At 57.6% G+C, this 47827-nt stretch carries 32 protein-coding genes, 1 tRNA gene, 1 rRNA gene and 1 pseudogene; 27 read left to right on the forward strand and 8 right to left on the reverse strand.

Features of this window, described 5'->3' with window-relative positions; translation table 11 throughout:
- The coding region (locus BISA_RS07735; protein WP_033891239.1) for an NAD(P)/FAD-dependent oxidoreductase at nucleotides 1-1120 on the reverse strand (1120 nt) is incomplete at its 3' end.
- A 396-nt stretch (nucleotides 1121-1516) separates the two neighbouring features.
- Between BISA_RS07735 and murA the strand changes: the two genes are divergently transcribed.
- Nucleotides 1517-2842, forward strand: coding sequence for a UDP-N-acetylglucosamine 1-carboxyvinyltransferase (gene murA / locus BISA_RS07740; RefSeq protein WP_033891240.1), 1326 nt, complete (start codon nucleotides 1517-1519; stop codon nucleotides 2840-2842).
- A 50-nt stretch (nucleotides 2843-2892) separates the two neighbouring features.
- Here murA and BISA_RS07745 read toward each other — a convergent pair whose 3' ends face one another.
- Both BISA_RS07745 and BISA_RS07750 read right to left on the reverse strand, forming a co-directional pair.
- Nucleotides 2893-4161 carry an MFS transporter gene (locus BISA_RS07745; protein WP_051917415.1) on the reverse strand — a complete coding sequence of 423 codons (1269 nt, stop codon included), beginning with the start codon at nucleotides 4159-4161 and terminating at the stop codon, nucleotides 2893-2895.
- 234 nt (nucleotides 4162-4395) lie between these two features.
- Nucleotides 4396-5067 (reverse strand): TetR/AcrR family transcriptional regulator, encoded by a 672-nt coding sequence (locus tag BISA_RS07750; protein ID WP_033891242.1) that lies wholly within the window; start codon nucleotides 5065-5067, stop codon nucleotides 4396-4398.
- Nucleotides 5068-5374: 307 nt separating this feature from the next.
- On the opposite strand from BISA_RS07750, the gene argS reads away from it, so the two are divergent.
- The 5 genes from argS (at nucleotide 5375) to BISA_RS07775 (ending at nucleotide 13433) form a co-directional block, all read left to right on the forward strand.
- Complete coding sequence (argS, locus tag BISA_RS07755; protein WP_033891243.1) at nucleotides 5375-7219, forward strand: arginine--tRNA ligase; 1845 nt, start codon at nucleotides 5375-5377, stop codon at nucleotides 7217-7219.
- A 161-nt stretch (nucleotides 7220-7380) separates the two neighbouring features.
- On the forward strand, nucleotides 7381-8979 hold the full coding sequence (locus tag BISA_RS07760; protein WP_033891245.1) for a diaminopimelate decarboxylase family protein: 1599 nt from the start codon (nucleotides 7381-7383) through the stop codon (nucleotides 8977-8979).
- An 80-nt stretch (nucleotides 8980-9059) separates the two neighbouring features.
- Nucleotides 9060-10376, forward strand: coding sequence for a homoserine dehydrogenase (locus BISA_RS07765; RefSeq protein WP_033891247.1), 1317 nt, complete (start codon nucleotides 9060-9062; stop codon nucleotides 10374-10376).
- A gap of 207 nt (nucleotides 10377-10583) precedes the next feature.
- A complete protein-coding gene (locus tag BISA_RS07770) occupies nucleotides 10584-11666 on the forward strand; it encodes a homoserine kinase (RefSeq protein ID WP_033891248.1) in 1083 nt (360 codons plus the stop codon).
- Between the two features lie 327 nt (nucleotides 11667-11993).
- Nucleotides 11994-13433 carry a Maf family nucleotide pyrophosphatase gene (locus tag BISA_RS07775; RefSeq protein WP_033891249.1) on the forward strand — a complete coding sequence of 480 codons (1440 nt, stop codon included), beginning with the start codon at nucleotides 11994-11996 and terminating at the stop codon, nucleotides 13431-13433.
- 31 nt (nucleotides 13434-13464) lie between these two features.
- Here BISA_RS07775 and BISA_RS07780 read toward each other — a convergent pair whose 3' ends face one another.
- Nucleotides 13465-14382: an AraC family transcriptional regulator gene (locus BISA_RS07780; protein ID WP_033891250.1), complete on the reverse strand. Its 918-nt coding sequence runs from the start codon at nucleotides 14380-14382 to the stop codon at nucleotides 13465-13467.
- A gap of 207 nt (nucleotides 14383-14589) precedes the next feature.
- Here BISA_RS07780 and BISA_RS07785 point away from each other — a divergent pair, with 207 nt between their 5' ends.
- Nucleotides 14590-17934 (forward strand): tetratricopeptide repeat protein, encoded by a 3345-nt coding sequence (locus tag BISA_RS07785; RefSeq protein WP_033891251.1) that lies wholly within the window; start codon nucleotides 14590-14592, stop codon nucleotides 17932-17934.
- A gap of 70 nt (nucleotides 17935-18004) precedes the next feature.
- Here BISA_RS07785 and BISA_RS07790 read toward each other — a convergent pair whose 3' ends face one another.
- A complete protein-coding gene (locus BISA_RS07790; RefSeq protein WP_033891252.1) occupies nucleotides 18005-19207 on the reverse strand; it encodes a CdaR family transcriptional regulator in 1203 nt (400 codons plus the stop codon).
- A 178-nt stretch (nucleotides 19208-19385) separates the two neighbouring features.
- Between BISA_RS07790 and BISA_RS07795 the strand changes: the two genes are divergently transcribed.
- From BISA_RS07795 to BISA_RS07820, 6 genes and pseudogenes are all read left to right on the forward strand, one after another.
- On the forward strand, nucleotides 19386-20561 hold the full coding sequence (locus BISA_RS07795) for a glycerate kinase (RefSeq protein WP_033891273.1): 1176 nt from the start codon (nucleotides 19386-19388) through the stop codon (nucleotides 20559-20561).
- A 238-nt stretch (nucleotides 20562-20799) separates the two neighbouring features.
- Nucleotides 20800-22053, forward strand: coding sequence for an ABC transporter substrate-binding protein (locus tag BISA_RS07800; RefSeq protein ID WP_033891253.1), 1254 nt, complete (start codon nucleotides 20800-20802; stop codon nucleotides 22051-22053).
- Nucleotides 22054-22065: 12 nt separating this feature from the next.
- A complete protein-coding gene (locus tag BISA_RS07805) occupies nucleotides 22066-23070 on the forward strand; it encodes a carbohydrate ABC transporter permease (protein ID WP_237746117.1) in 1005 nt (334 codons plus the stop codon).
- 62 nt (nucleotides 23071-23132) lie between these two features.
- A pseudogene (locus tag BISA_RS12005) lies at nucleotides 23133-23965 on the forward strand (carbohydrate ABC transporter permease).
- A gap of 106 nt (nucleotides 23966-24071) precedes the next feature.
- Nucleotides 24072-26363: a beta-galactosidase gene (locus BISA_RS07815; RefSeq protein WP_033891255.1), complete on the forward strand. Its 2292-nt coding sequence runs from the start codon at nucleotides 24072-24074 to the stop codon at nucleotides 26361-26363.
- Nucleotides 26364-26503: 140 nt separating this feature from the next.
- On the forward strand, nucleotides 26504-27160 hold the full coding sequence (locus tag BISA_RS07820) for an HAD family hydrolase (RefSeq protein WP_033891256.1): 657 nt from the start codon (nucleotides 26504-26506) through the stop codon (nucleotides 27158-27160).
- Here the strand turns inward: BISA_RS07820 and BISA_RS07825 are convergent.
- The gene (locus tag BISA_RS07825) at nucleotides 27157-28101 is read right to left on the reverse strand and encodes an AEC family transporter (protein WP_033891257.1); all 945 of its coding nucleotides are present in this window, start codon (nucleotides 28099-28101) and stop codon (nucleotides 27157-27159) included. The two genes, BISA_RS07820 and BISA_RS07825, sit on opposite strands and share 4 nt — an antisense overlap.
- A gap of 390 nt (nucleotides 28102-28491) precedes the next feature.
- Between BISA_RS07825 and dapE the strand changes: the two genes are divergently transcribed.
- From dapE to rplA, 12 genes are all read left to right on the forward strand, one after another.
- Nucleotides 28492-29697: a succinyl-diaminopimelate desuccinylase gene (gene dapE, locus BISA_RS07830; RefSeq protein WP_033891258.1), complete on the forward strand. Its 1206-nt coding sequence runs from the start codon at nucleotides 28492-28494 to the stop codon at nucleotides 29695-29697.
- A 315-nt stretch (nucleotides 29698-30012) separates the two neighbouring features.
- Nucleotides 30013-32859 carry an Rne/Rng family ribonuclease gene (locus BISA_RS07835; protein ID WP_420308649.1) on the forward strand — a complete coding sequence of 949 codons (2847 nt, stop codon included), beginning with the start codon at nucleotides 30013-30015 and terminating at the stop codon, nucleotides 32857-32859.
- A 216-nt stretch (nucleotides 32860-33075) separates the two neighbouring features.
- Nucleotides 33076-33384, forward strand: coding sequence for a 50S ribosomal protein L21 (gene rplU / locus BISA_RS07840; RefSeq protein ID WP_033891261.1), 309 nt, complete (start codon nucleotides 33076-33078; stop codon nucleotides 33382-33384).
- A 22-nt stretch (nucleotides 33385-33406) separates the two neighbouring features.
- Nucleotides 33407-33658, forward strand: a complete 252-nt coding sequence (gene rpmA, locus BISA_RS07845) for a 50S ribosomal protein L27 (RefSeq protein WP_033891262.1) — start codon at nucleotides 33407-33409, stop codon at nucleotides 33656-33658.
- 189 nt (nucleotides 33659-33847) lie between these two features.
- Nucleotides 33848-35530, forward strand: a complete 1683-nt coding sequence (obgE, locus tag BISA_RS07850) for a GTPase ObgE (protein ID WP_033891263.1) — start codon at nucleotides 33848-33850, stop codon at nucleotides 35528-35530.
- A gap of 2 nt (nucleotides 35531-35532) precedes the next feature.
- Nucleotides 35533-36666, forward strand: coding sequence for a glutamate 5-kinase (gene proB, locus BISA_RS07855; protein ID WP_033891264.1), 1134 nt, complete (start codon nucleotides 35533-35535; stop codon nucleotides 36664-36666).
- 185 nt (nucleotides 36667-36851) lie between these two features.
- A complete protein-coding gene (locus BISA_RS07860) occupies nucleotides 36852-38057 on the forward strand; it encodes a pyridoxal phosphate-dependent aminotransferase (protein WP_033891275.1) in 1206 nt (401 codons plus the stop codon).
- A 111-nt stretch (nucleotides 38058-38168) separates the two neighbouring features.
- Nucleotides 38169-38244 (forward strand) — tRNA-Trp (locus tag BISA_RS07865).
- 38 nt (nucleotides 38245-38282) lie between these two features.
- Nucleotides 38283-38510, forward strand: coding sequence for a preprotein translocase subunit SecE (gene secE, locus BISA_RS07870; protein ID WP_033891266.1), 228 nt, complete (start codon nucleotides 38283-38285; stop codon nucleotides 38508-38510).
- Between the two features lie 28 nt (nucleotides 38511-38538).
- Nucleotides 38539-39375 carry a transcription termination/antitermination protein NusG gene (gene nusG / locus BISA_RS07875; protein WP_033891267.1) on the forward strand — a complete coding sequence of 279 codons (837 nt, stop codon included), beginning with the start codon at nucleotides 38539-38541 and terminating at the stop codon, nucleotides 39373-39375.
- Nucleotides 39376-39837: 462 nt separating this feature from the next.
- Nucleotides 39838-40269 carry a 50S ribosomal protein L11 gene (gene rplK, locus BISA_RS07880; RefSeq protein WP_025222166.1) on the forward strand — a complete coding sequence of 144 codons (432 nt, stop codon included), beginning with the start codon at nucleotides 39838-39840 and terminating at the stop codon, nucleotides 40267-40269.
- Nucleotides 40270-40284: 15 nt separating this feature from the next.
- Nucleotides 40285-40977, forward strand: coding sequence for a 50S ribosomal protein L1 (rplA, locus tag BISA_RS07885; protein WP_033891269.1), 693 nt, complete (start codon nucleotides 40285-40287; stop codon nucleotides 40975-40977).
- Nucleotides 40978-41060: 83 nt separating this feature from the next.
- Here rplA and BISA_RS07890 read toward each other — a convergent pair whose 3' ends face one another.
- The gene (locus BISA_RS07890; RefSeq protein WP_033891271.1) at nucleotides 41061-42371 is read right to left on the reverse strand and encodes a sensor histidine kinase; all 1311 of its coding nucleotides are present in this window, start codon (nucleotides 42369-42371) and stop codon (nucleotides 41061-41063) included.
- Nucleotides 42371-43177, reverse strand: a complete 807-nt coding sequence (locus BISA_RS07895; protein WP_081890065.1) for a LytR/AlgR family response regulator transcription factor — start codon at nucleotides 43175-43177, stop codon at nucleotides 42371-42373. Before BISA_RS07895 ends, BISA_RS07890 begins: the two co-directional genes overlap by 1 nt.
- A gap of 166 nt (nucleotides 43178-43343) precedes the next feature.
- Between BISA_RS07895 and BISA_RS07900 the strand changes: the two genes are divergently transcribed.
- Nucleotides 43344-46364 (forward strand): glycoside hydrolase family 3 N-terminal domain-containing protein, encoded by a 3021-nt coding sequence (locus BISA_RS07900; RefSeq protein WP_051917416.1) that lies wholly within the window; start codon nucleotides 43344-43346, stop codon nucleotides 46362-46364.
- Between the two features lie 713 nt (nucleotides 46365-47077).
- Nucleotides 47078-47827 (forward strand): 16S ribosomal RNA (locus BISA_RS07905); the annotation flags it as partial.

Here is a 47827-nt window from a genome sequence, read left to right on the forward strand (position 1 = left end):
TGGTGGTGAGCATGAAGTCCGGGCGGTAGTCCTCGGTGAGCTCGGTTTCGTGCACGGTAAGGCCGCGGCGTTCGGCGCCGGCCTTGGTGAGCCCCGAGGCGGCTAACGACAGATCGTAGAGCTGCACGGCGGAAGTAGCCTGCGTGCCCATGTACTTCACGGTCGGCTTCTCGATATTGCGGCCCACGAGAAGACCCTGACGAACCGCGTTGGTGGCCAGTGGAATGTAGTCGTGCTTGCCAGTCGGGTTGTAGAACACGGTGGTCGAATCGCCAGCGGCATACACGTCCGGCACAGAGGCCTGCATGTAATCATCAACGATGATGGCACCGTTCGGCAGCATATCCACCTTGCCCTTAAGCAGGTCGGTATTCGGCAGGAAGCCCACGGCGAGGATCGCCATCTCTGCCGTGTACTCGCCCTTTTCGGTGACCACGGTCACAGTGTTGTCCGGATTATTGCGGAATTCCACGACCTTCTGGCCAAGAGCCAGCGTCACGCCGTGCTCTTCGAACGCGGCGGCAACCTGATCGGTGATGGACTTATCGAAATTGTTGGCCAGCGGGCGGTCAAGGCCGTCCACCAGCGTGGTCTTGACACCGGTCAGACTGAACTGCTCGGCGATCTCAGCGCCGATATAGCCGGAACCAATCACCACTGCGGACTTGGCGGTCTTCGCCTTCTCCTTGATGGCGATGGCATGATCCCAGTTCTTGCACAGCAACACGTGCGGGCTGTCAATACCAGGAATCGGCGGAATCACTGGGCGAGAGCCGGTGGTCACAACGAGCTTATCGAAGGTGAGCGTTTCCTCAGGCGCGTCGGCGCCACCTTCTAGCGAACGATATATAAGCGTCTTGCCCACGGGGTCCACAGAAGTCACGTCGGTACGCATGTGCATGGTCGCGCCGGCCTGCGCCAGAGCCTCAGGGGAGGAATAGAACATCTTCTTTGGATCGGAAACATGGTCGCCGACCCACAGTGCGATGCCGCAGGAGAGGAAGGAGAGCGTGCCATTGCGCTCAAAAACGTGGACGGTCCAATCCGGATGCTCAGCGAGAATGGAAGTGGCGGCGAACGTGCCGGCGTGCGTGCAGCCGATGACGGCGACGGTGGTCATAAATGCTCCTTTGCTTGTGGCCTAGGCGTCAATTGCCCTGCCTCGAATCGTAGCGTAGAGGGCTGGAGAACGTTGCGGCTGGCAGTGTGAGGTAGGTTACATTTGCGCTGGCTCTGTTAACCCCCAATTGACATGCCCCTTTTTGGCTCCCTTTGCCAGGGGAGCTGGCGGCGAATCCGACTGAGGGGTAGTTCGCTGGAATCATGTCAAGCTTGGTTTAATAGATTCTTTGCGTTATCTGATTGTGACTGCGGTGCTTTTGAATTCCAACGTTCATAAAAGCACTGCAAAGTTTGGCTTCAGGCGCATTTCACCGAGTGCGCACATGGGTTATGGCAAACTAGACACTAGCGTTTTTTGAACCGCATGACTGAAGCAAGTGCATAGGAGAGTGGCGTGGCTGAGAATACGAATGATGTGCTGCATGTTGAGGGCGGCAAGCCGCTGAACGGCACCATCAAGGTGCGTGGCGCGAAGAACTTCGTGAGTAAGGCTATGGTGGCCGCGTTGCTCGCGCCGGGCAAGTCCGTACTGAAAAATGTGCCAGAGATTCGCGACGTGCATGTGGTGTCTGACCTGCTGCGTCTGCATGGCGTGGATGTGGATGTGGACGGCGCCAAGGGCGTGGTGACCATCGACGCCTCCCATGTGCAGTTGGCCGACGTGGCCGACGTGGACACGCTGTCCGGCTCCTCTCGCATCCCGATCTTGTTCTCCGGCCCGCTCGTGCACCGCTTGGGTGAGGCGTTCATTCCGGCGCTTGGCGGTTGTGCTATCGGTGGCCGTCCGATCGACTTCCATCTGGAAACCCTGCGCAAGCTTGGTGCCACGGTGGACAAGGAGCACAAGGACGGCATCCACATCACCGCTCCGGACGGCCTGCACGGTGCGAAGATTCACCTGCCGTACCCGTCCGTGGGCGCTACCGAGCAGACGCTGCTGGCCGCAGTGCTCGCCGAAGGCAAGACTGAGCTCTCTGGTGCCGCAATCGAACCTGAAATCATGGATTTGGTGGCCGTACTGCAGAAGATGGGCGCAATCATTTCCGTGGATGTGGACCGCACGTTCCGCATCGAGGGTGTCAAGGAGCTCAAGGGTTTCACCCACACCTCGCTGACCGACCGCATCGAGGCCGCCTCCTGGGCGTCCGCCGCACTCGCCACCCACGGCGACATCTTCGTTAAGGGCGCAACCCAGCCGGAGATGATGACCTTCCTTAACGTGTTCCGCAAGGTTGGCGGCGAGTTTGACGTGACCGACAAGGGCATTCGTTTCTGGCATCCGGGTGGCGATCTGCACCCGGTGGCTATCGAAACCGACGTGCACCCTGGTTTCATGACCGACTGGCAGCAGCCGCTCGTGGTGGCCCTGACCCAGGCGAACGGCCTGTCGATCGTGCACGAGACCGTGTATGAGAACCGTTTCGGCTTCACCAAGCCGCTCGTGCAAATGGGGGCCACTATCCAGCTGTACCGCGAGTGCCTCGGCTCCCTGCCGTGCCGTTTCCAGCAGCGCAACTACAAGCACTCCGCTGTGATCTTCGGACCCACCCCGCTGACCGGCCGCGACATCGACGTGCCGGATTTGCGTGGCGGCTTCAGCCATCTGATTGCTGCACTGGCGGCCAAGGGCCCGTCCAATGTGCAGGGCATCAGCCTGATTGACCGTGGCTACGCCGACTTCCGTGGCAAGCTTGAAGCCCTTGGCGCCGACTTCGACTAATACGATGGACTGATTTGCAATGGCTCTCTTCGAAAGAAGAGAGCCATTTTTTAATCCGCGAATCGTTGCGCAAGACGCACAGAAACCAGTGCGCCGAGTCCCAGCAATCCAGCTGAAATCAGCAGCACTGCAGCTACTGGCATATGATCAAATGCCCAGCCGTAGGCCATTTGGCCCAATGGTTGCGCGCACATACTAATGGCGGCCACCATCGCCATCACTTTGCCGGTCATCGCATCCGGCGTATTGAGCTGAATGGTGGGCAGTGCAATCAGATTCGAGAAACAGCTGGCGATCATCGTGCCGAACGTGAAGCCGACCAGTACAATCAACTTCATCCAAGCGGACACCGGCAACAGGAACACTAAGCCTTGCGGCAGCAGTGATAGTGCCAGCGCGACCATAGACAGCGGAAACTTGCGCATCGTGAGTTTCGCGGCAAAGAAGCCGGCGACAAACGCGCCAATCACCCCGGAAACACCAACCAAACCATCGGCAACACCATACACCGTGGCATCAAAGCCGAGCACTGTGCGGATGATATACGGGAATCCAACTGCTGCATTGCCAATGATTACAAAGTTCAACCCAGCAGCGAACAATAGCAGCGCGAACACATTCGGGCGATCCTTGATGAGGAATCGGATGCCGGCCTTGAGGTCTTCGAGTGGGGTTGGCAGCTCCTCAGTACCTCGGTCTGGTGCAGCCAATCGGATGAAGCATTCGAGTGTGGCGGCACCAGCAAAACTCACGATGGCAATGGTCATCATTGGTTGAATGCCGGTCAAGGAATAAAGCACGCCGCCGAGGAAACTGGGCAGTAGCGAGCCGAGCTGCTGCACCTGATTGACGACGGCCATCGCTTTGCGCAATGTGCTTTGCCCGTGTTCGCGGAACATTTGGGGGAGTGCGGCTTGCACGGTCGGGGTTTCGAACGCGCCGAGTATGGCGAGTAGCACTTGCATGGTGCCGATAGCCACAAGGCTGAAACCGATGGTGGCGAAGACGAGCGCGCTTGCCAGTACGAGGGCGGCGGATATGGCATCGAGCGCCACCATGATGGTGCGGCGATTCATCCGGTCGGCGAGGACGCCGCCGAATGGGGAGAGGATGATGGTGGGGACGACGGATATGGCCAGGATGGAGGCGAACACGGTGGCGGAGCCGGTTTCATCCAAGACCCACATGGCCATTGCGAAACGCAGCATCAAGTTGCCGAACAGTGAGATGCCTTGACCGGCGACGAGGAGAATGAAGTCGCGGCTCAAGAGTGGGGAGGTGAGTCGTTGAGACTGGAGGTGGGGTGAATAGGGTGACATAGTGACTTCTTCAGTGGCTGTTGAGTGGTTGGATTGATTGACTTTGGCGGCCGTGGGGCTGGTGCCGACCTTTTAGCGCAAGAAATTCGGGAAAATAGCCGCATCGTCCCGAATTTCTTGCACTGAGTGGTTGTCAGTGCAAAGAATTTGGGGAATATGCCTTAACCTCCCGAATTTCTTGTACTGGGTGCCCCTCAGTGCAAGAAATTTGGGAAAGGGGATAAGGTATCGGGGTCAGTTATGGGGCTTCTGTTTGGGACTTTGATTATCGAATTGGGCGTAAAAGTCGGTGGTGAGGTTGATGAGGTCATCGTTGAAGACGGGGATGTTGATGGCATTGAGCATTGTGGCAAGGCACTGGATACGATGCTTGAGCTCGGCCCGTGTTGCTGGATAGAAGCGAGTGAGCAGCCAATAATTGGCGAGTAAGGAGATGAGCTCGGCGGCTTCTTGCGGATATTCGGTAGGGATGGAACCGTCGCGCATACCTTCCTCGATAATGGGCAGCCAGTGTTTGGGCAGTTCAGTGGCCCAGAAATTCAGGTTCGACGCAAGCGTGGTGGGATCGTCGAGGAAGGGGAGCCCTGCCTCATTGAGTTTCTGATGCTCCTCATTATTAATGGCGACAGTGAAAAGCGCGCGCAATTTTTGCAGACCGTTGAGATCATTGCGGGCCATAATGCGGTCGCGCTCGCCTTGGCTATAGTCCCAATCTGTGCTATTGAGTCGGTCGAGGATTGCCTCTTTGGACTTGAAATGATGATAGATTGCGCCTTTGGAAAGGTCGCCGAGACGGTCCACGATGTTTTGGATAGAGGTTTTCTCGTAGCCTTTTTCCATGAACAGGTCGCGCGCGGCCTCGAGAATGCGCCGCTCGGTGACTTCTGGATGTGCGTTGCGCGCCATGTGCGGTCTCCTTTCGCGAACTTCTTGTTCTGTACTGGCTCGCACTATACATACCGTCGGTCGGTATGTATAGGCGTGCGGCGAGCCTGACTGTGGGGCAATGGCTTAGGAACAGCGATAATGCAGCGGTATGTATAAGCAAAGGAATGATGCGGCGAACAAGAGATAGTTCAAAGGTGACTTCGTTACGCTGCCGACTTGCCCAGTTCGCGTATGAGCGCAGAGATGGGGCTGAGTTTCTTGACGATGATTTATTCACCAACTTGGGGTCGCGGACACTGTCTGTGTTCTCGGTATCCTTAGAAGAATGAGCCCTGAAGCGTTAAGTGAACTGATTTCCAAGATTGCCCACAACCTCGTCGCAGCCGGTCAAGCCGGCACGTTGACCGACGAGCTGATTCCGCCCGTAGAAAAGCTGACCGTGATGCGCCCGAAGGACCGCGCACACGGCGACTGGGCCTCCAATATCGCCATGCAGCTGGCCAAGAAAGCTGGCATGAAGCCGCGCGACCTGGCCGAGCCGTTCGCCGCCGCGCTCGCTGAAGCCGATGGCATCAAGTCTGTGGAAGTGGCCGGCCCCGGCTTCATCAACATCACCCTTGATTCCGCTTCCGCTGCAGCCGTGGTCGATCAGGTGCTGAACGCGCCTACCGATGAGCGTGGCATCTCCACCTATGGTCGCAACAATCACCTGTCCGGCAAGACTTTGAACCTTGAGTTTGTCTCCGCCAACCCCACCGGTCCGATTCATATCGGCGGCACCCGCTGGGCCGCCACCGGTGACTCGATGGCCCGCGTGCTCGAAGCCAACGGTGCCAAGGTGGTGCGTGAATACTACTTCAACGACCACGGTGAGCAGATTAACCGCTTCGCCAAGTCATTGGTCGCTGCTTGGGCGCACGACAACAACCTGGGCGAAGCCGGTTACCAGACCGAAACCCCGTTCGATGGCTACAAGGGTGCTTACATCGATGAAATCGCCCGCCGTGTGGAGGCTGAAGCCAAGGCCGACGGCGTGGATCTGACCGCTCTGCAGCATGAGGACCAGGGCTTGAACGCTGACGGCGAACCGATTGGCGAGTCCGATTCCGAAGTGCGCGAGGAGTTCCGCAAGCGCGCTGTACCGATGATGTTCGATGAGATTCGCAAGTCCATGAAGGACTTCCGCGTGCACTTCGACGTCTGGTTCCACGAGAACAGCCTGTATCAGGACGGCGAAGTCGATCGTGCCATCGAAGTGCTGCGCGAACGCGGCGACATCTACGAGAAGGATGGCGCCACCTGGTTCGAATCCACCAAGCACGGTGACGACAAGGATCGCGTGATCCTGAAGTCCAACGGCGAATTCGCCTACTTTGCCGCCGACATTGCCTACTACTGGAACAAACGTCACCGCTCCACCGATCCGGCCGACGTGGCCATCTACATGCTCGGCGCTGACCACCACGGCTACATCGGCCGCATGATGGCCATGTGCGCCGCCTTCGGTGACAAGCCGGGCGAGAACATGCAGATCTTGATCGGCCAGCTGGTCAACGTGCTGAAGGACGGCAAGGCCGTGCGCATGTCGAAGCGCGCCGGCAATGTCGTTACCATCGACGACCTGGTCGAAGCCATCGGCGTGGACGCATCCCGCTATTCGCTGGCTCGCACCGACTACAACTCCCCGGTGGATATCGACCTGAACCTGCTCGCCTCCCACTCCAACGACAACCCGGTGTACTACGTGCAGTACGCTCACGCTCGTTCCTGCAACGTGGATCGCAATGCTGAGGCCGCAGGCATTTCGTACGAGGGCGCTGACCTGAGCCTGCTTGATACCGAGGCTGATGGTGAGGTGCTCGCCGCGCTCGCCCAGTGGCCGGCACTGGTGACTCTGGCCGGCGACGCTCGTGCCCCGCACCGCGTGGCCCACTATCTCGAGGATCTGGCCGCCGCCTACCACAAGTGGTACAACGTCGAGCGCGTGGTTCCGATGGCCCTGACCGATCCGGAAACCCGTGGTGATGATGAGACTCGCAAGGCTCTCGAGATTGCCAAGAACCCGGAGCCGGCTCGTGCCGCTGCGCGTCTGAAGCTCAACGATGCTGTGCGCAACGTGATTGCTGCTGGCCTCGACCTGCTCGGCGTTTCCTCCCCGGAGAAAATGTGATGGCCTGACGGCGTTCTGACTCTTTCATTGGCTCCCCTCAGTCACTTTCAGTGACAGCTCCCCTCAGGGAGGGGAGCCAATTTACGTATCTATAGCGCCCCTCTTTGAGGGGAGCTGGCCGCGTAGCGGACTGAGGGGAGTTCTTGTAAAGGACCTGCATTATGCCTATTACTCCGATTTGGCCGGCTGCTACGGCCATCAACGCTGACGGTGCCATTGAATTTCATGGTCGTACCGCTGAATCACTCTTGGATGAGTTCGGCTCGCCGCTGTACCTCATCGACGCCGACGAGGTCAACGAGCGCGCACATCACTTTGTGCGTGCGGCGGCCAACGCCTTCAACAATTCCACCACGCATGTGAGCTTCGCTGGCAAAGCCTTCCTTTCCAAGGAAATCGTACGACTCGTGCTTGCAGCCGGCATGTATGTGGACACTTGCACGATGGGTGAGATGAAAATCGCCCTCGCTGCGGGCGCGCCCGGCCGTCGTCTGGTGCTGCATGGCAACAACAAGTCGGATGAAGAAATCACATTGGCTATCGAGCAGGGCTTCGCCAAAATCGTGGTCGACGAACCCGAGGAGCCTCAACGCATCGCCGCCATTGCTCGTAAGCTCGGCAAACGCGCACGCGTGATGCTGCGTGTCACCGTGGGCGTGCACGCGGGCGGTCATGAGTACATTTCCACCGCTCACGAGGACCAGAAGTTCGGCGTACCGCTGCTGCCAGCTGGTGCGGATGCCGCAGTACTGGATACGGCGCTCAAAGATCTCGCAGATGTGACTCCTGCGGTCACCAATGCGCGATTTGCTGAGCACGCGGATGCTGCTGAGGCAGCGGGTACCGTTGGCCACAAGGGCGAACGCAAGCTGCAATACGACCTGAAGTACCCGTACGACCTCTCCCACGAGCAGATTTCCGAGAAGGACAAGGCGCTAGCCGAGGCGATGACCGCCATCGCAGACGGCCCAGCCATCGCTGTTTTGAAGACCATTCTGGCCAATCAGGACGTGCTCGAACTGGTGGGTGCACATTCGCACATCGGCTCCAACATCCACGATGCCGACGCGTTCATCCAGGCCGGCAAGCGCATGATGCTGCTGCGCAAGACTCTGTACGCTACCGACGCGTTCACGCTGCCGGAAATCGACTTGGGCGGCGGCTACTCCGTGGCATATACGGACGGCGAGGATTCGATGGACATCGACGTGGAGCTCGCCCGTCTTGCCGATGCCGTGGCCTCCACGAACCGTGCACTCGGTATGCCGGCACCCGCTATCAGCTTCGAGCCGGGGCGCTACATTGTAGCTCCGGCCGGTGTGACCCTGTATCGCGTGGGCACCATCAAGCATGTGAACCTGAGCGATGCCAAGGATTCCACGGGCAATCCGATTAGCGAACGTGTGTACGTGTCTGTGGATGGTGGCATGTCTGACAATATTCGCCCGGCTCTGTACGATGCCGATTACACCGCACGCTTGGCGAATCGCAAGGGTTCTGATGAGACGATGCTGGCTCGCGTGTGCGGCATGCACTGCGAATCCGGCGACATTGTGGTGCACGAGGTGCATCTGCCCGCCGACTTGAAGCGCGGCGATATTCTCGCCGTACCGGTGACCGGTGCGTACGGTCGCACGATGGCCTCCAACTACAATCAGGCGCTGATTCCGGCCGTCGTGGGGGTTTCTGAGGCAGGTGCGCATGTGATGCTGCGCCGCCAGACCGTGGATGACCTGCTGGATCTCGACGTCAGCGAGTGAATGGACGATTTCCGGCTGCTGTAGGAATCAGTCCGTACAATGGCCGTGGGATATAGCAGCTTGTTTTGGAAGGATTTGAAGTGGCAGAACTGAACGAAACTCCGATTCGCGTAGGCCTGCTGGGTGCCGGCACGGTTGGCTCCCAAACTGCTCGACTGATTGTTGAGCAGAAGGACGAGCTTTCCGCTCGCATCGGTCGCCCGATTGAATTGACTGGCGTGGCCTGCCTCGACCCGAAGGAAACCGAAAAGTTCCCGTGGATCGACCAGTCCATCGTCACCACCGATACGATGAGCGTGGCCACCAATTCGGATATTGTCATCGAACTAATCGGTGGCACCACCGTGGCTCGCAAGTTCGTGCTCGCCGCCATCGAATCCGGTGCCTCCGTGGTTACCGCCAACAAGGCGCTGCTGGCCAAGTATGGTCCGGAGATTTACGCTGCCGCTGAAGCTAAGGGCGTTGACATCTACTTCGAAGCTGCTGTGGGTGGTGCGATTCCGTTCCTGCGCCCGCTGCGCGAATCCCTCGTGGGCGACAAGGTGACCAGCATGCTGGGCATTGTCAACGGCACCACCAACTACATCCTCGACGAGATGACCACCAAGGGTCTCCAGTTTGATGATGTGCTGAAGGACGCTCAGGCCAAGGGATACGCCGAAGCTGACCCGACCGGCGACATCGAAGGCTATGATGCCGCGAACAAGGCTGCCATCATGGCAACCCTCGGCTTCCATACTTCCGTGACCATCGATGATGTATCTGTGGAAGGCATCACCAAGATTACCGCCGACGATATCGCTGCAGCCACTGCCGAGCACAAGGTCATTAAGCTGCTCGCCGTGGTGGAGAACGGTGAAGCCGGCGTGTCCGCTCGCGTCTACCCGGCATTGATTGATGAGTCTCATCCGCTGGCTTCCGTGCACGGTTCCTTCAACGCTGTGTTTGTCAAGGCCGAGGCTGCCGACGATCTGATGTTCTACGGCCGTGGTGCCGGTGGCGCTCCGACCGCTTCCGCAGTGGTCGGCGATGTGGTGACCGAAGCTCGCCATATTGCAGCCGGTTGCACGGGTCCGTCCATTCCGCTGTACAAGAACCTACCCAAGGCTCCGATTAATGCATCCAAGGCCGCATTTGCAGTGCGATTCCTGATTCATGACAAGCCGGGCGTGCTGGCCGCCATCGCCGCCGAGTTCGCCAAGAACGGTGTCTCCATCAACGGTGTGAACCAGGATTTGAAGCCTACGATGACCGACCCTGGTTACGACGGCGAGATTCAGCAGCTGCGTATCGTGACCCACCTGACTGACGAAGAGACGCTGCGCGAAACCGTCAAGGCTGTGCAGGCGCTCGACTTCGTGACCGGCGAGCCGTCCATCCTGCGCGTGCTGGACTGACTGAAAGCCCGGTGGGCTTCCAGCAGCAGTGATAAGTGTTGTATGTAGTGCGATTGTTGGTGCGGGTAGAAATGGCTCCCTCTGATGAGGGAGCTGCCAACGAAGTTGGCTGAGGGAGAGAGGCGAGAGTACTGCTGTAATCTCTCCCTCAGTCTCGCTTATGCTCGACAGCTCCCTCGTCAGAGGGAGCCGAAAATGGAGACATATATGAATTCAATGTGTTCACAGGTGCGCGTGCGCGTGCCAGCCACGTCCGCCAATCTTGGCTCCGGCTTCGACACCGTGGGCTTGGCGCTCGACTACCACGACGAGCTCACCTTCACGCTGAACCCGGACCCCACGGACGGCATCGCCCATGTGTTCATCCACGGTGAAGGCGAAGATACCTTGCCGCGCGACGAAACGCATCTGGTGGTCTCCACCTTCCGCCGTGCCTGTGCCACCTTCGGCCTAGGCCGTATCGGCTTCACGCTTGAAGCCACGAACAACATTCCGCAGGCTCGCGGCATGGGTTCCTCAGCCGAAGCCATCGTTGCCGGTATCGCAGCTGCCGCCGCGTTCGCACAACCCGGTGAGCTGAATCGTCCGGCTATCTTTGACATGGCCGCGCAGATTGAGGGCCACCCGGACAATGTGGCTCCGGCCGTATTCGGTGGTCTCACGGTTTCCTGGGATTTCGCTACGGCCGAAGGCGTCGGTTCCGTGGCCATCCCCGGTGGTGAGCCGCTGCACGGTGGTTTCCACACCGTCAACTACCCGGTTGACCCGGCCATCACTGCGGCCGTGTTCGTGCCGGATTATGAGCTTTCCACTGAAAAGGCACGTCAGGCGTTGCCTAAGGAAGTGCCGCATAAGGACGCGGTGTACAACGTGTCTCGCGTTGGGCTGCTGCCGGCTGCAATGAACCCGGTCGTGCTTGCGCAGGCCGAGGCTCAGGGTGGTGCCGATGCGTTGGGCGGAAACTCTGCTGGCGCTGCCCAGGTGACTCCGGCCGCGTTCGCCACTGCGGCAGCGCAGGCCAATGCGTTGTTGTTTACGGCTACGCAGGATCGACTGCACCAGCCGTACCGCACGCCGCTGATGCCGCCGTCCGCCGAACTGATTGAGACGTTCCGTGCCAAGGGCTATGCCGCCGCTGTTTCCGGTGCTGGCCCATGCGTGCTCGTGCTGCACTACGGTAATACACGCGAAGCCATCGACCAGGTGGCCGCCACCCAGCTGGCATCCGGCCACTGGCGCGTACTGCACCTGCCCATCAACACCAAGGGCGTTGAAATCGAACGCCGTTAGTTGCGCTGGTGGTTGGACTGACACATCCCTCTGTCATTCAAAGACATCGCGATAGACACTAAGTATGCAGATGAACGAAAGGTCCGCATACTTAGTGTCTGTTTTAGTATGGAAATCCTCACTATGTATGCGGGATTATGGCCGAGCTGCATACATAGTGATGGTTTTGACGCGATAATCCTCACTATGTATGCGAGAACATGGTTGGGACGCATACTTAGTGTCTTTTGTAGGTGCACGATGATGCTGCTCGCGGCGGTATTGCGCACCTGCAATGCCCGCGCCCATCCATACAATGCAAAGTAGTAACCGAAGCCAGGAGGGTCTATGTCTATTCCGCTGATTCTTGCGTCTCAGTCCAAGCCGCGCCGCGATGTGTTGTATGCGGCTGGCATCTGCCCCACGATTCGCGTCTCCCATGTGGACGAGCCGGCAGCGCTTGAGGCCACGGCAGCCAAGGCTGGGGTTACTGTTGACGATTTGACTGTGAAACAACGGGTGATGATTCTGGCCGAAGCCAAGGCGCAGGCTGTACATCGCGCATACCGTGACGTGGCCGATACTGCGGCGGCTGCGACCGGCAACCGAGTGATTGCTTACCCGCTTAGAGCTGCGGAAGTTGAGGCTGACGCTACGGTAGTTTCGGATTCTGCCATTGATTACTCTTCCGACCGCATTGCCACCACCCGCGACTTCTCCGGTGTGAATATGCCGACTGTCACCGAGCCGATTTCCAATATCATCGCTTTGCAGCCGGGACTTACTCGCGCTACTGTTGGGCCGCTCATCATCGGTTGCGATTCAATGTTCCTGATGGACGGTGAATGCTACGGTAAGCCGCACAGCGCAGAAATTGCACGCGAACGCCTACGTACAATGCGCGGTAACAGCGGCGAACTGTGGACCGGCCACTGCATTATCGATTTCGCTACCGGCCGCGTGGCCCGCGGTGCCAGCCGCGCCACTGTGCATTTCGGCGACTTCTCCGATAAAGACGTCGAGCGCTACATTGCCACTCGTGAGCCGCTGGAAGTGGCTGGTTCGTTCACGTTGGAAGGCTTCGGTGGTGCATTCATTGACGGTATTGAAGGTGACCCGCATGGCATCATTGGCATCAGTCTGCCATTACTGCGCAAGCTTGCCGCCGAACTGGGCGTTGAATGGACTGATTTGTGGAATGTGCAGCGCGGCGAGATTGCACCTGAATCCGCGGACGCTGCTGGCATCGCTATGGCGGGAAAGGATAACTTGCCACCTGTGGAAAACGTACATCAGCCCGGTGATGGTTGGGTGGACTGCGCATGCGGTCGCAAGCATTGGGGTACGAATGGTGCTTCGGGCATACTGCTGGCGCGCCGCGATTCGGCAACTGGCAAGGTGACGTATGTGGTGATGCAGCATCGCGCCGCATGGAGTGCTGAGGGCGGTACTTGGGGCATTCCCGGTGGCGCTACGGCAGATGGCGAGTCGCCGATTGAAGGTGCGTTGCGCGAAAGTTACGAAGAAGCGAACATCATGCCTGAGGATATCGAAGTGGTCGGCTCCTACCGCGAAGACCACGGCAATTGGGCATACACCACGGTGTTCGCGTTCGAGAAGCCTGGTCACCACGTTGATCCGAAGGCCAATGACGATGAGAGCATGGAGATCTGCTGGGTGCCGATCGACGACGTACCCAACCGCAAGCTATTGACCGCCATGAAAACCGACTGGCCCCGCTTCGCTGCTCGCCTTGAGGAGTTGGCTGAGGAATTAAACTGCAGATAGTCCGAAGTCATCTGTATTGGTTGCGTAGCCACTAGTCCTGTCGAATTTCGCTTTGTTTACGGAATTCCATGGGGGAAATGCCGTTTTTTCGTTTGAATGCGGCGCAGAACGAGCTGGTGTCGGTGAAGCCGCATTCCTCGCAGAGTTGCCGCAGTGAAATATCCGAATTGATCAAACGATATTTCGCCGCATGCATGCGGGCGTCCAGTACGTAGGCATACGGTGTGTACCCGGTCTCCTTCTTGAAGACGCGAATGAAGTGGTATTCACTCATATAGACCAACCCGGCCAGCTCGGCCACGGTCAGTGGCTCGTTCAGATGATTGGCTATGTAGGCCAGCACGCTCTCGATGGCGTGCGGGCCGCGTCGGGCTGTGAGACTGGAGACTCCACTGGCAACTGAGCCTGCCGTGTCAACTGGAGCGGACGCCGCATCGTCTGCTCCCAATGCAAACTCAGTGAGCACATCCGTAATGTACTTCGCCATCAATGGTTCCGAAATACGCGCGGCCATATGGAAGGTCTCGTAAATTTTCGTCAACTGCGTGATTGCATACCCCGGCTCGCGCAATGAGAACACCGTGCCGAGTCGTTCATGAATCAGTTCGTAATAAGCGCGTGCGGTAGGGCCATCGAAGTGCAACCACAGCACGTCGCTGTCTTCTGAAGTGCTGTAGGAATGATGGGCATAGCAATCAACTAGCACGAAGTCCCCGGCGGAAGCATGCTGCGCACTCTCGCCGAACTTCGACACCACATCGAACGAGCCGGAGCGGATTGCCATGATCAGGAAACTGTCGAACGAGCTGCGCTCCTGCCGGTAGCCGGCCTTGTAATGGAAGAACCCCGCGCGCAACGGGTGCAGAAACGTGCGCAGCGCCGTTTTGCTGGGTGTATAGATATAGAATTCCGAGCCTTCGTTTTCGATGCCGTGCTCCGCTGGTTTCATCGCCGCCTCCTTGCGTCGAGCTGTGTTGAGCCACCGCGTTCAGCAGTAGCTGTCAAATAGCAATTATTTCATATTGAAGAACAATTACTCTAGATGTCAACGATATTTTCGGCCATAGACTAAAGGCAATCAATCAAAAGATTGTGGTTCGCAAGAACCAATAAAGAACGCAACAAACGGTAAACACTACAACGAAGTGGAGCAATCATGGCCGTTACCATTCAAGACACCGTCATCACCATCCCGACCTACGGGATCGGAGCTGCGGACAAGAACCCGCAGTTCATCGAAAAGCGCGTCTACCAGGGCAGCTCGGGCCGCGTCTACCCATACCCGGTGATCGAAACCATCAGCGACGAAAAGCACGACAAAGCCTACAAGGCCGTGATTATTGAGAACGAATACCTCGAAATCACCGTGCTGCCCGAACTTGGCGGCCGCATCCAGTACGCCAAAGACAAAACCAATAACTATGACTTCGTCTACCGCAACGATGTGATCAAGCCGGCGCTCGTGGGCCTAACCGGACCGTGGATCTCTGGTGGCATTGAATTCAACTGGCCGCAGCATCACCGTCCGACCACCTACTCGCCAGTGGACTACGACATCAAGGACCTGCCGGACGGCGGTAAGGCTGTGCTGTGCCATGATACCGATCAGATGTACGGCACCCAAGTGGTCACTACGATTGCTCTGCACCCAGGCAAGGCCTACATCGAAATCACCGCGCAGTTGTACAACGGCACTGCATTGCCGCAGACTTTCCTGTGGTGGGCCAACCCGGCCGTGCCGGTCAACGAGCACACCAAAACCGTGATGCCGCCGGACGTGACCGCAGTCATGGATCACGGCAAGCGCGACGTCTCTCGCTACCCGATTGCCACTGGCACCTACTACAAGCACGATTACTCGCGCGGTGTGGACATCGGCCGCTACAAGAACGTGCCGGTACCGACCAGCTACATGGCCGCACATTCTGACTACAACTTCGTTGGCGGCTACGATTTCGGCGTGGGCGCAGGCATCCTGCATGTGGCCGACCACCACGTAAGCCCCGGCAAGAAGCAGTGGACCTGGGGCAACGGTGATTTCGGCCGCGCCTGGGACCGCAATCTGACCGACGCGAACGGCCCATACGTGGAGCTGATGACCGGCGTCTTCACCGACAACCAGCCCGACTTCACGTGGCTGAAGCCCTACGAAGGCAAGATCTTCACCCAGTATTTCATGCCGTACAAGGCCGTGGGGCAGGTCAAGAACGCGTCCATCAACGCCGCCGTGAACCTGGAAATCGGCCCGGAAGACACGTTCGGTTCGGCCGGCGAAACCGAGGGCATCGAAGCCCAGGGGCTGAAGGCCGGTCAGGGCCGCGTCACCGTGTACGCCACCAGCGTGTACGAGAACGCTACCGTGACCGTGACCACCAAGAGTGGCAAGACGCTGTACGCCTACACCGGAGCGATCAGCCCGAACGATACCGTGCGCGCCGAATTCGAAACCGGTGAGACCCCGGCCACTGAAATCACCGCAACCGTAGCGGACGCTAACGGCACCGTGCTCATCGACTACACCCCTAGCCCCAAGAAGATTGACAAGCTGCCCGAACCGGCCAAGGCCGCCGACGATCCGGAAAAGATTGCCACCAACGAGGAGCTGCTGCTCGCCGGCCTGCACCTGGAACAGTACCGTCACGCCACCTACATGCCTGACCCGTACTATCTCGAAGGTCTGAAGCGCGATCCGGAAGACGCCCGCATCAACAACGCGTATGGCCGTCTGCAGCTGCGCCGCGGTGTGTTCAAGTGCGCCGAAGCCCACTTCCGCACGGCGATCAAGCGCCTGACCAAGCACAACACCCAGCCGTATGACTCCGAACCGCACTACAACCTCGGCTTGGTCCTGTTCCTGCAGGGCAAGTACGACGAGGCATTCGACGCCTTCTTCAAGGCAACCTGGGATGATACGCAGAAGGAGCGCGCCTTCTTCTACATGGCCGCCATCGCCGCCCGCCGAGGCGACTTCGCGGACGCGCTGGAGTATGTGAACAACGCACTGACCCGCAATACGATGAACATCAAGGCCCGCGGGCTGAAGGCTTACGTGCTGCGCAAGCTCGGACGTACAGATGAGGCTGCCACGGCGCTCGCCGAGAACCTAAACATCGACGAGTTCGACTTCGTCTCCGGTTACGAGCGCGTGCTCGCCGGGGGAGAGGCGGCCGAACTGGAACGCCTGATGCGCGGTTTCTTTGAAAACTACCTGCAGGCCGCTCGCGATTATGTGCTGTTCGGTGCCTACGAGGAGGCATTGGGCTTGCTTGCCAAGGCCGATCAGTCGAAGCCGATGGTCAAGTACTACGAAGGCTACTATCTCGCCGAACTCGGCCGCGAGACGGAAGCCAAGGCTGCGTTCGAAGCCGCCGAGGCCGCGCCGAGCGACTACTGCTTCCCGAACAAGCTGGAGGATATCGCGCCACTCGAGAAGGCCATCGAGGTAGTCGATGGCGCCAAGGCCCCGTACTACCTCGGTTGCCTCTACTACGACAAAGTGCAGGCAGACAAGGCCATCGCACTGTGGGAACAGTCGCGCGACCGCGATCCGGAATTCCCGACCGTACACCGCAACTTGGCGCTTGCCTACTACAACAAGCGCGGTGATGCGGCTGCCGCCAAGGTTGAAATCGAACAGGCCTACGCGCTCGACGAATCCGATGCCCGTGTGTTCCTCGAAACCGACCAGCTGCACCGCAAGATCGGCTGGACCTACGCCCAGCGCCTCACCGAGTTCGAAAAGCATCTCGACGTGGTGGCCAAGCGCGACGACCTATTCATCGAATACCTGACCGTGCTCAACCTGACCGGCAACTACGCCAAGGCCTACGAGCTGATGAGCCAGCGTCGCTTCCACCCGTGGGAGGGTGGCGAAGGCAAGATCACCGGCCAGTACCGCATCGCACTGACCCTGCTCGCCAAGGATGCGATGGCAGCCGGCGACTGGGCCAAGGCCAAGGAACTGCTGGTCAAGACGCTCGCCTACCCCAAGAACCTGGGCGAAGGCAAGCTCGAAGGCCAGAAGGACAACGACATCCACTACTACCTCGGTGTGGTGGAGCGCCACCTCGGCAACGAGGAAGCCGCCCGCGCCGAATTCCGCCAGGCTACCATCGGTCCGGATGAGGTGAAGGGCGCCATGTACTACAACGACCAGCCCGCCGAAATGATCCTCTTCCAAGGTCTCGCCCACAAGGCGCTCGGCGAGGAAGGCCCGGCCAACGCCCGCTTCTACCGTCTGCTGGACTACGGTGAGCAGCATCTTGACGATCAGGTCAAGATTGACTACTTTGCCGTCTCGCTGCCAGACTTCCTCATCTTCGAAAACGACTACACGAAGATGAACCGCGTGCACTGCGAATACCTGATGGGGCTCGCGAACATCGGCCGCGGCGAGCATGAGGAAGCCGAACGCTTCCTTACCGAAGCCCTGGCTGCTGACCCCAGCCACATCCAGGCCAACCTCTTCACTGATGAGGTGATGAATCGTCACATCCTGTGACCTCGTTGGGTCCGCTCCGCGCCGGCTTCCCTGCCTCTTCCGGGAGCCGGCGCTTCCTTATGCCGTGACATCACGGCGTGGTCCACCAGAACTTCAGCAGCCGCCTCAACGCAAACGCCAAGGCCAGCAATGTGTAATCGCTTAAATCGCGCGGATTGTAGCCGGTTGCGCGGGTGATTTTATTGAGTCGATTCTGCACGGTGTTCTTATGCAGAAACAGTTCCTCGGCTGTGTGCCTGATGCTGCCGTTGTGCCTCGTATAGGCATCAAACAATATGGCCGCCTCGTCTTTCTCTTCTTCAGTGAGACCAGAAAGAATATGATTCGAAAACCGGTCGGCAATATCGTCGCGAATTGCGCACAACGCCATGCCCAAATCGGCATCATCATAATCCAACGTATGCTTCTGCTTGGTTGGCTGCTCGCTCTGTTGATTGAGAAAAGCAAGCCATAATTCAGCTGAACGTGCCTGAAGATAAGCTTCACGATAATCATTGACGCTGTGTACCGGCGCGCTAATGCCAAATACCAATGGCAGGCCGGTGGTTTTGGATACCTCTTGTGAAATACGTTCCAATACTTCGGTTCGCCCATCATGATCATCGCTGCCGGTTTGCGAATCATCCTTGGTGAGAACCAGACGAAACTCGCCACCATAGATTGAGTACAAACTCTGAGCCTGACCGGCCATTAGGCGGTCAACAATGTCATAGGTGCCATCCTGCGTGGTGCCAATGCGACGCACAATGTCGTTGCGAATACCCTCGGGGATGTGAAGCCTGCCTACGGCCACCACGCGAGGCGCAGTGAGATCCACGTTCAATGTGTCCGTCAGATAATCGATAAGCCCGGTATCCGGCTGCGGTGCGATAAGCAGGTTCGTCAGGTTCGCGGCCATCATGCGCCTGTCGAACCGGGAAACTTGCTCAAGATTCTCTCGCACCAGAATTTCCGTCATTTTCTTGATGACGTTGCCGAATGGCTCCACCTCGGCGCGCTCGCCGGTGATTCCGATGACGGCGATTACCGCGTCGCCTTGCATCACTGGCACATTGATGCCGTCGCGTGCGCCGGCGAACGGGTGCTCGGCATCCACCGCCACGCTCTGCCCAGTGCGGGCGGCGAGGCGTGCGGCCTCGTGATCGGTGTCGACGCGCGCGGGGTCGGTGCTGGCGATGATGTGGCCGTTGGTATCGAAGAAGTTGATGTCATGGCTCAGTGCGCCTTTGATGTTCTCCACAATGGTGGAGGCGATGCGCGGATCGATGTCCATCTGTGGCTCCTTTGCCTGCTCGCTTGCTTGCCTCAGCTGTTTATGTATGTTACACGTACCATGATAATTGGCGAATTGTTTGGTTTTCATGGCCTGAAGATGGTTGTATGTACCATGCGGCATCGGCGATACTGGTACCGTCCAACAACAAGGGATGTGCTGCATGGGAGGCGTTCAAGTGAAGTTCGTCATCGCTCCTGATTCGTTCAAAAACTGTATGACCGCCCGAGAGGCGGCCGAAGCCATTCGCTCCGGTCTTGCCGCAGTATTCCCCGATGCCGAATACAAGATGGCGCCGATGGCGGACGGCGGCGAAGGCACAGTGCAAGCGCTGGTGGATGCCACCGGTGGCACGCTGCGCCAGGCCGAAGTGCTCGACCCGTTGCAACGTCCGGTATCCGCTACTTACGGATTGTTGGGCGCGGATATTGACGGCATTGGGCAAGACAGTGGTTCCGCAGCGACCGCAGTTATCGAAATGGCTGCCGCTTCAGGCATCGGCTTCGTAGACGAGCTCACCGAGAATCCGCTGATCGCCACCACCTACGGCACCGGTCAGCTTATTCGCGCGGCTCTTGACGATGGCGCTCGTCGCATCATCATCGGCATCGGTGGCTCTGCCACCAATGATGGCGGAGCGGGCATGGCCGAAGCCTTGGGTGTCAAATTTCTTGACGAACATGGCAACGCCATCAAGCGCGGGGGAGGTGCGCTCAGCCAATTGAGCGTCATCGATACCGCCGGGCTCGACCCACGTCTAGAATCCACGGAAATCCTCATCGCCTCCGATGTAGATAATCCACTCACCGGTCCGCAAGGAGCATCTGCTGTATTCGGTCCGCAAAAAGGTGCCACGCCGGCGATGATCAGCCAGTTGGATGCCAGTCTTGCCCACTATGCTGCCGTCATCAACAGCCAGCTTGGTCGTGATGTGGCGCATATGCCGGGCTCGGGCGCGGCGGGCGGTCTTGGTGCAGGATTGCTGGCATTCACCAATGCGCGCATGCAGTCGGGCGTTGAAATTGTGGCCCAAACCGTGCGGCTCGCACAACGGGCCGCCGATGCGGACTACTGCATCACCGGCGAAGGCGGTATCGACTCGCAAACCCAATATGGCAAAACGCCAATCGGGGTCGCCAAGGCTGTGCGCCAGGGCAATCCGAGCATTGTCGTCATCGCCTTGGCTGGATATGTAGGCAGCGGTATTAGCCCGCTTTACAACCTCGGCATCGATGCGATATTCGGCATCGTTCCAGGGGTAACAACCTTGGAACAGGCGCTCGCTGAGGGGCCTCGCAACCTCGCGCGGACGGCCGAAAATGTTGCACGGCTGATTGCCCTCAGCCGGCGATAGGAGCAGCGATAATGCGCCCGGCAATCATCCATAACCAATAGCAATAATTTCATATTGGCGCGCAATTTATGCCGGTAAATCAAGCAAATAGCGCAATAGTATGAAATCAATAACAACAAAGCGACAACGAGAACGAAGCAGTTCGGCAGCCGCTTTGCAACACACCTTTAGCGTGATTTGCGCTTGAATCCCCGACCAGCAGGCTTGGCGTAAGCATGCTCTGATGAAAGGAACCATCATGAAGAAAACCTGGCAGACCATCGTCGGCGCCGGTGCCGCGATTGCCATGATCGCATCATTTGCAGGCTGCGGCTCGAGCAGCGCCTCCGGCAAGACCGAGCTTACGTTCTTTGCGAACAATACGCAGGACGTCTACCAGCCGGTAATCGACGCGTTCGAAAAGAAGAACCCGGACGTCAAGATCAAGTTCAGCACCACCAACGGTTCTCAGGCAGGCTATCAGCAAACGCTGCAGACTCGTATTTCCGGCGGTCAGCTTGCCGACGTGTACGTGGCGCCGCCTGAACAGCTCAGCGATCTGGTGAAGAACGGAGCAGCCAAGGACCTGACCAACGAATCGTTCATGAGCCGTATCGGCGACACGAACAAGGCACAAGCTAGCGTGAACGGCAAGGTATACGCCATGTCAATCACCGCATGGACCAACGCCTACGCCTACAACAAGGATCTGCTCGCCAAGGCCGGCTACGATTCCATCCCCGAAACCTGGGACGAATTCATCGACATGCTGAAAGCCCTGAAAGACGCCGGTGTGGAGAAGCCTTATCTGGAGCCCAAGGCAGGCCTCGGCGCTCTCGTGGAAGGCTGGATCGGCTATGACTCCTCCAAGCAGTCCAAGAGCATCGACCAGCAGATCGGCGACGGCGACTCCACGTTCGCCAAGAGCTACACCAAGTACTACAAGCAGTGGGCCAAGCTTTTCGACGCGGGCGTGATGGGCTCCGAAGTCACCGGTCTCGCAGACGATCAGGTCCGCTCCGAATTCGCAGCAGGCCGCCTAGCCGTCATGCCGTCCGGATACTGGGATGTGAACACGTTCAAGGACGCGGGCATCAACTTCGCGTTCGGCAGGATGCCGATGCTGCACAAGGGGGACACGCCATACGCCCCGGGTGCCGCTGACTCCGGTTACGCCATCAACGGCAAGATCGATGGAGCCAAGCTCAAGGCAGCCGAATCCTTCCTCGACTTCCTCTCCTCCAAGGAAGGCCTGAAGCTCATCCAAGACAACATCGGCCTGATCCCGTCCACCAAGAACTACACGCCGGACATCGACGAAACCTTCAAAGAGCCTTACGACCTGTACCTGAAGACCGGCAACGTGTACCTGAACACGCTCGGCTGGCCTGCCAGCGGCCGAAGCGCCCTGCGCGCCGAAACCTTCGCCCAGCTGCAGCAAGTGGCGCTCGGCTCCATCACTCCGGCTCAGGCCACCGCCAACCTGGACACCAAGCTCAAGACACTGTCCTGAAGGTGAAGTGCCATGACACAAGCAACCACCATCGACGCTACGCCTGCCCTCGCTGAGGCGGGCGTGGCCCCGGCCCGGACGGAAACCCGCTCGGTCCAGGATTTTGAAGCCTCCCACACCCGCGATCGCAAGCGCCGCAATCTCATGGAGAATCTCACCTCTGTGCGATTCCTGCTGCCGCTGCTCGCCGTCTACATCATCATCGTACTGATTCCATTCCTTCAGAGCATCGTCTTCAGCCTGACCGACTACGACGGCTACGATTTCGCCAACGCCAAGTTCGTCGGAATCGCCAACTATCAAGCAATCTTCCAAGATCAGACCTTGCTCGCTGGCCTCGGCTTCACCCTGCTCTACACCGTGGCCACCACCGTGCTCATCACCGCCATCGCACTGCCGTTGGCCGTGACCCTCAATCGGAAGTTCTTCGGCCGCAACTTTGCGCGCTCCCTGTTCTTCTTCTTCTCGGTCCCTTCGATGGCAGTGCTCGGCTTGGTGTGGCAGTACATCTTCTCGCCACTCGGTACCGGTGCGGTCAACACATTCCTCGGCAAGTTCGGCGTGAGTCCGGTGCCGTGGCTCTCCGATCCGACGCTCGCCAAATTCTGTGTGATCTTCATCGCCGTCTGGGCTCAGGTCGGTTGGCATGCCACCCTGTACCTGGCCTACCTGCAAGCCATTCCGGCAGACCTCTACGAGCAAGCCTCAGTGGATGGTGCCACCCGCGGCCAGCAGTTTGTGCACATCACACTGCCGCAGATGGTTCCCGCGATGGGCGTCTCCATCTTCATGCTCCTGACCGGCGGCCTCAAGGTCTACGATCTGCCGTTCACCTTGACCACCGGCGGCCCCGGCAACGCCACCTACACCGTCACCCAGTCCATCATCGTCACCGGTATCGGTTCCGGACGCTACGGCATCGGTTCCGCACTCGGCGTGATGTTCTTCCTGTGCTGCGTGATTCTCGTGGCACTGCAGCAAATCGTCACTTCGCTGATTGAAAAGAGGCTGTCATGACAACGCAGCACACTTCTTCTGCCGCGGCATCGGTTGCCGCAGCCACGCCCGCTGCCCGTGGATTGTCCTTGAGCCAGCGCGAACGTATCCGCTCCGCCATCCGCTCGGTTGTAGTCATCGCCATCGCTCTGATCTGTGCAGTGCCGCTCTATGTGGTGGTAATCAACACTTTCAAAAACTCCGGTGACATGGCTGCCGACCCGTTCGGTCTGCCCACGCACTTCACGCTGGAGAACTACACCTACGCGATGGAGAATCTGCCATAGTGCAGGCCACGATCAATACGCTGATTGTGACTGTAGTGGGCGTGTTCTTCATGGTGATTATCGGTGCGCTCGCCGCTTATGGCATGGTACAGAAGCGCAGCAAGCTTACGGCTGGCATTGGTGCCTTCCTGATGCTTTCGTTCGTGATTCCTGGCCAGACGCTGCTGATTCCGCAGTACAAGATGGAAGCGCAGTTCGGTTTGGTGGATAGCTTGCTTGGTCTGATCGTGCTCTACCTGGGCGGTGCCACATTCTGCTACTTCCTGATCGTGCAGTACATGCGCGGGCTTCCCGGTGAGCTGTTCGAAGCCGCGCGTCTGGATGGCGCGGGCCCGTTCCGCATCTTCTGGCAGATTGTGCTGCCGTTGATTCGGCCGATCTTGATTACTGTGGTGGTGTTCGAAACCATGTGGACATGGAACGACTTCATGACCCCGAACATCTACATCTCCTCGACGGAAAAGCAGACGTTGGTGCTGCAGGTGTTCAACGCTATGGGCCAGTTCAGCACCAATTGGCCGCTGTTCATGACCATCACCACCATCGCCCTGATCCCCGTATTCCTCTTCTTCATCTTCTGCCAAAAGTGGATCGTCGCCGGCTTGGTGGCTGGATCCGTTAAAGGCTGAGCCGTGAATCTCACCTTTGCCGGGCGTCTGGTACTTCGTCACTTGCCAAGCACCCGGCCTTCATCTTCTTCATCCCATACCTCATGCTTTTTGAAAGGTAATTCCCATGAACCACACGCTTGACCTGACCGGTTTCAAACCGAAGGCTATTACACCGTTCTCCATCACCCGCAATGATTGGGGCGTGGCACCGGACGGCACCGCAGTGGACTTCACCAACTACTACATGACCTTCGACGGCAAGCCGTTCTACGGTGTCTGCGGCGAATTCCACTACTCGCGCATGAACCCCTCGCGCTGGGATGAGCAGCTCGCCAAAATGGCGGCCGGCGGCGTGAACGTCATCGCTACCTACGTGTTCTGGAATCATCATGAAGAGCATGAGAACCAGTGGAACTTCAGCGGCCGTCGCAATATTCGCCGATTCATCAAGCTGTGCGCCAAGCACGGGCTTAAGGTCATCGTGCGCCTCGGACCGTTCGACCACGGCGAAGTGCGCAACGGTGGCATCCCGGATTGGATGTATGGCAAACCCTATGAAGTGCGTTCCGTTGACCCCGGCTTCCTTGACAAGGTACGCGACCTCTACGCACATGTCGCCGCTCAGCTCGACGGTCTGTATTTCAAGGATGGCGGACCGATCGTCGCCGCCCAGCTCGACAACGAATACATGCACTCCTCCTCCCCGTGGGAGATGACCACCGGCATCACCAACGAATGGGTGCCTGGCGGCCACGACGGTTTCGCCTACGTGCATGCGCTGCGCCGCATCGCCGAAGAAGAAGGCATTTCGGTGCCGTTCTACACCAACACCGGTTGGGGCGGCTCCCCGGTGCCGGATGACGTGCTGCCATTGTGGGGCGGCTACGCCTACCGTCCGTGGCTGTTCTACGCTGGCCCCGGCGAGCACCCGGTCACCGACGAATACGTGTATCGCAACTTCCACTCCAACGACTGCCCGCGCGGCGAGGAATTCGCACCCACCTATGAGCCGGAAACCAAGCCATACGCCTGTTGCGAGATGGGCGGCGGCATGTTCAGCTCCTACAACTACCGCTTCGTGCTGCCGATGAAGTCGGTGGATGCCATGTCCAATATCAAGATGGCATCCGGCTGCAATTTCCTCGGCTACTACATGTTCCAGGGCGGCTCCAACCCGATCGGTGACGGCATTTACCTGAACGAAAGCCAGCTGCCGAAGATCTCCTATGATTTCCAGGCTGCACTTGGCGAATTCGGCCAGACGCGCGAATCCTACCGTCGTATGAAGGCCGTGCACTACTTCGCCCTGGCATTCGCCGACCGCCTGTGTCCGCTTGGCGTGGCCGTGCCGGAAGGCCAGGAGTCGATTGCGCCGACCGACCTGGAGCCGCTGCGCTGGTGCGTGCGTACCGATGGTGAGCGCGGCTTCGTGTTCCTCAACAATTTCCAGGATCATGCCAGCATGCCGGCCAAGCATGGCGAATCGGTGTCGGTTACCTTGGCGTCCGGTGAAACCGTGACGTTCGACGGCATTGGCCTGGCCTCCGACGAGAACTGCATTCTGCCGTTCAACATGGATCTCGACGGCGTGACGCTTACTGCTGCCACCGCGCAGCCGGTTACCGTGATCGCCCCAGCCGGTGCCGATCATCGCACCTTCGTCTTTTTGAAGCCCGACGGCATGGATGATTGCTGGTTCCGTTTCGCGGACGGTACCGTGCATCATGTGCCGGCGGAGGCAGAAATGGAAACCTTCCTGGTCTCGGACGGCAATGGCCACACCGTGGATATCGTCTGCGTAAGCCGTGCTAAGGCCGATTCGATGACCGTGGTTGCCAACGGCACCGCCTTGGTCTTCGCCGGCGATGCAGTCTCCCAGGATGCTGCCCAGCCGAGCATCACCAATCATGGCTCTGCCGTCTACGAACTCGATGGCCGCATTATTGTGGAATCCACCGAAGCCGCAGTTCCTGTGACCTCATACCCAGCTGAATTCCTTGCCGAGCAGAGCGTACAGTACAAGCCGGTTGCCGTGGAGCCGAGTGTGCAGAAGCTCTCCGACACCCGCTATGTCATCGACCTGCCCGACGATCTGCTCGCTGCCGACGGTGTGACTGATATGCGTCTGCGCGTGCGCTACTCGGGTGATATCGGCTGGCTGTGGTGCGGCAGCGCGCTAGTGGACGACAACTTCTGCAACGGCGACGTATGGGAGATCGGTCTCAAGGAATACGTGCAGCTGCTCGAAGACCATCGCAACCAACTGGTGCTGACCATCACGCCGATCAAGGAAGGCGCCAACGTGAACGTGGAATCCGCAATGGCGGCACGCATGGAGAACGTCGACGGGCAGCAGGCCGGTCTGGAATCCGTTGAGTTGCAGCCGGTGTATCAGACCGTGTTGCGCGCAGCGTGATTGCTGGATAATCGCGCGATGATGGGATGGCTTTACGGTGTATGCCGGGGCCATCCCATATGTGTTATTACGGAAATTGCTGCGGCGGCTTCACTGATGGGCGAGGTGCAGCAATCAAGCAGAGGGGGAGCGGCGCTTCCATGAATCATGATGTTGACATATTCCGTAAGTCCAAAGCGGTGCTGTGGGACTTGGACGGCACGTTAATCGACTCCGACCCATACTGGGTGACTGCCGAGCGCGCGTTGTTGGAGTCTCACGGTGGCGCTTGGGATAATGCACTCGCCGAGGCGATGCAGGGCGCTTCGCTGCCAGTATTGACGCGACTGTTGCGCGAGCGCGGGGTTGCGCTGCCGTCCGATGAGATAGTGAAGCTGCTCACCGACGAAGTCATGCGTATGGAATCGGAACATCTGCCGTGGGTGGAAGGTGCGCGAGAACTGCTTACTCGGCTTGCGTCTGCAGGGATTCCGTCCGTGCTGGTGACCGGCTCACCTCGCACTATTGCGGATAATGTTCTGCGGCAGGCGCCGGCTGGTGCGTTCGTCGATGCAATCAGCGGCAGTGATGGATTGCCGCCAAAGCCTAGCCCCGAGCCTTACGTGCAGGCTGCGCGAATGGCTGGTGTTGCCCCGCGCGACTGCGTCATTTTTGAGGATTCCTTGCCTGGGCTTGCCGCTGCGCGTGCCTCCGGTGCGGTTGTTGTTGCCGTCACTGGCCATGCGCGCGTGGATGTGCGCGGTTGCGGACTGTATGACCTTGCTATCCGCGATTATCGCGAAGTGTGCAAGAACTAGCTCAGCAGGAATGCGATAAAGGCGATAAACACTGGGCTGGTCATCGTGCTGAACAGAATGCCGTCGCGCGCAAAAGTAAGACCGACGTTGTAGCGGGCAGCGTAATTGTAGACATTCTGACCGGTCGGCAGTGCGGCCAAAACTACGCAAGCGTACAGCTCGGGGCCGCGGAAGCCCATCATGAAGTAGGCGAGCAGGAACGCGATAATCGGCATCACGATGTTCTTCAGCGCTGCCACGGTGAAGATGGCTGGAATATCGCCCTTCTTCTGTAGCGGTTTGGTGCCGTGCAGTGACATGCCAAATGCCATCAAAATCATTGGCACTGCAGATTCACCAATCATATTGATTGGGTCATAGATGAAGTTCGGTACCGGAAACCAGCCGAGCTTGGCATTCAGGGCAGAGACCACAATGCCCAGCAGCGAGCCAATCAACAGCGGTTGATGCAGCGGTTGCTTGGCGATTTCCTTAACCGACACCTTGCCCTTGGTGGTCACATCCAGCACGGTCAAACCAATCGGTGTGAACAGTGCCTGTTGCATCACCAGAATCGGGGCAACCAGTGCGCCGTTGCCCAGAATGTAAGTGGCGACAGGCAGACCAATGTTGTTGGAGTTCAAATACAGCGAGTTGAGTGCGCCGATGGTGGCGTCCGGGGCCTTCAGATGGAAGAACATCTGATTGAGTACGAGGAACACAATGCCCACCAACATGGCGGAAAGGAATGCCACGATAATCGAGGGGTGGAAGATGTCGAAGATTGGCTCCTTGGAAAGGATTGCGAACATCAGGCACGGGCTTGAGACGAAGAAGGAGAAGCGGTTCAGTACCATTTGTGCGGATGGGCCGCCAATGCGCATGCGGGCCGCCACGTATCCCACGAAAATCACGATGCCGATCACGCAGAAGCCCTGCATGGCGCTAATCAAACCGGTCATATTGTTGCTGATGCCTCCCTCTACCGCACCTAGTGTGGCACATGGAGCTGTATATGGTGCTCAAATCTCACGGTACGGGCCATATAGCGGACACGATGGCTTGTGATGTGCTCCATAGGAGTTTCGTAAAGAACTTCGTACCCATTCTGTTGTTGCCGCGGCATACCGAGCGCTAGGCTTTCGGGAAATCCGTGGCTTCGCCCCGAATTTCTTGCACTGACGTTCACTCAGCGCAAGAAATTCCGGAAAATAGCCTTATGCTCCCGAAATTCTGTCACTGACTGTGACTCAGTGCAAGAAATTCGGGACGAAGCTGCTGATTTCCGGAATTTCTTGCGCTAACCGAGACTGACTGCGTCGCTTGCCGCCGCGCACGGTACGCTGGTGGGTATGATGCTTGAATTGAATCGCAATATCTCCAAAAACGAGCAGCTCACCAGTTTGTTGACTCAAATTATGGAGAACTTCTCCGTTTCCGATAGTGAAGGACCTCTCGCCGATGAGATTGAAGCCTTCCTGAAGACCCAAGAGCACCTGACCGTCCGCCGCCACGGTGATACCGTGGTGACCTCCACCGACTTCGATAAGCCCAGCCGTGTGATTCTCGCCGGTCATATCGATACCGTGCCGGTGATCGACAACTTCCCACCTCGCTGGCTTGAGCCCGGTGACCCGCTGATTCGCCAGGATATCGCTGAAGCCCACCCGAACGAGCGCGTGCTATGGGGACGCGGCGCCACGGATATGAAGGCATCCGACGCAGTCATGCTCTACCTCGCCGCCACGCTCGATGGCCGCACGGTGGAAAGCGACCCCAAAGTCGACCTCACCTATGTGTTCTACGATCACGAGGAAGTCGCCGCCGAAAAGAATGGTCTGCGCAAGGTGGTCGAATCGCACCCCGACTGGATTCAAGGCGATTTCGCCATCATCGGCGAACCCACCAGCTGCGGCATTGAAGGCGGTTGCAACGGCACGATTCGTTTTGACGTCATCACCCACGGCGTCGCCGCGCATTCAGCCCGCGCATGGATGGGGGAGAACGCCATCCATAAGGCGGCCGATATTTTGAACAGGCTCAACGCCTATGAGCCGGCTACCGTGAACGTGGATGGTCTCGATTATCGTGAAGGACTCAATGCCACGCTGATTTCTGGAGGCAAAGGCACCAACGTCATCCCCGATGAATGCCGCGTGCATGTGAACTACCGTTTTGCCCCGGATAAGTCGCTCGAAGAAGCCAAAGCGCTGATGATGGGCGTTGATGCAGGTGCTGAGCTCGGCAACGGCGAGCATACCGCCACTGGCGGTGTATTCGAGGGCTACGGCATTGAAATGAAGGACGAATCGCCTTCAGCTCGCCCAGGCCTTACCGCACCTCTCGCACAGGATTTGGTACGACTGGTCAAAGAGCGCACTGGCCGCGATCCGTTGGCCAAGCTCGGTTGGACCGATGTGGCACGCTTTGCGATTCTCGGCATTCCAGCTGTGAACTTGGGCGCAGGAGATCCACTACTCGCGCACAAGCATGATGAGCAGGTTCCTGAGTCTGATTTGATTGCGCTCGCCGATTTGCTGTTGGCTTGGCTGGTCTGATTCACGCATGATTTGCATCCGACTTCACTGTCTCGACTGCGCTATGCCTCTACCGTGCACGTCGCCGTCCAAAAGTGTGGCATACTGAAAGACGGTGGTTCTGCATGACCATCAGCGTGTGAAATGGCGTCGATCCCCTTGCGGCTCTCGAGAAAGAGACAACGCAAGCGCCGGTGTCCGCCGTTCGCAGGACAGACTTTAGACGAAGTTGCCTCTACGCAGAGCGTGTTTTCGCGCGGCCACGGTGAGAGCGTGGTGTGAGTGAAGCGTATAGGCCTGGATGGCGTCGCGATGCAGCGCGCCGCAAGGAGCATTGTGCCCACTGAAAACCCTGAAGGTTTCGTCAGCGGCGAAACCGATAACTCAACCGTATCCAATGCCGGTTCCCAGAGCTCGGCAAGCAATGCTGTGCCCGCTGCGGCGTCTGCTGCTCCGGTGACTCGCCGCCGTCGTGGCGGTCGCCGTGTGGTCCGCGGAGCTGGTGCTGCGGGCGCATCTTTGGAGCTGCAGGTGCAGGATCATTCTGCGCCGCTGTTTGAGGCTCCAGTGCTGCCAGCTGCATCTCAGCCTGCTGTTGAGGCTTCTGCGGCAAAGACTGACAATGTTGCTGCATCTGCACCTGCTGCTTTTGACGATGAGGATGATCGCCCGGTTCGTCGCCGTTCCCGCGTCCGTCATTTTGACGATGACGCTGATATTGAGGAGCGTCCGGTTCGTCGCCGTCGCCATGCCGATGATTTTTCTGATGAGGGCGATCGCCGTGGTTCTCGTTCGGAACGCACTGATCGCGCCCATCGTGTTGTGCATGAGGACGATCAGGAAGAGCGTCTGCTCGACGCTGTTGATTCTCTGCCGGAAGGCCATGACTCCGTACGCCGCGGTAAGCCGATGACCTCGCTGCTGTTCCAAGAGCCTGTTCTGCCGTCAACGCGCTACAACAATCATCGGGATGATGACGAAGAAGAGGATGAAGACGAGCCGCGTTCCCGCCGCCGTCCGCATTCCCGTCGTTTCGATGATGATGCCGATGCCGAAGAGCGCACTACGACTCGTTCTCGCCGCCGCTCGCGCGATGATCGTGCGGATCGCGATGATCGTGACGATGATCGCGATGCTCGCCGCCGTAACGACAGCGAGAGCGCCAGCAGCAATGGTGATGCCGATGCTGATTCCACTGAGGATACCCGCCGTTCGCGCCGTTCCCGCCGCCTGAATGCGCAGGAGCGCCGAGCTGCAGCTGAGGTCGAGCAGATTGAGGAAGACCTCGAGCTGGACGATATTGCATACGCGCCCATCACCGAGGAAGAGAACGATGGTGAGGAGGAGTCCGCTGATTCCACCCGTACCCGTTCTCGCCGTCGCCGTCGTCGCGGATCCCGTGGCGAATCCGCCGCTGTTGACTCCGATACCGCTGAGAGCAGTGAGGAAGAAGCCCGCGACGAGCATGAAAGCCAGGAAGATGATGGTGAGCAGACCATTACTCGTCGTCGTCGCCGTCGCCGCGGCAGCAAGAACGCTGAAGTTGCCGAGGAATCGCAGGCTGAAGAGCAGCCGACCATCCGTCGCTCTCGCAAGCAGCAGTACATCGACGAAATCACTGATGTTGAAGGTTCGACTCGACTCGAAGCCAAGAAGCAACGTCGCCGTGACAACCGTCGCGAACGCAGCCGTCAAAGCCAGCTGATGGAGCAGGATTTCCTTGCCCGTCGCGAGAACGTGGACCGTTTGATGGTGGTGCGCGAACGCGAACATCACACTCAGATTTCCGTGGTCGAAGACAACGTGCTCGTGGAGCATTACGTTTCCGATATCCAGGAAGTGCAGACTGTTGGCAACATCTACCTCGGCCGCGTGCAGAACGTGCTGCCGAGCATGGAAGCCGCCTTCGTGGATATTGGTCAGGCGCGCAATGGCGTGCTGTACGCCGGTGAGGTCAACTGGGATGCCGCTCGACTCGAAGGTCAGCCTCGCCGCATCGAGCTGGCGTTCAAGTCCGGCGATCCTGTGCTGGTGCAGGTTACCAAGGATCCGATTGGTCACAAGGGTGCGCGACTGACCTCTCAAGTCACGCTTGCCGGCCGCTTCCTGGTGCTCGTGCCGTCCGGTGGTATGACTGGTGTGAGCCGCAAGCTGAGTGAACGCGAACGTAGCCGCCTGAAGAACATCGTCTCCAAGATTGCGCCGAAGGATATGGGCATCATCATCCGCACGGCTGCTGAAGATGCCTCCGAAGAGGCCATCGTCAAGGATCTGGAATCTTTGGTCCGTCAGTGGGAGCGTATCAACGCTAAGCGTGAGGAATTCTGGCACGGCAAGCGCCCGAAGCTGCTGCAAGGCGAGCCCGACGTGGCTATTCGCGTGGTGCGTGATATCTTCAACGACGACTTCAACAAGCTCATCGTCGAAGGCGATAAGGTTTACGACCGTATCGAGGAATACCTCGACACAATGGCCCCTGACCTGAAAGACAAGCTGGAGAAGTGGGATCCGGCCGAGCATGAGGGCAAGGATGTGTTCGACAAGTGGCAGATCGACTCCCAGCTACGCAAGGGCATGGAACGCCAGGTCTACCTGCCGTCCGGTGGCTCGATTGTCATCGACCGTACCGAAGCCATGACCACTATCGATGTGAACACCGGTCGCTTCATCGGCCGCGGCAAATCCCTTGAGGAGACCGTGACCCGATGCAACCTCGAAGCATCCGAGGAAATCGCTCGTCAGCTGCGCCTGCGCGATATCGGCGGCATGGTCATGATCGATTACGTCGATATGGTGATGCCCGCCAACCGTGATTTGGTGCTGCGCCGCTTGGTGGAATGCTTGGCGCGCGACCGCACCAAGCATCAGGTGGCTGAAGTGACTTCGCTGGGCCTGGTGCAGATGACGCGTAAGCGCATCGGTCAGGGCTTGGTGGAGGCCTTCTCCGAGGAATGCCCGACCTGTAAGGGCCGTGGCTTCATCCTGCATGATCAGCCGACCGTCTCGGCCGATTACGATGACCCGTACGCGCTTCGCGGTGGCGACCCGTTCGTCAAAACCAACAAGCACGGCCGCGGCACCACCCCAGCTCCGGAACCGGCAGGGTCCAGTGCTGATGTCAAGGCCAAGCTGGCTCAGATTGCGGCCGCTGCGGTGGCTGCGAACAACGCCGGTGAGGAGTGACAAGCGCCGTTTGACGAACGGCTTTATAGCACAGTGCGAGACTGCAATCCCCGATGTGGCGCTTTTCCGCGCCGCTTCGGGTGTGTCGTGCTTGACACGCGGGTATAAATCAGTTGATTTAGTCCGCGTGTAGGTGTAGATTCGAAACTCGGTGTCTGACCGCAGGCTCGGTGCGCGTTGGGCAAGGAAGCTTTCCAAAACATAAAAGGAATTACTATGTACGCGATTGTGAAGGCCGGTGGCCATCAGGAAAAGGTCGAGGTTGGCGATACCATCCTCGTGAACCGTCTCGACGCTAAGAAGGGCGACACCGTGGAGTTCCCGGTTGCTCTTCTGGTTGACGGCACCAAGGTTACCCTCGGCGCTAAGGATCTGGCTGCTGTCTCCGTCAAGGCTGAAGTCGTTGACGACGAGGCCAAGGGTCCGAAGATCAACATCCAGAAGTACAAGAACAAGACCGGTGTTGCTCGTCGTAAGGGCCACCGCCAGAAGCTGACCGCCGTCAAGGTCACGGCGATCGCCTGAGTCATAGAAAGGACCATGAATCATGGCACATAAGAAGGGTGCGTCCAGCTCTCGTAACGGTCGCGATTCGTCGCCTCAGTACCTCGGCGTGAAGAAGTTCGGCGGTGAAGCTGTCGTGGCCGGCAACATCATCGTTCGCCAGCGTGGCACCAACTTCCACCCGGGCCAGAACGTTGGCATGGGCAAGGATCACACGCTGTTCGCCCTTGCTGACGGCTCCGTGAAGTTCGCTGTCCGCCGCGACCGCAAGGTCGTCGACGTGATTGCTGCCTGAGCGATCGCTAGACTTCTAGCAGACTTACATAAAACCGCACTGTGCGCTTATCCAAGCGCCAGTGCGGTTTTTCATTGTTGTATCCGATCTTGCTCGAGGGAATGGCACAGTGCGCTCTGATGAGCGCTGCTGAGTGAGCTACGCCTCAAGCAGACGGCCCATCACCCCCAATCGGTAGAGTGGAATGTTATGAGTGATTTTGTGGATAGAGTGACCGTCCATGTCAAGGGCGGAGACGGCGGCAATGGCTCGGCAGGCATCCGCCGTGAGAAGTACAAGCCGCTGGCCGGCCCGAATGGCGGTAATGGCGGCGACGGTGGTTCCGTAATCTTCGAGGCAACCCGTAACGCAACCAGCCTATTGGATTACCGTTTCATCCCGCATCGCACCGCAGGCAGCGGCACGATGGGCTTGGGCGACAACAAAGACGGCTCCAAAGGCGCTGACCTGATTCTGCCGGTGCCATGTGGCACGGTGATTTTCGAAGCTCGCGGTGCACAGGGCAAGCCGAAGCATCCTGGTGAGCAGCTCGCCGATTTGCGCCACGAAGGTGACCGTTTCGTTGCTGCAGAAGGCGGCAACGGCGGCCTCGGTAACATCGCACTGGCCAATAAGACCCGTCGTGCACCTGGCTTCGCTCTGCTTGGCGAGCCCGGCGAGGAACGCGATGTGATTCTTGAGCTGAAGTCCATCGCAGATGTGGCTCTGGTGGGCTTCCCGTCTGCCGGCAAGTCCAGCCTGATTGCCGCGATGAGCTCGGCCAAGCCGAAGATTGCTGACTACCCGTTCACCACGCTGGTGCCGAACCTCGGTGTGGTTATCGCGGGCGATTCTCGTTACACCATCGCCGACGTGCCTGGCCTGATTCCGGGTGCTTCCGAAGGCAAGGGCTTGGGTCTAGAATTCCTGCGCCATATCGAGCGCACGGAAATCATCGCCCATGTGATTGATTGCGCCACCCTTGAGCCCAACCGCGATCCGATGTCCGACTACGAGGCACTCGAAAGGGAGCTCGCCCTGTATGCGGACAAGCTGGAGCTGCCGCTCGGCGCAATTCCGATTCCGGAGCGTCCGCGCATCATCATCCTGAACAAGATCGACGTGCCGGAAGCCAAGGAACTCGCCGATTTCGTCAAGCCGGAGTTCGAGAAGCTGGGCCTTAAGGTCTATGAGATTTCCACCGCCTCCCACGCCGGTTTGAAGGAACTGAACTTCGCGTTGTCCGGTTTGGTCAAGGAGATGCGCGAGGAGGTCGCCAACCGCGAACAGGCCGAGGAAGAGGCCCGCGTGGTTATCAACCCGCTGGAGACCGGCCGCCGTCAGCGTCGCAACGCTGCTGGCAAGAACGGCACTCAGCTGGACTTCACCGTGGAGCGCCGCGAACTTGGCGACGGCGAAGTGTTCTACGAGGTGCTGGGCACTAAGCCGGAACGTTGGGTGATGCAGACCAACTTCGATAATGACGAAGCCGTGGGCTACTTGGCCGACCGCCTGGCCAAGCTGGGCGTGGAAGATGAACTACGCCGCAAGGGCGCCCACCCTGGTGACGAGATTCGCATCGGCCGTGGTGCTCGAATGGTCGAATTCGATTGGGACCCGACCATCTCCGCAGGTGCTGAGAACCTCGACGGTTCCAACTTGGGTGCTCGCGGTAAGGATCTGCGACTTGAAGAGCAGGATCCGCGCGCACGCCGCCGCTCCAATGCGGAACGCCGCGCCCAGTACCACGAGATGATGGACGCCCGCGCCGCCGTGCGCGAAGCCATGATGGCCGAACGCGCAGCCGGCCACTGGGCCGATCCGTCCATCGACGATGATCGCCACGACGAGACCAGCCTCTTTGGTCACGGCGAAGATACAGAAGAAGAGTAATCATGAGCACACCGAGCCAAGCCGAGGTTCGCAGAAGTATTGCTGCAGCCGGCACCATCGTGGTCAAAGTAGGTTCCAGTTCGCTGACTCAGCCAAGCGGCCATCTTGACCCCGCCAAGCTGGATGCGCTGGCCGCGGCCTTGGCTCAGGTGCGACTGATGGGCGGCCGCGTAGTACTGGTCTCCTCCGGTGCTATTGCGGCCGGCTTTGGTCCGCTCGGATTCGACTCGCGCCCTGCCGATGTTGCGACTCAGCAGGCCACCGCAGCAGTTGGCCAAGGCCTGCTGATGGCCCGGTATGAGACTGCGTTCGGTCGGTTCGGTATCCGCGTGGGCCAAATTCTAATTACTGCTGAGGATACGATTCGTGCCACGCAATACCGCAATGTGCAGCGCACGCTGGATCGTTTGCTCGACCTCGGCGTGGTGCCGATCATCAACGAAAATGATTCGCTGGCCTCCAATGAGATTCGATTCGGTGATAATGACCGACTCTCCGCATTGATTGCCAACCTTGTGCGCGCGGAGGCGTTGGTACTGCTTACCGATGTGGATGCGCTGTACACGGCACCGCCTTCCCAGCCTGGTTCGCATCGAGTGGAATATGTGCCCAATGTGATTGATGCGTTGGGTGATATCACTGTTTCAGGTTCCGGTTCCAAAGTCGGCACGGGCGGCATGGTCACCAAGCTGGAAGCCGCTCGTGTGGCAGCTGTTTCTGGTATTCCGACCGTACTGACCTGTGCGGCAAATGCTGGCCCGGCCATGATGGGAGACCCAGTGGGCACGGTATTCGCGCCTGTGAAAGCGCGCGGTTCTTCACGCCGCTTGTGGATTGGTTTTGCCGCCGAGCCACGCGGCAGCATTATGGTTGATGCCGGAGCTGCCAAGGCCATACGTGGTGGCCGCGCGTCGCTGCTTGCGGCCGGTGCACTTGAAGCACGTGGTGATTTCTCCGCCGGTGACCCGGTATGGATTGATGATGAAGCCGGTACCCACTTGGCTCGCGGCCTCGCCGGTTTCGATTCCGAGGAAATTCCGCAGATGCTCGGCCGCAATACCGCACAGCTCAAGCGGTTCCTCGGCCCCGAGTATGCGCACCCGCTGGTGCACCGCGACAATCTCGTGCTGGTGTGACATTTCCTCCACGGTGTAGCAAATCTCTTGTAATACAATCTCTAAAAATGGCGTTATTCCGCCAATGTGAATAATGAGGGTTGCCACACGGTGGAGTATTTACAACACCGTGGAAGGGTGACTGGCTATAACGGCACTCACCCTTGGCAACATCGTGTGTTCGGGCTATCGTGTGAACCATGACTATGGCTGAATGGCAAACACTTTCCGACCGTATTAACACCGTGGCCCCAAGTGCCACCCTCGCCGTTGATTCCAAGGCTAAGGCAATGAAGGCTGCTGGCCTCGATGTTATTGGTTTTGGCGCTGGCGAGCCGAACTTCCCGACTCCTGCCAACGTAGTCAAGGCAGCCGCTGACGCTTGCCTCGACCCGAAGAACTACAAGTACACGCCGACCCCGGGTCTGCCGGAGCTACGCGAGGCGATTGCCGCCAAGGTGCTGCGTGATTCCGGCTACGAAGTCACCGCTGATCAGGTGGTGGTGACCAACGGCGGTAAGCAGGCTGTGTATGAATCCTTCCAGATTTTGCTGAACCCTGGTGATGAGGTCATTATCCCGACGCCGTACTGGACCAGCTACCCGGAGGCTGTGAAGCTGGCCGGTGGCGTGCCGGTTGAAGTGTTCGCTGGTGCTGATGTGAACTTCGAGCCGTCACTTGAGGCTCTGGAAGCCGCTCGCACCGAACGCACCAAGGCCATCATCGTGAATTCTCCGAACAATCCGACCGGTGCCGTGTGGAAGCCGGAAACCGTGGAAGCCATCGGCCGCTGGGCTGTGGAACATCACATTTGGATTATTTCCGATGAGATTTACGAGCACCTGAACTATGACGACGCACACACCACCTACATCGGTGCGGCGGTGCCTGAATGCCGTAATCAGCTGTTGGTGCTCAACGGTGTGGCGAAAACCTATGCCATGCCGGGTTGGCGCGTGGGCTGGATGGTCGCTCCGGTTGAAGTGGCCAAGGCTGCCACCAAGCTGCAGGGCCATATGACCTCGAACGTGGCCAATATTTCTCAGCGTGCTGCTCTGGCCGCTGTGGCAGGCCCATTGGACGAGGTGTACAAGATGCGTGAGGCCTTTGATGTGCGCCGTAAGGCCATCGTGGCTGCTCTGAACGATATCGAAGGCGTGCATTGCCCGACACCGACCGGTGCGTTCTACGCATTCGCAGACATCACTGCTCTGCTCGGCAAGCCGCTTGGCCCGAACGGTACCGTGTGCGCCACTTCCGCCGATTTCGCCGCGGCTCTGCTCGACGAAGCTCATGTGGCTGCCGTGCCCGGTGAGGCGTTCGGCGCCCCCGGCTACCTGCGCTTCTCCTATGCTCTGGCTGACGCTGACCTGGCCGCAGGCATGAAGCGCTTCCAGGAGTGGGCCAAATAAGCGCGACACGCGATTTGCTTTAATCCACCTCAGCCGTTACTATATCGATTTGGCGGTTTTCGCCGTGGCGGAGCGTTCTCTAGAGAACATCGGCCGAGGTGGATAACACCTAGGGAAGTGGCGCAATTGGTAGCGCAACGGTCTCCAAAACCGTAGGTTGTGGGTTCGAGTCCCGCCTTCCCTGCCAAGTTTTCTAATAATCAAGCAGCTGACGCGAGGTACAGAATGGCTAAGACGAGCAAGAATGAAAAGGCAGTCAAGCCGAATGTCTTCATGCGTATTGGTCTGTTTATCAAGCAGATCGTCGACGAGCTTCGCAAGGTCGTTACTCCTACTGCCAAGGAACTCTTCTTCTGGTCTCTGGCTGTGTTCATCTTCGTGCTGCTGCTGATGGCCCTGGTCACTGGCATGGACTTCGGTCTGGGCAAGGCGACTCTGTGGCTGTTTGGCTGATTCCAACAACCTAAGGTGAAACACACTCATGAGTGACGAACTGAATCTCGAGAACCTCGACGCTGTTCTGCCGAACGAGGGAACTGAAGCTGAGGCTCCGGCTGAGGTTGAAGCTCCTGAGGCCACTGCTGAGGTTCCGGCTACTGAACCGGCTCCTGTTGCATCCACCGAAACCGGCGATGCATCTGTGGCGTTGGATGAAGAAGACGAGACCGAGGTCAACGAGTCTGAAGAAGCTGAAGGCACCGATGCTGGTCAGCAGGCCGTTGAAGAGTTCTCCAAGTCTCTGCGTTCCCTTGACGGTAAGTGGTATGTGCTCCACACCTACTCTGGTTATGAGAAGCGTGTGAAGACCAACATCGAATCTCGCGTGGCTTCCTTCGGCATGGAAGATCAGATTTTCCAGGTTGAAGTTCCGATGGAAGAAGTCGAGAAGCACACCGAAAAGGGCAAGAAGGTTATTACCCGCGTTCGCGTCCCTGGTTATGTGCTGATTCGTATGTGGCCGGATGAGAATGCTCGCCGCATTGTTCGTGAGACTGAAGGTGTCACTGGCTTTGTTGGTCCGACCAAGGATCCGGCTCCGCTTTCCCGCAAGGAAGTCGTCCAGATGATGGCTCCGATGATTGCTTCCGAAGCTCTCAAGGCTGCTGGCGACAAGCCTGCCGCAGCCAAGAAGCGCAAGGTTGAAGTCTCCTACGCTGTTGGCGATCAGGTCACCGTCACCGATGGTCCTTTCGCCACTATGGAAGCTGTCGTATCCGAGGTCGAGCCCACCACTCAGAAGCTCACCGTGCTCGTGTCCATCTTCGGTCGCGATACGCCGGTGGAGCTGGGCTTCCACCAGGTCAAGAAGCTGGATTAAGGTTTTTGAAAGAGCTCGACTTCGGTCGGGCTCTTCTTTTTATCCAGGCCTACCCGCATTTTCATCTATACCTCTGCCCACATCGTCCAGAATTGGGAGATTGGGGCTGTTTTCCTGAATTATGGACGATGAATGAGTCTGAGCGTCCAAAATTCGGGGTGATGCGACTGGACGCCGTAGAAGGGCTGCCATCGTTGTTTACGATGGAGATGTTCATAGCCGTAATTGAATGTTGCGAAGCGGCGTGTTGTCCAATCGGCCTCGCATAATAGGAAAGCTTGTGTCTGGAGGGAAGACCCGCTAGCACAGCACAGCAATTATAAGTTGCGGGAGGAGACCGGTCTCGGACCAGCAGCCTCAATCACACACGGATAAAAAAATGAGTCAAGACTGTGTGCGAATGAATGCTGAGAATAGATTCGGCCACCATTCGAACCGCGTTATAGAAAGAAGAACCATATTATGGCTCCCAAGAAGAAAGTCTCAGCGCTGATCAAGCTGCAGATTCAGGCAGGCAAGGCCAACCCGGCCCCGCCGCTGGGTCCGGCTCTGGGTTCCCACGGCGTGAACATCATGGATTTCTGCAAGGCATACAATGCCCAGACGCAGGACAAGATGGGTCAGGTCATCCCTGTCGAGATCACCGTTTACGAGGATCGCTCCTTCACCTTCGTTCTCAAGACCCCGCCGGCAGCAGCTCTGCTGAAGAAGGCCGCTGGCATTGAGAAGGGCACCGAGAACCCGCTGACCCATAAGGTCGGCTCTGTTACCAAGGCGCAGGTCCGCGAAATCGCTGAGATCAAGATGGAAGATCTGTCTGCTCGCGACATCGAGGCCGGCATGAAGATCATCGAGGGCACTGCTCGCTCGATGGGCATCACGGTTACGGACTGATAAGGAGATAGACAGATGGTAAAGCGTTCCAAGAAGTACCGCGAAGCCGCTGAGCGCGTCGATCGCAACAACCTCTACACCGCCAACGAGGCCATCGCTCTCCTGAAGAGCATGCCCTCCTACAACTTCGACCAGACCGTCGAAGCTGTGTTCCGTCTGAACGTTGACCCGCGCAAGGCTGATCAGCTCGTGCGTGGCACCGTCAACCTGCCTCACGGCACTGGTAAGACCGCTAAGGTCCTCGTGTTCGCTCGTGGCCCGAAGGCCACCGAAGCTACCGAGGCTGGCGCTGACATCGTCGGCGATGACGACCTGATCGCAAAGGTTCAGGACGGCTTCCTCGACTTCGACGCCGTGGTCGCTACCCCGGACATGATGGGCAAGGTCGGCCGTCTGGGCCGTGTGCTCGGTCCGCGTGGCCTCATGCCGAACCCGAAGACCGGCACCGTGACTATGGATGTCACCAAGGCTGTCAAGGACATCAAGGGCGGCAAGATCGAGTTCCGTGTCGACAAGAACGGCAACCTGAGCTTCCTCATCGGCAAGCTGAGCTTCGATGAGTCCGCTCTGGACGAGAACTTCAAGGCTGTGGCCGACGAAGTCAAGCGTCTGAAGCCGACCACCGTGAAGGGCCGTTACCTGACCAAGGCAACCATCACCTCCACGATGAACCCGGGCGTTCCGGTTGACCCGAACACCCTGGCCTGAGCGAGGCTAGCTGAATAAGCTACTCAAGGGGGACTTTCCGCCAAGGGAAGTCCCCCTTTTCGTGCCCTCCTGCATCAGAACAATCAGGACGCATCAGGAAACTGCATCAGCACATTCACCACAAAGAACCCATCTTGATACTGCATATCAATCATGCCGTCGTATTGATTGACAATGGCTCGCACAACTCGCAATCCAATGCCATGATGTTGAGCATCGCGTTTCGTTGTGCGCAGCAGTCGGTTGTTGGACAACACATCATGTGCGGAACGATTACCGATACTGATCCGTAAAAATCCCTTCACCTGCTGAATCTCAATATGTAGCTCGCGTTGCCCTTCGGCTTTCTTCACGCTTGCGTCAATCGCATTGTCCAGCAGATTAAGCATGAGCGCGCATAGGTCCTGATCATTGAACGGCAGATTTGCGGGCACGGTAAGATTCGTTGTCACCGCAATATGCGCGCGTCGTGCCTCGCCAATTTTCTGCGTAAGTACCAAATCCAAAGTTGGATTGCCGGTGTTGATCTCATCCATCGACGTAAGACGGAAATTGAGCTCCGTATCCAAATATTGTTCAAGCGTAGTGTATTCATGCCGCTTGACCAGCGAATCGATGTAAAAATACGTGTTCTTCATCTCGTGTCGCTCTTTACGGAACTGGTCAATCGAGGCACGCGATCGTTCGAATTGTTCAACTTGCGCATTCAGCCGCGTGTTCACCGCAGCCATTTCGGCATTGCGCTTCAATTCAGTGGTGGAAAGATACGTGAGTATATAGTTCAGCGTCACCAACCAGAACACAATAAGGTTAAAAGCCAGCAGATGTTCACTGTTAGAGCCAAAAATCTGGCCCGATAACGTGGCGATAATCGTAATCGTGAAGGTGCACAGTGAGAATGTCAGCCAATAGCGGCGAGGCAATCGCACAGTCGGAGCGAATCGGATAAGGAACCATCCGCAGGCAGCCAGAAGCGCGTAATACATCAGATACCAGAGTCCCGCAGACCATGTTCCGGAATCTGCAATATCAACTCCCGTAACTATGACGGTAAGCGGCAGCAACATTGATTTGAGCATCACCACAGCGAAACCAGTGGTAACAACAAATCCGCATTCATTCAGAAATGACCCGCGCAAAACGAGCCGTGCGAACAGCATTGTGCCAAGGAACAGAAACATCACGTACGCGGTATATCCGCCGTACAGCATTTCCACAGGGCGATACATCAGAAAGAACACTACAGATGCGGCCAGCACAACTGCCGCATGCGCCACCGGACGCAAACGCGTCGCATAATTGCAAGACGCAACAATCAGCATATATAGAAACGAACATGCTGCTTCCACGCCTACCCATGATGGTGCAAACAAAGCATCGAAAATTGCCGCCATCAGCAGTTCCTCTCTGATGAGTCTGTGTTGTGCAGCACATTCTGCCGATTCATCACAGCCATGAACGCGGTTTTGACTGCCTCGCGGTGACTTCTTCCAATCGGTATCATGCTGCGATTATCCAAGGTGAGTGAATCTTTGCCGATGGAAAAGATGAATCGGCAATTTACCAGAAAACTACGGTGACATTGCACGAATCCGTATGGCGCCAAACGCTCAGCCAATGCGCCTAATCGGCATTGGATTTTCGTGGCGCCGGTGGTCGTGGTGAATAAACATTGCTTGCCCATCGCTTCAATCACCATAAGCTGCTGGACATCGAACGAATAGATGTTGCTGGAATGTAATTCCTCGATAGTGACCAAGGTTTTGCGCGAGTCGCGTAACTCGCGAGTCACGGCTTGCACCAGATGCGGCAGCCCCTCCAGGAAATGACTTTTCCGCAGAAAATACAGTGGCTGAACATCAAAAGTTTGGAACACCATCTCCTCTTTATTGGAGATAAACACTACTGCGGTATGCAATCCTGAGTTACGCAGTCGTTTGGTTAATTCGATGCCGTTGAGCCGTGGCATATCAATGTCGAGAAACAGTACATCGTAGTGCGTGCCGCGTTCGATGGCTGCGAGCAGTCGTTCCGGCTTGTCATAGGCGTCGAACGACATGGACAGTTGCGATGCGGCGAATGCTCGATTCAGCAGTTGATCGATATAGGCAAGACTGTTGGCATCATCCTCGCAAATTGCAGCCCGATGCTTTACCTGTGCAGCCACGTTGCTCTCCTCCTCGATGCGTGTTGCTGCCATTGTAAAAGGGGCCTGTCTGCGTCATCAACCGCGAATACAGCTATTCATTCCATATTCGTGCTGTTCATTCCAAACAAGGATTTACGCGTTCCGATAGCGGCAATCTATTGAATGACACAACAGTTGGTATGCGCTGAAGCATACTTCTCAATGACAGGAGAATCCAATGGTGAAGAAGGATCGGCGGTGGGTCAAACCGTTGATTATCGCTGTAGTGGTGCTTGCGATAATCGGTTTGGGATATGTGGCCTATCTCAAAATTTATGACATGCTGTTCGGCGGCGCTGTTGCCGTCAGCATTCAGGATGTGTACACCACGCTGAACGCGATCAAATGGCCGATTATCATCGCATTGCTGGTAGTTGTTGCTGCCATCGTGGTGAGCGTGGTTATTCGCCGGCAGCAGTCGGTGGCAGTGGTCAAGCTGGTGCGTTGGCAGAGCGTTGTCGCTTCTGTGATTGCAGTGGTTGCTGCATTCAGTGTGATTACGCTCAATATTGAATATTCGCTGATTAACAAGGTGATGACTGGCTCTAGCGGCTTGTCTGCGGCTACGAAGCAGACTTCGCAGAAGCTCGGTGAGCAAATTACCGGAGAAGGCATCGTACTGCTGAAAAATGAAGGCGATGCGCTGCCGATCAGCACATCAACCAAACTCAATGTGTTCGGCTGGGGCAGCACAAACGCCACGTTCGGCGGCACCGGCTCGGGCAGTGTTGATGAGACCACAGCGGTTTCTTTGATGGAAGGTCTGCACAATGCTGGCTTCAAAACCAACGAAACTCTGACCAAGTTCTACACTGACTATCGCGCCGATCGTCCATCGGTAGGCATGATGTCCGTTGACTGGACTGTTCCACAGCCCACCATCGAGCAGTACGACAAAGCCGGCATTTTCGAGAACGCTAAGGAATACTCCGATACCGCGCTCGTGGTGATTTCTCGCTCCGGTGGCGAAGGCATGGACTTGCCGGATAAATACTCCACTGAGTCCAATTACAACAAAACTCAGCAGGGTAGCGATGTGGTGTATTCAACCCAGAAAGATGATATCGATAGCAGTAAGTCATATCTCGAGCTGACGAATCGCGAAACGCAGATGGTTGGCCGCGTGACCAAGGAATTCTCCAACGTGTACGTGGTGATCAATTCAGCAAGTCCGATGGAATTGGGTTGGCTCGACCAGTACAACAGCATTAAGGCTGCAGTATGGTGCGGTGGCGCATCTGCAACCGGTTTCAATGCGCTGGGCGATGTGCTTTCCGGCACAATCAATCCATCTGGTCGCCTGGTTGATACGTATGTGTATGACCTGCGTTCAACTCCTACATTCAACAATTACGGCAACTTCACATACGACAATTCCACTGAGATTACCGGTTCCGATAAGAACGTTGCCAAGTTCGTGAACTATGTTGAAGGCATCTACGTCGGCTACAAGTATTACGAAACCGCAGCGGCGGAAGGCACTATCGACTATGACAAAACCGTGCAGTATCCGTTCGGCTACGGCCTGAGCTATACGACCTTCGACCAGAAGATCGCATCCTTCGATCGTTCTGGTGGAAAGACCACGGTGAAGGTCAAGGTGACGAACACTGGTGATACAGCCGGCAAGGATGTGGTGGAACTGTACTTCACCCCGCCGTATTACAACGGCGGTATTGAGAAGGCCAGCACGAATCTGCTCGACTTCGCTAAAACTAAGGAGCTGAAGCCGGGGGAGTCGCAAACCGTGACGATTTCGTTCAACGACGAAGACCTTGCCTCCTACGATGATCAGAACGCCAAGGCGTATGTGCTGGAGCACGGTGATTACACGATCACGTTGAACTCGGATTCGCATACGGTGCTTGATTCCCGTTCATTCACCGTTGGCAACGATGTGATCTATGACGATGCGCATGATGGCAAGCGTTCCACCGATCAGGTTGCCGCAACCAACCAGTTCGATGATGCTCGCGGTGACGTGACGTATCTCAGTCGTACCGATCATTTCGCCAACTATGACGAAGCGACTGCCGCACCGACGAATAAGACCATGTCCAAGGATGAGATGGCCGTCTACACTGCCAAGTCAACATTTGACGCCTCTGATTATGACAAGGGCGCCACGATGCCGACCACCGGTGCCAAGAACGGTCTGACCATTCAAGACATGACCGGTGTTGACTACAACGATGCGAAATGGGACAAGCTGCTCGACCAGCTGACCGTTGATGAAATGACGGATGCGGTTGCTGATGGCGGATTCCATATGATTTCGCTCAAGTCGATTAACTCCGGTGAATCGGTGGATTCGGACGGTCCGGCTGGCCTATCCAGCAACTTCAATGCCAGCATGAAAGGCACTGCTTTCCCGCCAGCTGTGATGATTGCGTCTACCTGGAACAAGGATTTGGCCAAGCAGCGCGGCAAGCAGGTTGGCGTTGAGGGCAAGGAACTCGGCATCACCGGTTGGTATGGACCTGCCATGAATATCCACCGTTCCGCGTTCTCCGGCCGTAACTTCGAGTACTACTCCGAAGATGGCACGATGTCCGGATTCATGGGCGGTGAAGAAGTCGCCGGCGCAACCGAAGAAGGCATGATGACCTACGTGAAGCATTTCGCCTTGAACGATCAGGAAACCAACCGCACCAATGGTTTGTGCACATGGACGACTGAGCAGTCCATCCGCGAAATCTACCTCAAGGCGTTTGAGAGGGCGTTCAAAGACGGTAAGAGCTTGGCCGTTATGACATCCTTCAACTCGATTGGCGCTCGCTGGGCCGGAAGCAACTCTTCGCTACTGCAGTCTGTGCTTCGTGACGAGTGGGGATTCCACGGTGCGGTGGAAACCGATGCTATGGATCCGCTGGCTGACTTCTATATGGATCTCAACCGAGGCATTCGCACTGGTTTGACTCACGGTCTATCTATGACTGGTGGTGATGGTCTGATTGCCAATACGGATTCCGCAGGTACGGTGACGGCATTGCGCAAGGCGATGCACGACAATTTGTACGCCGTTGCCAATTCCACAGCTGTGCACAAGGATGCTTCCATGCCAGTGTGGGCCAAGGCCGTGATTGCCGCTGATGTGGTAATTGCGCTGCTGTTGGTTGGCAGTGAGGTGCTGGCAGTGATGCGCTACCGTGAGCGCAAGCAAGCAGCTGCAGTAACCGTCAATCAGATAGGTCAGTAAAACTGAATTACTTGTGATAACCGTTATTTGATAGATCTCCTCCTTGGATCCGAGAACACGGTTATCCGTTTGAGTGGGTGATATTCGAGCACTGCCCTGCTTGAATATCACCCTTTGTTATGTGTGATTGATTCAAGGATTTTGCATCAATGGCGTTTATTGCTCTGTGCCTATGGGTCGAAGATCTCTTTGGCTCCTCTCATGGGTGAGGGGAGCTGTCCGCGTGTGTGGGCTGGAGAAGTTGAACTGAGGGTGAATTGTTGCGACATGCTGGTGTATGGGTGGGTTTGCTGCTTCATAGTGATGCAAAGAGGGATATTCTGGTATCGAAACAGCGTTCGAGGGCTGTTTGCGACACGCCGAGGGAATCGCGTCATGATGCCGATTCCTTGGGGTCTCGTGCGCCTTGATTTGCGTGAATCACGATGACCGTGTAAGTTTATCCCTTGCTGCCGCTCAGCGAGTGGTTCTCTGGTTCAGAGAGCTTCTTGGTGAATGTGTGGTGGTGGTTTGAGAACTCAAGAGCGTGTTTGTACTACTTCTTTATAGTCAATGATTGCCAGCTTGTCTCGTGCCTGGCCGGTTTGGTCGGGTCCTTGGTTGGTTGAAACGGGACGAGGTTTTTTGAGTGTGAGCGTCCTTTCCTTATTAGGACGTTCCTGTCAATTTTGTTTTTGAGAGTCATCTATTCGATGTCTTTCCGCATTGTTTTTTTTGTGGAGGGTTCGATTCTGGCTCAGGATGAACGCTGGCGGCGTGCTTAACACATGCAAGTCGAACGGGATCCACCAGCTTGCTGGTGGTGAGAGTGGCGAACGGGTGAGTAATGCGTGACCGACCTGCCCCATGCTCCGGAATAGCTCCTGGAAACGGGTGGTAATGCCGGATGTTCCAGTTGATCGCATGGTCTTCTGGGAAAGCTTTCGCGGCGTGGGATGGGGTCGCGTCCTATCAGCTTGACGGCGGGGTAACGGCCCACCGTGGCTTCGACGGGTAGCCGGCCTGAGAGGCGACCGGCCACATTGGGACTGAGATACGGCCCAGACTCCTACGGGAGGCAGCAGTGGGGAATATTGCACAATGGGCGCAAGCCTGATGCAGCGACGCCGCGTGAGGGATGGAGGCCTTCGGGTTGTAAACCTCTTTTGTCAGGGAGCAAGCGAGAGTGAGTGTACCTGTCGAATAAGCGCCGGCTAACTACGTGCCAGCAGCCGCGGTAATACGTAGGGCGCAAGCGTTATCCGGAATTATTGGGCGTAAAGGGCTCGTAGGCGGTTCGTCGCGTCCGGTGTGAAAGTCCATCGCTTAACGGTGGATCCGCGCCGGGTACGGGCGGGCTTGAGTGCGGTAGGGGAGACTGGAATTCCCGGTGTAACGGTGGAATGTGTAGATATCGGGAAGAACACCAATGGCGAAGGCGAGGTCTCTGGGCCGTTACTGACGCTGAGGAGCGAAAGCGTGGG

Source organism: Bifidobacterium saguini DSM 23967, from assembly GCF_000741715.1.
GTDB classification, from domain to species: Bacteria; Actinomycetota; Actinomycetes; order Actinomycetales; family Bifidobacteriaceae; genus Bifidobacterium; species Bifidobacterium saguini.

Coding starts and splice junctions, on each gene's coding strand:
- BISA_RS07745 (WP_051917415.1), bottom strand. CDS start 4,161: ATGTCACCCTATTCACCCCACCTCCAGTCTCAACGACTCACCTCCCCA.
- BISA_RS07750 (WP_033891242.1), bottom strand. CDS start 5,067: ATGGCGCGCAACGCACATCCAGAAGTCACCGAGCGGCGCATTCTCGAG.
- argS (WP_033891243.1), top strand. CDS start 5,375: ATGAGCCCTGAAGCGTTAAGTGAACTGATTTCCAAGATTGCCCACAAC.
- BISA_RS07760 (WP_033891245.1), top strand. CDS start 7,381: ATGCCTATTACTCCGATTTGGCCGGCTGCTACGGCCATCAACGCTGAC.
- BISA_RS07770 (WP_033891248.1), top strand. CDS start 10,584: ATGAATTCAATGTGTTCACAGGTGCGCGTGCGCGTGCCAGCCACGTCC.
- BISA_RS07775 (WP_033891249.1), top strand. CDS start 11,994: ATGTCTATTCCGCTGATTCTTGCGTCTCAGTCCAAGCCGCGCCGCGAT.
- BISA_RS07780 (WP_033891250.1), bottom strand. CDS start 14,382: ATGAAACCAGCGGAGCACGGCATCGAAAACGAAGGCTCGGAATTCTAT.
- BISA_RS07785 (WP_033891251.1), top strand. CDS start 14,590: ATGGCCGTTACCATTCAAGACACCGTCATCACCATCCCGACCTACGGG.
- BISA_RS07790 (WP_033891252.1), bottom strand. CDS start 19,207: ATGGACATCGATCCGCGCATCGCCTCCACCATTGTGGAGAACATCAAA.
- BISA_RS07800 (WP_033891253.1), top strand. CDS start 20,800: ATGAAGAAAACCTGGCAGACCATCGTCGGCGCCGGTGCCGCGATTGCC.
- BISA_RS07805 (WP_237746117.1), top strand. CDS start 22,066: ATGACACAAGCAACCACCATCGACGCTACGCCTGCCCTCGCTGAGGCG.
- BISA_RS07815 (WP_033891255.1), top strand. CDS start 24,072: ATGAACCACACGCTTGACCTGACCGGTTTCAAACCGAAGGCTATTACA.
- BISA_RS07820 (WP_033891256.1), top strand. CDS start 26,504: ATGAATCATGATGTTGACATATTCCGTAAGTCCAAAGCGGTGCTGTGG.
- BISA_RS07825 (WP_033891257.1), bottom strand. CDS start 28,101: ATGACCGGTTTGATTAGCGCCATGCAGGGCTTCTGCGTGATCGGCATC.
- dapE (WP_033891258.1), top strand. CDS start 28,492: ATGATGCTTGAATTGAATCGCAATATCTCCAAAAACGAGCAGCTCACC.
- rplU (WP_033891261.1), top strand. CDS start 33,076: ATGTACGCGATTGTGAAGGCCGGTGGCCATCAGGAAAAGGTCGAGGTT.
- rpmA (WP_033891262.1), top strand. CDS start 33,407: ATGGCACATAAGAAGGGTGCGTCCAGCTCTCGTAACGGTCGCGATTCG.
- obgE (WP_033891263.1), top strand. CDS start 33,848: ATGAGTGATTTTGTGGATAGAGTGACCGTCCATGTCAAGGGCGGAGAC.
- proB (WP_033891264.1), top strand. CDS start 35,533: ATGAGCACACCGAGCCAAGCCGAGGTTCGCAGAAGTATTGCTGCAGCC.
- BISA_RS07860 (WP_033891275.1), top strand. CDS start 36,852: ATGGCTGAATGGCAAACACTTTCCGACCGTATTAACACCGTGGCCCCA.
- secE (WP_033891266.1), top strand. CDS start 38,283: ATGGCTAAGACGAGCAAGAATGAAAAGGCAGTCAAGCCGAATGTCTTC.
- nusG (WP_033891267.1), top strand. CDS start 38,539: ATGAGTGACGAACTGAATCTCGAGAACCTCGACGCTGTTCTGCCGAAC.
- rplK (WP_025222166.1), top strand. CDS start 39,838: ATGGCTCCCAAGAAGAAAGTCTCAGCGCTGATCAAGCTGCAGATTCAG.
- rplA (WP_033891269.1), top strand. CDS start 40,285: ATGGTAAAGCGTTCCAAGAAGTACCGCGAAGCCGCTGAGCGCGTCGAT.
- BISA_RS07890 (WP_033891271.1), bottom strand. CDS start 42,371: ATGGCGGCAATTTTCGATGCTTTGTTTGCACCATCATGGGTAGGCGTG.
- BISA_RS07895 (WP_081890065.1), bottom strand. CDS start 43,177: ATGGCAGCAACACGCATCGAGGAGGAGAGCAACGTGGCTGCACAGGTA.
- BISA_RS07900 (WP_051917416.1), top strand. CDS start 43,344: ATGGTGAAGAAGGATCGGCGGTGGGTCAAACCGTTGATTATCGCTGTA.